The 54942-nt window shown below is 65.1% G+C and carries 57 protein-coding genes (2 of these 57 only partly in view); 30 read left to right on the plus strand and 27 right to left on the minus strand.

The features are described from left to right. Nucleotides 1–859, plus strand: partial view of a M23 family peptidase gene (locus JQ617_RS08450; RefSeq protein WP_212025846.1) — the 3' portion only. Its footprint begins 764 nt before the window's first position; the window shows 859 of its 1623 coding nt (coding positions 765–1623); its start codon lies off the left edge, out of view; its stop codon occupies nt 857–859. 83 nt (nt 860–942) lie between these two features. After that, nucleotides 943–1920 (plus strand): DUF808 domain-containing protein, encoded by a 978-nt coding sequence (locus JQ617_RS08455; protein ID WP_212025847.1) that lies wholly within the window; start codon nt 943–945, stop codon nt 1918–1920. A 30-nt stretch (nt 1921–1950) separates the two neighbouring features. Here the strand turns inward: JQ617_RS08455 and JQ617_RS08460 are convergent, their stop codons facing one another. Next, nucleotides 1951–2454, minus strand: a complete 504-nt coding sequence (locus tag JQ617_RS08460) for a cupin domain-containing protein (RefSeq protein ID WP_145659560.1) — start codon at nt 2452–2454, stop codon at nt 1951–1953. Nucleotides 2455–2474: 20 nt separating this feature from the next. Continuing rightward, nucleotides 2475–2954 (minus strand): carboxymuconolactone decarboxylase family protein, encoded by a 480-nt coding sequence (locus JQ617_RS08465; RefSeq protein WP_063683674.1) that lies wholly within the window; start codon nt 2952–2954, stop codon nt 2475–2477. A 54-nt stretch (nt 2955–3008) separates the two neighbouring features. Here JQ617_RS08465 and JQ617_RS08470 point away from each other — a divergent pair, with 54 nt between their 5' ends. Continuing rightward, entirely contained in the window at nt 3009–3539 is a 531-nt protein-coding gene (locus JQ617_RS08470; RefSeq protein ID WP_212025848.1) for a MarR family winged helix-turn-helix transcriptional regulator, read from the plus strand. Here the strand turns inward: JQ617_RS08470 and JQ617_RS08475 are convergent. The 3 genes from JQ617_RS08475 to JQ617_RS08485 all read right to left on the minus strand — a co-directional run bounded on the left by JQ617_RS08475 (nt 3536) and on the right by JQ617_RS08485 (nt 4370). Beyond that, nucleotides 3536–3721, minus strand: a complete 186-nt coding sequence (locus JQ617_RS08475) for a hypothetical protein (protein WP_212025849.1) — start codon at nt 3719–3721, stop codon at nt 3536–3538. The genes JQ617_RS08470 and JQ617_RS08475 overlap by 4 nt on opposite strands. 83 nt (nt 3722–3804) lie before the next feature. Beyond that, entirely contained in the window at nt 3805–4056 is a 252-nt protein-coding gene (locus tag JQ617_RS08480) for a hypothetical protein (protein ID WP_212025850.1), read from the minus strand. Between the two features lie 59 nt (nt 4057–4115). Next, nucleotides 4116–4370: a hypothetical protein gene (locus JQ617_RS08485; protein ID WP_212025851.1), complete on the minus strand. Its 255-nt coding sequence runs from the start codon at nt 4368–4370 to the stop codon at nt 4116–4118. A 123-nt stretch (nt 4371–4493) separates the two neighbouring features. On the opposite strand from JQ617_RS08485, the gene JQ617_RS08490 reads away from it, so the two are divergent. Then, complete coding sequence (locus JQ617_RS08490; protein ID WP_212025852.1) at nt 4494–5723, plus strand: lytic murein transglycosylase; 1230 nt, start codon at nt 4494–4496, stop codon at nt 5721–5723. A gap of 106 nt (nt 5724–5829) precedes the next feature. Here the strand turns inward: JQ617_RS08490 and JQ617_RS08495 are convergent, their stop codons facing one another. The 3 genes from JQ617_RS08495 to recJ all read right to left on the minus strand — a co-directional run bounded on the left by JQ617_RS08495 (nt 5830) and on the right by recJ (nt 9438). Next, entirely contained in the window at nt 5830–6627 is a 798-nt protein-coding gene (locus JQ617_RS08495) for an aldolase (protein ID WP_212025853.1), read from the minus strand. A 94-nt stretch (nt 6628–6721) separates the two neighbouring features. Next, nucleotides 6722–7531: an SDR family NAD(P)-dependent oxidoreductase gene (locus tag JQ617_RS08500; protein ID WP_212025854.1), complete on the minus strand. Its 810-nt coding sequence runs from the start codon at nt 7529–7531 to the stop codon at nt 6722–6724. A gap of 65 nt (nt 7532–7596) precedes the next feature. Next, nucleotides 7597–9438 (minus strand): single-stranded-DNA-specific exonuclease RecJ, encoded by a 1842-nt coding sequence (recJ, locus tag JQ617_RS08505; protein WP_212025855.1) that lies wholly within the window; start codon nt 9436–9438, stop codon nt 7597–7599. Nucleotides 9439–9656: 218 nt separating this feature from the next. On the opposite strand from recJ, the gene JQ617_RS08510 reads away from it, so the two are divergent. Beyond that, nucleotides 9657–11219, plus strand: a complete 1563-nt coding sequence (locus tag JQ617_RS08510; protein ID WP_212025856.1) for a glucosyltransferase domain-containing protein — start codon at nt 9657–9659, stop codon at nt 11217–11219. 204 nt (nt 11220–11423) lie between these two features. After that, nucleotides 11424–12500: a methyl-accepting chemotaxis protein gene (locus JQ617_RS08515; protein ID WP_212025857.1), complete on the plus strand. Its 1077-nt coding sequence runs from the start codon at nt 11424–11426 to the stop codon at nt 12498–12500. 140 nt (nt 12501–12640) lie between these two features. Here the strand turns inward: JQ617_RS08515 and JQ617_RS08520 are convergent, their stop codons facing one another. Beyond that, nucleotides 12641–13627 carry a helix-turn-helix domain-containing protein gene (locus tag JQ617_RS08520; RefSeq protein ID WP_212025858.1) on the minus strand — a complete coding sequence of 329 codons (987 nt, stop codon included), beginning with the start codon at nt 13625–13627 and terminating at the stop codon, nt 12641–12643. Nucleotides 13628–14128: 501 nt separating this feature from the next. On the opposite strand from JQ617_RS08520, the gene JQ617_RS08525 reads away from it, so the two are divergent. Genes JQ617_RS08525 through JQ617_RS08570 form a run of 10 tightly spaced genes read left to right on the plus strand, consistent with a single transcriptional unit; the run spans nt 14129 to nt 25747 of the window. Then, complete coding sequence (locus JQ617_RS08525; protein WP_212025859.1) at nt 14129–14971, plus strand: SUMF1/EgtB/PvdO family nonheme iron enzyme; 843 nt, start codon at nt 14129–14131, stop codon at nt 14969–14971. A gap of 25 nt (nt 14972–14996) precedes the next feature. Further along, a complete protein-coding gene (locus JQ617_RS08530) occupies nt 14997–16820 on the plus strand; it encodes an arylsulfatase (protein WP_212025860.1) in 1824 nt (607 codons plus the stop codon). Between the two features lie 32 nt (nt 16821–16852). Beyond that, entirely contained in the window at nt 16853–17878 is a 1026-nt protein-coding gene (locus JQ617_RS08535; protein WP_212025861.1) for an HAD family hydrolase, read from the plus strand. Nucleotides 17879–17911: 33 nt separating this feature from the next. Further along, the gene (locus JQ617_RS08540) at nt 17912–18151 is read left to right on the plus strand and encodes a DUF3302 domain-containing protein (RefSeq protein ID WP_212025862.1); all 240 of its coding nucleotides are present in this window, start codon (nt 17912–17914) and stop codon (nt 18149–18151) included. After that, nucleotides 18151–19092, plus strand: coding sequence for an HlyD family secretion protein (locus JQ617_RS08545; protein ID WP_212025863.1), 942 nt, complete (start codon nt 18151–18153; stop codon nt 19090–19092). The genes JQ617_RS08540 and JQ617_RS08545 overlap by 1 nt, the downstream gene beginning before the upstream one ends. A gap of 13 nt (nt 19093–19105) precedes the next feature. Then, the gene (locus JQ617_RS08550) at nt 19106–20122 is read left to right on the plus strand and encodes a DUF1254 domain-containing protein (RefSeq protein ID WP_212025864.1); all 1017 of its coding nucleotides are present in this window, start codon (nt 19106–19108) and stop codon (nt 20120–20122) included. A gap of 17 nt (nt 20123–20139) precedes the next feature. After that, nucleotides 20140–21567 (plus strand): DUF1254 domain-containing protein, encoded by a 1428-nt coding sequence (locus JQ617_RS08555; RefSeq protein ID WP_212025865.1) that lies wholly within the window; start codon nt 20140–20142, stop codon nt 21565–21567. Between the two features lie 50 nt (nt 21568–21617). Beyond that, complete coding sequence (locus JQ617_RS08560) at nt 21618–22634, plus strand: SphA family protein (protein WP_212025866.1); 1017 nt, start codon at nt 21618–21620, stop codon at nt 22632–22634. Nucleotides 22635–22655: 21 nt separating this feature from the next. Then, entirely contained in the window at nt 22656–24752 is a 2097-nt protein-coding gene (locus JQ617_RS08565) for an adenylate/guanylate cyclase domain-containing protein (protein WP_212025867.1), read from the plus strand. Further along, nucleotides 24749–25747, plus strand: a complete 999-nt coding sequence (locus JQ617_RS08570; RefSeq protein ID WP_212025868.1) for an ABC transporter substrate-binding protein — start codon at nt 24749–24751, stop codon at nt 25745–25747. The genes JQ617_RS08565 and JQ617_RS08570 overlap by 4 nt, the downstream gene beginning before the upstream one ends. Here the strand turns inward: JQ617_RS08570 and JQ617_RS08575 are convergent. Next, nucleotides 25726–26778: a L,D-transpeptidase family protein gene (locus tag JQ617_RS08575; protein ID WP_502754868.1), complete on the minus strand. Its 1053-nt coding sequence runs from the start codon at nt 26776–26778 to the stop codon at nt 25726–25728. The two genes, JQ617_RS08570 and JQ617_RS08575, sit on opposite strands and share 22 nt — an antisense overlap. 275 nt (nt 26779–27053) lie before the next feature. Between JQ617_RS08575 and JQ617_RS08580 the strand changes: the two genes are divergently transcribed. Next, complete coding sequence (locus JQ617_RS08580) at nt 27054–27719, plus strand: helix-turn-helix domain-containing protein (RefSeq protein ID WP_212025870.1); 666 nt, start codon at nt 27054–27056, stop codon at nt 27717–27719. A 70-nt stretch (nt 27720–27789) separates the two neighbouring features. Next, complete coding sequence (locus JQ617_RS08585; protein WP_212025871.1) at nt 27790–28101, plus strand: hypothetical protein; 312 nt, start codon at nt 27790–27792, stop codon at nt 28099–28101. A gap of 107 nt (nt 28102–28208) precedes the next feature. Here JQ617_RS08585 and JQ617_RS08590 read toward each other — a convergent pair whose 3' ends face one another. From JQ617_RS08590 to JQ617_RS08625, 8 genes are all read right to left on the minus strand, one after another. Next, a complete protein-coding gene (locus JQ617_RS08590; protein WP_212025872.1) occupies nt 28209–29270 on the minus strand; it encodes a glycosyltransferase family 4 protein in 1062 nt (353 codons plus the stop codon). 131 nt (nt 29271–29401) lie between these two features. Next, entirely contained in the window at nt 29402–29617 is a 216-nt protein-coding gene (locus tag JQ617_RS08595; RefSeq protein ID WP_212025873.1) for a hypothetical protein, read from the minus strand. Between the two features lie 135 nt (nt 29618–29752). Next, the gene (locus tag JQ617_RS08600) at nt 29753–30757 is read right to left on the minus strand and encodes a 4-hydroxythreonine-4-phosphate dehydrogenase PdxA (RefSeq protein WP_212025874.1); all 1005 of its coding nucleotides are present in this window, start codon (nt 30755–30757) and stop codon (nt 29753–29755) included. Then, on the minus strand, nt 30754–32289 hold the full coding sequence (locus tag JQ617_RS08605; RefSeq protein ID WP_212025875.1) for a tripartite tricarboxylate transporter permease: 1536 nt from the start codon (nt 32287–32289) through the stop codon (nt 30754–30756). Before JQ617_RS08605 ends, JQ617_RS08600 begins: the two co-directional genes overlap by 4 nt. A gap of 11 nt (nt 32290–32300) precedes the next feature. Further along, nucleotides 32301–32783 carry a tripartite tricarboxylate transporter TctB family protein gene (locus JQ617_RS08610; protein WP_212025876.1) on the minus strand — a complete coding sequence of 161 codons (483 nt, stop codon included), beginning with the start codon at nt 32781–32783 and terminating at the stop codon, nt 32301–32303. Between the two features lie 208 nt (nt 32784–32991). Next, complete coding sequence (locus JQ617_RS08615; protein WP_212025877.1) at nt 32992–33984, minus strand: Bug family tripartite tricarboxylate transporter substrate binding protein; 993 nt, start codon at nt 33982–33984, stop codon at nt 32992–32994. Nucleotides 33985–34038: 54 nt separating this feature from the next. Continuing rightward, nucleotides 34039–35292 carry a CaiB/BaiF CoA transferase family protein gene (locus tag JQ617_RS08620; protein ID WP_212025878.1) on the minus strand — a complete coding sequence of 418 codons (1254 nt, stop codon included), beginning with the start codon at nt 35290–35292 and terminating at the stop codon, nt 34039–34041. Between the two features lie 9 nt (nt 35293–35301). Then, the gene (locus JQ617_RS08625; RefSeq protein ID WP_212025879.1) at nt 35302–36096 is read right to left on the minus strand and encodes an enoyl-CoA hydratase/isomerase family protein; all 795 of its coding nucleotides are present in this window, start codon (nt 36094–36096) and stop codon (nt 35302–35304) included. A gap of 118 nt (nt 36097–36214) precedes the next feature. Between JQ617_RS08625 and JQ617_RS08630 the strand changes: the two genes are divergently transcribed. From JQ617_RS08630 to JQ617_RS08660, 8 genes are all read left to right on the plus strand, one after another. Beyond that, a complete protein-coding gene (locus tag JQ617_RS08630; RefSeq protein ID WP_212025880.1) occupies nt 36215–36880 on the plus strand; it encodes a GntR family transcriptional regulator in 666 nt (221 codons plus the stop codon). A 189-nt stretch (nt 36881–37069) separates the two neighbouring features. Continuing rightward, the gene (locus JQ617_RS08635) at nt 37070–38041 is read left to right on the plus strand and encodes an MBL fold metallo-hydrolase (protein ID WP_212025881.1); all 972 of its coding nucleotides are present in this window, start codon (nt 37070–37072) and stop codon (nt 38039–38041) included. 260 nt (nt 38042–38301) lie between these two features. After that, complete coding sequence (locus tag JQ617_RS08640) at nt 38302–39045, plus strand: SDR family oxidoreductase (RefSeq protein ID WP_212025882.1); 744 nt, start codon at nt 38302–38304, stop codon at nt 39043–39045. Between the two features lie 26 nt (nt 39046–39071). Further along, nucleotides 39072–39491 (plus strand): cupin domain-containing protein, encoded by a 420-nt coding sequence (locus tag JQ617_RS08645; protein WP_212025883.1) that lies wholly within the window; start codon nt 39072–39074, stop codon nt 39489–39491. 286 nt (nt 39492–39777) lie between these two features. Beyond that, nucleotides 39778–41199 carry an L-lactate MFS transporter gene (locus tag JQ617_RS08650; protein WP_212025884.1) on the plus strand — a complete coding sequence of 474 codons (1422 nt, stop codon included), beginning with the start codon at nt 39778–39780 and terminating at the stop codon, nt 41197–41199. A 27-nt stretch (nt 41200–41226) separates the two neighbouring features. Further along, complete coding sequence (locus JQ617_RS08655; protein ID WP_212025885.1) at nt 41227–41385, plus strand: hypothetical protein; 159 nt, start codon at nt 41227–41229, stop codon at nt 41383–41385. A gap of 1 nt (nt 41386) precedes the next feature. After that, complete coding sequence (locus JQ617_RS40210) at nt 41387–41515, plus strand: MFS transporter small subunit (RefSeq protein WP_283842041.1); 129 nt, start codon at nt 41387–41389, stop codon at nt 41513–41515. Between the two features lie 11 nt (nt 41516–41526). Beyond that, entirely contained in the window at nt 41527–41736 is a 210-nt protein-coding gene (locus JQ617_RS08660) for a hypothetical protein (protein ID WP_212025886.1), read from the plus strand. Nucleotides 41737–41750: 14 nt separating this feature from the next. Here the strand turns inward: JQ617_RS08660 and JQ617_RS08665 are convergent, their stop codons facing one another. The 6 genes from JQ617_RS08665 to JQ617_RS08690 form a co-directional block, all read right to left on the minus strand. Beyond that, nucleotides 41751–42644, minus strand: coding sequence for a LysR family transcriptional regulator (locus JQ617_RS08665; RefSeq protein WP_212025887.1), 894 nt, complete (start codon nt 42642–42644; stop codon nt 41751–41753). Between the two features lie 73 nt (nt 42645–42717). Then, nucleotides 42718–43437 carry a haloacid dehalogenase type II gene (locus JQ617_RS08670; RefSeq protein WP_212025888.1) on the minus strand — a complete coding sequence of 240 codons (720 nt, stop codon included), beginning with the start codon at nt 43435–43437 and terminating at the stop codon, nt 42718–42720. A gap of 156 nt (nt 43438–43593) precedes the next feature. Then, on the minus strand, nt 43594–44595 hold the full coding sequence (gene glpX / locus JQ617_RS08675; protein WP_063683709.1) for a class II fructose-bisphosphatase: 1002 nt from the start codon (nt 44593–44595) through the stop codon (nt 43594–43596). Nucleotides 44596–44676: 81 nt separating this feature from the next. Further along, nucleotides 44677–45993 carry a homoserine dehydrogenase gene (locus JQ617_RS08680; RefSeq protein WP_063683710.1) on the minus strand — a complete coding sequence of 439 codons (1317 nt, stop codon included), beginning with the start codon at nt 45991–45993 and terminating at the stop codon, nt 44677–44679. Nucleotides 45994–46023: 30 nt separating this feature from the next. Further along, the gene (locus tag JQ617_RS08685; protein WP_063683711.1) at nt 46024–47244 is read right to left on the minus strand and encodes an LL-diaminopimelate aminotransferase; all 1221 of its coding nucleotides are present in this window, start codon (nt 47242–47244) and stop codon (nt 46024–46026) included. Nucleotides 47245–47458: 214 nt separating this feature from the next. Beyond that, nucleotides 47459–47734 carry a hypothetical protein gene (locus JQ617_RS08690; RefSeq protein ID WP_212025889.1) on the minus strand — a complete coding sequence of 92 codons (276 nt, stop codon included), beginning with the start codon at nt 47732–47734 and terminating at the stop codon, nt 47459–47461. 253 nt (nt 47735–47987) lie between these two features. Here JQ617_RS08690 and JQ617_RS08695 point away from each other — a divergent pair, with 253 nt between their 5' ends. From JQ617_RS08695 to JQ617_RS08710, 4 genes are all read left to right on the plus strand, one after another. Next, complete coding sequence (locus JQ617_RS08695; RefSeq protein ID WP_212025890.1) at nt 47988–49808, plus strand: PHA/PHB synthase family protein; 1821 nt, start codon at nt 47988–47990, stop codon at nt 49806–49808. Between the two features lie 64 nt (nt 49809–49872). Next, entirely contained in the window at nt 49873–50271 is a 399-nt protein-coding gene (locus tag JQ617_RS08700) for an MAPEG family protein (RefSeq protein WP_063683714.1), read from the plus strand. Between the two features lie 22 nt (nt 50272–50293). Beyond that, nucleotides 50294–51160 (plus strand): ornithine carbamoyltransferase, encoded by an 867-nt coding sequence (locus JQ617_RS08705; RefSeq protein ID WP_212025891.1) that lies wholly within the window; start codon nt 50294–50296, stop codon nt 51158–51160. A 185-nt stretch (nt 51161–51345) separates the two neighbouring features. After that, complete coding sequence (locus JQ617_RS08710; protein ID WP_212025892.1) at nt 51346–52113, plus strand: outer membrane protein; 768 nt, start codon at nt 51346–51348, stop codon at nt 52111–52113. Between the two features lie 268 nt (nt 52114–52381). Here JQ617_RS08710 and argC (JQ617_RS08715) read toward each other — a convergent pair whose 3' ends face one another. The 3 genes in view from argC (JQ617_RS08715) to JQ617_RS08725 are tightly spaced (at most 42 nt apart) and all read right to left on the minus strand, a layout consistent with a single transcriptional unit that may run on beyond the window. Next, the gene (gene argC / locus JQ617_RS08715; protein ID WP_212025893.1) at nt 52382–53365 is read right to left on the minus strand and encodes an N-acetyl-gamma-glutamyl-phosphate reductase; all 984 of its coding nucleotides are present in this window, start codon (nt 53363–53365) and stop codon (nt 52382–52384) included. 42 nt (nt 53366–53407) lie between these two features. Further along, on the minus strand, nt 53408–54457 hold the full coding sequence (gene argC / locus JQ617_RS08720; RefSeq protein WP_212025894.1) for an N-acetyl-gamma-glutamyl-phosphate reductase: 1050 nt from the start codon (nt 54455–54457) through the stop codon (nt 53408–53410). Beyond that, on the minus strand, nt 54457–54942 hold the 3' portion of the coding sequence (locus tag JQ617_RS08725; protein ID WP_212025895.1) for an FMN-binding negative transcriptional regulator. Its footprint extends 198 nt past the window's final position; the window shows 486 of its 684 coding nt (coding positions 199–684); its start codon lies off the right edge, out of view — the gene reads right to left on this strand; it ends in the stop codon at nt 54457–54459. The genes argC (JQ617_RS08720) and JQ617_RS08725 overlap by 1 nt, the downstream gene beginning before the upstream one ends.

Genomic DNA, 54942 nt, shown 5'->3' on the forward strand with positions numbered 1-54942 from the left:
GCGTTTCCTCAAAGCGCTGCGCGTCGCCGGTGGCCAGCGCATCCGGCCGCTGACGGACATTGCCTCCGGCGTTCTCGACCGTCCGGCGGCACGCTCGGCCGATTTCAGCTATCGTCCGAGCGGCGACATCATCCCCAACACCGGCTATCGCAACAAGAGCGGCCATCCCGACGTGATGGCCTATGCGCAGATCCGCTTTCCGCTCGACAAGGCCCCCGCTTTCGTGCGCTCGCAATCCTACGCCAAGCGCGACAGAAACGAGGGCGTGACCTCCTATCCCTGGCGTGACAATTTCTGCGAGTCCCGCAGCTTCGAAGTCTGGCAATGCGCCGGCGGTTACGGCCATCAGGGCGAGGACATCCGCGCAGCCGAGTGCCCTCCGCCCGGCGAGGGCCGCGAACCCTGCGATCCCAAGCAGCGCGCGGTCGTCGCCGTACGCGACGCCGTGGTGATCCGCGCCTCCAAGGACCAGGCCGCGACGCTCGAGATCAACAGCCGGACCGAGCACATCCGCTTCCGCTACATGCACATGAATCCGCAGGCGATGAATGCCGACGGCCTGCTCAACGGCCGCATCGTGGCCGAGGGCGAGAAGATCGGCGTGGTCTCGAACTATCTCGACCATCCCGCCGGCACCTCGCTGCACCTGCATTTCGACGCCCAGGTGTTCACCCGCGACGGCTGGATCTGGGTCAGTCCCTACGTCACGCTCGTGTCGGCCTATGAGCGCCTGATCCGCGGCCGCGGCCGCGAGATCGGCCCGGAGATCGCCGTCACGTCCCAGCCGGTGGCTCATGCGCTGCCGGAGGACGTGCTCAAGCCGGACCTGCGCGAGGGATCCAGTAGCGACGAGAATTGACGGCTTGCTCGTTCCAAATCCGGGCAGTGCACGAGCGGGTTGTCGCGCGCGACCGCCGGCCGCACGAAAAAGGGTTGGTGTTGATGAGTGTCGGACTGATCGGTCTTCTCGACGAGATCGCGGCGATTGCAAAAGTGGCAGCCGCCTCGCTCGACGATGTCGCGAGCCAGGCTGCCAAGGCAGGCGTAAAGGCCGCGGGCGTCGTCATCGACGATGCTGCCGTGACGCCGAACTACGTCATCGGCTTTGCCGCAAAGCGCGAACTGCCGATCGTCGGCAAGATCGCGGTCGGATCGCTCCGCAATAAACTGCTGATCCTGCTCCCCGCCGCGCTGCTGCTTGGCTATTTCCTGCCGTCCGCGGTCACGCCGCTGCTGATGCTGGGCGGCGCCTTCCTCTGCTACGAGGGTGCCGAGAAAGTGCTCGAGGCGGTGATGCCGCATCATGCGCACGAGCACGAAGCCCAGCTTCAGCCGATTGCGCTGAACGCCCAGTCGGTCGAGGACGAGAAGGTCGCGAGCGCCATCAAGACGGACTTCATCCTGTCCGCGGAGATCATGGCGATCACGCTGGCGGCGCTCCCGGCAGGCAGCATCTGGACGCAGGCGCTGGTCTTGGCGGTGGTCGGTTTCTGCATCACGGCCGGGGTGTATGGCCTGGTGGCCCTGATCGTGAAGGCCGACGATGCCGGCCTCTCCCTTGCGCGCTATGACGGCGCCTCGATCGTCGGCGCCGCGATCCGCGGGCTTGGACGCGGCCTCGTCCGCGGCATGCCCGGCTTCCTGACGGCGCTGAGCACCGTCGGTACCGCCGCCATGATCTGGGTCGGCGGCGGCATCATCCTGCATGGCATCGAAAAATATGGCCCGCCCGCGATCGGCCACATGGTCCATGCCGCAACCGAGGCTGCCGCCCACCTCCTTCCGTCCGTCGCCGGCATCATGGCATGGTCGGTCGGGGCAGCCATCTCGGGCGTGGTTGGCCTGCTTGTCGGCGCGCTTGCGATTCCAGTCGTCCAATACGCTCTCTCACCGGCATGGAAACGGTTCAGGCGATCCTGATCGTCCCGAAACCGGCGAGCCGCCCCCCGACTACTCCAGCAACGTCGTCAGCTGCGCGCCCTCGTCGGCCACGAACACGGCGATCAATTCTGCCGGCTCCGTCATGCTGGCATTGGCCGAGACGAGATGCGTCGAGCCCGGCGGCTCGAAGAAGGACTGGCCCACGCCGAATGTCTCGACCGGGCCGCCGCCGAGCTGGGAGCGGATCTCGCCCTTGGTGATGTACGCGGTCACCGATCCGGCATGGCGATGCGGCCGCGAGAACCCGCCCGGACCGTAGAAGACGCGCACGATGGTGACGCGCTTGCCCGGCACGTTCGGCAAGGCGTAGGAGCCGATCGGCTCGACCTTGTCGAGCGGCGAGCTCTCGGGCGCGGTGGCGCAGAGCGGCGCCAGCGCGCCCGCGACGGTGTCGATCGTCAGCGGCAGCGCCTTGCCGATCGCGAACGCGCAGGCGAGCCCTGCAACGGCCGCGAGAGCCATCGAACGCGACGGCATGGGACGTTGGGCGGCGGAAAAGCTCATGGCTGTCATCGTGATCTCCCTTGTCTGCATCAGGATGCGGCGGCGGCCGCTGCGACCGGCCGCTTCGCGGGCGTCCAGCGGAACGCCGCGCCAAACCGGTTCCAGACGTTGATCGAGGCGACCGCCGAGGTCAGATAGGTCAGTTCCGTCTCGGAGAATTCGCCAGAGGCTTCCGCGTAGATTTCCTCGCTGACGCCATCGGGCAGACAGGTCAGCGCCTCGGCCCAGGCCAGGGCCGCCCGCTCCCGCGCGGAAAAGATCGGCGCCTCGCGCCAGACCGCGACCAGATGGAGCTTGTCGGCCGGCACGCCGATGCGCTCCGACAGCAGGACATGATGCTGCACGCAGAAGGCGCAGCCGTTGATCTGCGAGGCGCGCAGCTTGACCAGCTCGAGCAGCTGCTTGTCGAGGCCGGCCTTGGCCGCCACCTGGCCCAGCGCCAGCACCAGATCGTACGCGTCCGGCGCGATCCTCTTGAAATCCTCGTATTCGCTGCGGGCGTGTGACATTGCCGTGCACCTCGTGTTATTGTAAGAGTGCTTACATTGTATAAGAGCTCTTACATGACGCGCAAGACCGCCGACATCACAAGATCGAAGGCCCAGCGGAAGGTCTCCACCGACGACGGCGCCGTGCGCGTACCCGCCCCCGGCGAGGGCAAGCGCGGCGAGGACGGCTATCTCGGCTATCTGCTGCGCCAGGCCCATGCCGCGGTGCGCCTGACCATGGAGCGGACGCTCGCCGATCTCGGCGTGACGTCGCCGCAATTCGCGGTCTTGACGATGCTCAAGGCCTATCCGGGACTGTCAGGGGCCGACGTCGCCCGCCTCACCTTCCTGACGCCGCAGACCGTCGGCGTCATCATCCGCAATCTCGAGCGCGACGGCGCGATCGTGATGACGCCTCATCCGGTCCACGGCCGCATCCAGCAATGGACGCTGACGGCGCGTGGGACGACGCTACTGAAGGCTTGCCGCGAGCGCGTGATCGCGTTGGAGAAGCGCCTCGCCGAGGGGCTCGATGCCAGGGCCGAGGCGAGCATTCGCCGCTGGCTCGCCAACGTCGCAACCGAATTGCAGGACGACCAGGCCTAGTCGCCGCCGCCTCCGTCCCCACCGCCGTCACACCCACCGGCATCCGAGAAGTCGCCGCCGGTATCGCCGCCACCGTGAATGCCGCGGCCAAAGTTCTCGGCAAGGATCATCAGGATCACGACAAACAGTCCTGCGCCGAAGGGCCAGGGGTTGGCACGGATGATGTCGAACAGCTCCCGCATGCCCGCATCTTGCGAGACAAGAGCGAACCGACCGTAAAACGGCAGGCTTAAGATCGTGGATATCGTGCCGGGCGGGAGGGCACCTACCCGCCCTTCAATGATTTCTTAACCTCGCGGTCCGACCAGTTCTCGCCGGCTGCGATCACCCGGACCCGGCTCTGGTCCGCAGCGTTCACCAGCACATGCGAACTGACCCGGTCGCCGCTCGGCTCCAGCTGCAGATCGGTTTCGGGCTTCCAGCCCAGCGTGGTCGCGAGATCGCCGGGAAAGATCTGCCATTGCGATCCGTCGTCGAGCTCGACGACGTGGCTCTCCGCATGTGCGCGTATCTTCATTCCACCCCGAATTCTCGATGAACGGAGGGGCCCCGGCACGCGGGCCGGGGCCTGATCCGTCAGTCGTTGTCGTGATGAATCACGGTCTTGCTGCGATTGCCGAATTCATCTTCCTTCTTGATCACGGTGGTGCGGTTCGCCGGCTCGCGCTCCTTGATGACCGTGGTGCGGTCACGCTCGCGGACGCGATAGTCCGGGGACCGGCCGACCGTGACGCCGGCGCCGACCGGGCCGACGTGAACGCCGACTTCATCAGCGAATGCGGGGGCCGCGATGGCGGTGACCATGGCGGCGGCAAACAGGTATTTCCTCATATTCTCCTCCTCATGTCGTGCGGAGGGAATGCAGGACTGCGACACTTTGTTCCGAGGGAACGGCCTATCCGACAGTTCCAGGAACCGGCTCACACGGGCCGTGTTTCCCGCTAGAATGGGCCCATGAAACAAGCTGATTCCTCGCACCGTCACACCCGTCGCACCCTGCTGAAATCCGCACTCGGCGCCGCAGCCTTGATGGCGTCGCCGACACGCATCCTTGCCGCACCCGCAGGCTTCGACGAATGGCGCGAGTCCTTTCGCGCACGAGCGATGGCGAAGGGGATTTCGGCCGCGACCTGGCAGCGCGCAATGGGCCGGGTCGAACCCGACATGAGCGTGTTCAAGCAGATGCGAAACCAGCCCGAATTCCACGAGCAGGTCTGGCAATACATCAACCGCCGCGTCTCCGACTGGCGCATCATCAACGGCAAGATCGCGCTGAAGAACAACGAGGCGCTGCTCGCGCGCATCGAGCGCGACTTCGGCGTCGAGCGCGGCACGCTGCTGGCGCTGTGGGGCGTCGAGTCCGCCTATGGCGATCCGCTGGTGCAGCAGAACCACATGACGCCGGTGTTTCCCTCGCTCGCCGCGCTCGCCTGGAACGAGCCGCGCCGCAAGGCCTATTGGGAGACCGAGCTGATCAATGCGCTGCGCATCGTCGACAAGGGCTGGAGCACGCCGGAGGAGATGAAGGGCTCGTGGGCCGGTGCGATGGGGCATTCGCAATGGATGCCGGAGGTCTGGCTCAATGTCGGCATCGACTATGACGGCGACGGCAAGGTGTCGCCGTTCGGCAAGCCCGACGACGCGCTGGGCTCGACCGCGAAATACCTCGTCAATCGCGGCAAGTGGCGCCGCGGCGAGCATTGGGGCTACGAGGTGCGCGCCTCGGGTGAAGCGAGCGGCAGCCGGACCTATGCGGCCTGGCAGGCGGCGGGCGTCAGTCGCGCCGACGGCCAGCCGTTCCCGCAGCCGAACGCGACCGCGCAGATGTGGACGCCTGTCGCGGGCGGCCCGACCTTCCTGCTCGGGCCGAACTTCTATTCGGTGAAGAGCTACAACCCGTCCATGAACTACGCGCTGGCGATCTGCCATCTCGGCGATCGCTGCCTCGGCGCGCCGCCCTTCATCCAGCCCTTCCCCGGCTCCGAGCGTGCGCTGACGCTGGCCGAGGTGCAGGAGATGCAGACGCGCCTGACCAAGGCCGGGTTCGACACCGGCGGCACCGACGGCCGGGTCGGCAACGACACCATGAAGGCCGTGAAGGATTTCCAGCAGCGCGCCGGCATCGCGCCGGCGGACGGCTACGGCGGGCTGAAGGTGCTGGCGAAGCTGCGGCAGGGCAGCTAGCCGCGGTCCCGTAGCCCGGATGGAGCGAAGCGTAATCCGGGGCCGGCGCGTCCGCGGTCAATAACCCCGGATTGCGCTGCGCTCCATCCGGGCTACGGCACCGTTGCTAGTGCCGATATTGCGGCTCTTCCGCATCGAGCTGCCTGCGAACCGCCGCTAGATGCAACCGCGCGGATTCGGAATCGCCGTCGCGCATCTGCCTGTAGGTTTCCGCCGCGATCGCGGGATCGACCGGCAGCACCTTTCGGCCGGTCGACATCGCCAGCACCTGCACCTCGGCGGCGCGTTCGAGGTAATAGAGATCGTCCCAGGCTTCCGCGATGGTCGGCGCCAGCACCATCACGCCGTGATGCTTCATGAAGACGATGTCGGCATCGCCGACGGCGGAGGCGATGCGCGCGCCTTCGCGGTTGTCGAGCGCGAGGCCGTTATAGTCGCGGTCCACCGCCGTGCGGCCGTAGAATTTCAGCGCGGTCTGGCCGGCCCAGATCAGCGGATCGCCCTCGGTCATGGACAGCGCGGTGGCATAGGGCATGTGCGTGTGGAACGCGACTTTCGCGCGCGGCAGCAACCGGTGCATCTCGGCGTGGATGTAGAATGCGGTGGCCTCGGGCACGCCCTCGCCATCGAGCACGTTGCCGTTGAAATCGCAGATCAGCAGCTTCGACGCGGTGATCTCGCGGAAGGCGTAGCCGTAGGGATTGACGAGAAAGAGGTCGTCATGGCCGGGCACGACGGCCGAGAAGTGATTGCAGATGCCCTCCTCAAAGCCGTTGCGCGCGGCCATGCGGAAGCAGGCGGCAAGGTCCTCGCGCGCAGTGCGGATCGCATCGGTGGCGAGATCCGGACGGTTCGAGCGGAACGGCGCGGGCGAGGAGGAAGACGAATGAAGGCTGTGCGCCATGGCGAAGGACACCTTTGTCGGTCGGGAGCTTCGCGTTGTACAGGGGCTGCGCCTGCGCGTCAGCCCCTGTAGGCGCCACCCTGCCCTGCGCCGCTCAGGCCCGCCGCGGCACGCCGCCGGCGTTCATGCCGCCATCGATTACGAGCTCGCTGCCCGTGACGTAGCGCGAGGCATCGGAGGCGAGGTACAGCACGCCTGAGGCAATCTCCGCGGCCTGCCCGGCGCGGGCAAGCGGTGCGACAAGCCGGGCGCGCTCCTCCGGATCGATCGGCGCGTTCTGGCCGGCGCCGGTCGCCCCGGTCGGGATCTTGCCCCAGATCGGCGTGTCGATGATGCCGGGATGCACGGAGTTGACGCGGATACCGTCGGCCGCGATCGCGCACTCCATCGCGATCGACTTGGCGAACAGCCGCACGCCGCCCTTGGTCAGCGAATAGGCCGACAGGCCCGGCGAGCCGCGCAGGCCGGCGAGCGAGGACATCATCACGATCGAGCCGCCGCCGGTCTTGCGCATCAAGGGCAGGCAGTGCTTGACCGAGAGAAACACGCCATCGAGGTTGATCGCGTTCTGCTTGTGCCAGTCGGCGAGCGTCATGTCGACGATCGAGGGCACTGCAATGCCGATGCCGGCATTGGCGACGAGCACATCGAGCCGACCGTAGTGCTTTGCGACATCGGAGACGATTTCGATCCAGCGCTCCTCGGAGGTGACGTCCTGCTCCAGGAAGATCGCCTTGCCGCCGGCTTTGGTCACGCGCCTGGCCAGTTCAGGTCCGCGCAGTTCGTCGATGTCGGTGATGACGACAGTCGCGCCCTCGCGCGCGAACAGTTCGACGATCGCCTCGCCGATGCCCGACGCTCCGCCTGTCACCAGCGCGACCTTGCCCTCAACCTGCCCTGCCATGTTCACTCCCTTTTTTGTTGTTCGAGCGATCCATTCTTGACGCATGATGTCGCCGGATCTTGCGTTTATCTGATCACGGACGGCCCCTGGTCCGGCAGCGCGATGTCGATGACGCGAAACTGCACCCGTTCCGCGCCCTGGTAGCGATCCACCGAGAGCGAGCCGGCGACATGCACTTGCTGGCCGCGATTGGCGAGCAGCGCGTTGCCGAGCTTCTGGCCGACCGAGCGGAACGCGATGCCGTTGACGATGGCGCCGTCGCCGGACTTGAAGCGCAGGCGCAGATGCGCTTGGCCGACCTCGTCGGCGAACACCAGCTGGTGCCCCGGCAGCGTCAGCACGGGCTCCGGATTGCCGCTGCCGAAGGGACCGGCACGATTGAGCGTCGCCGCAAGCTCCGGCGTCACCGCACGCGCGGTGACCGCGCCGTCGATGTAGAGCTCGTTGACATGGCGGGCCTCGGCAACGTCCTGCGCCAGCGCGTTCTCGAGATAGGCGCGGAATTCGGCGAGCTTCTCTTTCCGCAGCGTCACACCCGCGGCCATCGCGTGGCCGCCGCCCTTGAGCAGGATGCCATCCGTGACCGCCTGCCGCACCGCCTTGCCGATATCGACGCCGGCGATCGAGCGGCCCGAGCCGGTGCCGATGCCGCCCGGCTCGAGCGCAATGGCGAAGGCTGGCCGCGAAAACTTCTCCTTCAGGCGCGAGGCAACGAGCCCGACCACGCCGGGATGCCAGCCCTCGGAGGCCGTGACGATGACGCCGAGCTTGTCCTCGAGCCCGATCGAGGCCAACGCCTCGGCTTCGGCCTGGGCTTCAGCCGCCTGCTCGATGACGCGGCGCTCGCTGTTGAGACGATCGAGCTCGGCGGCGATCCGCGCCGCCTCGACGCTGTCGCCTTCCAGCAGCAGCCGCACGCCGAGATCGGCGCGGCCGATGCGCCCGCCGGCATTGACGCGCGGGCCCAGCATGAAGCCGAGATGCCAGGCCTCCGGCGGGCCGTTGAGCCGGGCCACGTCCATCAGCGCGGTGTGCCCGACATGGTCGCGCCGCCGCATCGCAATCAGCCCCTTGGCGACGAAGGCGCGGTTGAGGCCGATCAGCGGCGCGACGTCGGCGACCGTGCCGAGCGCGACGTGATGCAGCATGCCGAGCAGATCGGGCTCGGGCATCTCGGAATTCCAGAAACCGCGCTGGCGCAGCTCGCGATTGACCGCAACCAGCGTCACCAGCACGAGGCCGACGGCGGCGAGATGGCCAAGGCCGGAGAGATCGTCCAGCCGGTTCGGGTTGACCAGCGCGTCAACCTCCGGCAGGTCCGTGCCGGCCTGGTGGTGATCGATCACGACCACGGACATGCCGAGACGCTTGGCCTCGGCGAGCGGCTCGATGCTGGTGGTGCCGCAATCGACGGTGACGAGCAGCGTGGCGCCCTTGGCCGCGAGGCCTCGCACCGCTTCGACGTTCGGGCCGTAGCCCTCAAAGATGCGGTCGGGAATGTGGATCAGCGGATCCAGCCCGCAATGACGCAGGTGCCAGGCCAGCAGCGCCGACGAGGTCGCGCCGTCGACGTCGTAGTCGCCGAAGATCGCGACCTTCTCGCCCTTCGCAGCGGCATCGGCGATCCGCTTGGCGGCAGCTTCCATCTCCGTCACCGTGAACGGGTCCGGCATCAGCTTGCGGATGGTCGGGTCGAGGAAGTCGGGCACGGCGTCGATATCGACCCCGCGTCCGGCCAGCACCCGGGCCAGCAATTCCGGCAGCTGGTGCCGCTGCACGATGGCGAGCGCCTGGGCCGCCCCACGGGCATCGAGCCGGTCGCGCCAGAGCTTGTCGGTGAACGAGCGCGCGACGCCCAGGAACGCCTGGGGCGCTTCGACGGGGAGTGCGGATGCGGGAGGAGCCATATTGCGTTCAGTCCGTACGACGAGGCTAGCACATTGGGCAATCGCCCGATGCCTCGGCCGGGCGGTTTTGCACAGCGCAGCCGTGCCCCTAACGGCATTCCGCGGAACGCCCAATTCCCCCTGCTCTGCACAGCATCTCCTGAAAAGGCTCCCATTTTGGCCCCCTGGAACGCGTTGTTGTTCCTCGAGTCCGGCGCTCGATATCAGCAGAGGCAATCATGCGGGATGTGCTATATGCCAGCGTCGTCAGGGACACAGCCTCGCGGTTCGCTGCACCGTTCTGGGCAGCGCTCGGTCTCAACATCACTGCGCGTGGCCAGGCGCTGTTTGCGCCGATGTACTCCATCGACAGCTATGACGTCGCCCGCAAGTCGTTCAGCGGCGAAATCGCCTATTCGCTCAGCGACGGGCGCTTTATTCGCGCAGCGATGTGGTGGCTGCAGGCACAGATTGGATTTCAACCGATCGAATCCATGTCCGCATCGATGTGCCTGTCGATCCCGCTCTTCATCATCTCCGGTTTCATCTTCGCGAGCGCGATCCTGGAGGACCTCAGCCAGCAAGAGGCATTCGCCTTTGCAGCGCTATTCACGCTGCATCCGTTCGCCACCGAATACTTCTACTATGGCGAGGTCACCTTCGCGACGGTCCTGGCGGTTTTCTTCGCGGCCTTGGCTGTATGGAGTGCCTATCGCGCACCGGCGTCATCGCTCTGGCGCTTCGTCTGTATCGGAGCCGTCGTCCTTGCGCTCGGGAACTATCAGGTTGTGATCGGCCACATCGCGGCGGGCGGCCTGCTTGTCCTGGTGGCCGACCTCAGCGTTTGCGACAATGCCTCGAAGTCCGCCCTTTCGGCTTTGCTTGGCCGTTTCCTGCGCCGCACGACTGTCCTGTTGGCAGGATTCGCCGTTTACGTGTTGTGCGTGATTTCGACCAGGTACCTGTTTCCTGTGGTTGCTTCGGGGAGAGCCTTTCGGGCCGGACCGCCCGATCTCTTCCAAAAGCTTCACACGCTCGGTGCTGCAATGCGTTTTTCCTTTCTTCCGCAGCAGGGCATCGTTCCGACGACGTCGATCGTGGCAATTCTTGCGCTCGTGCTCGGCACGTTCCTGCTGCTGCGAATGACCGCGCAACGGCGGGGCAATATCGCGGCGCTCGTTGCGGCACTGACCATCGTGGCTGCGATGGCATGCGCCGCGGTTGCGCCACTCATCGGCGATGTCGCCTGGCTGGCACCGAGACTGCTATCACCCATCGCGCTGTGCATTGCCGCGCTCGGCGTGATCGGCTTTCGATCCGCAGCCGCCAAACTGAACCTTTGTCTGGTCGCTGCATTTGCCATCGTCATCGCGGGTTACGTCGGCGCCGACGCCTCGATCCTGTTCGATCAGCGGCGCATGAATCTCTGGGACCATCAGGAAGCAAACCGCATCATCGCGCGGCTCGAAGCCGACCCCGCCTTTGGCGAGGCGAGGTCGCTGGCTGTCGTCGGCCGCCGCAAGGCGCATCCGCTCGCGCTTGGCACTTCATCTGTCGACATGAATACATCCGCCCTGGGGTCGCCGTGGTCCAAGCTGGGGCTGTTCGAGCAAGCGACCGGCTACAAATTCGCGACCCCGACGGATGCGCAATGGCGGCTCGCGATCGACTATTGCGGGCACGGGAAGACCTGGCCGCTCCCAGGCTCGGTTGGCCTGGTCCAGGAGCTTGCCGTGGTCTGCCTCACCAACGCTGGTCTTGCGAAACCCGGTTCAGCTCAGGGTCCAGGGAACACCGATTGACGCCACCTGCCTGCCGCAGGCCTCCGGGCCGAAATCCGCTGAAATGCTGAATCCGTGAGCGCACTGACTATCATTTGAGCATTCCGCAAAACAGCAAATTAAGCAGGCGTTAGGCGGAATCCTCGAAAAAGAATCGTATTCGATCTGTAAGCATTTGTTCCGGGTTCATTGCAGATCAGGCCTCATTGCCAAGGGAAGTCCCCGATGTCTGCTGCGCTGGGTTTGAAAGCCAAGCCGATCGCCTCCGAACCCGCCGACGATGATTCCGACATCTCCGCGCTGATCAATCGCCTCACCGCGGAGGTCAACCAGATCGCGGTCGACAAGACCAAGGCGATCCAGCAGATCACCAACCAGATGAAGATGCTGGCGCTGAACGCGCTGATCGAGAGCTCGCGCGCCGGCGCGCAAGGCGCGGGCTTTGCGGTGGTGGCGCAGGAGGTGCGCGGCGTCGGCCAGCAGGTCGAGACCATCGCGCGCGAGCTCGAGACCCAGCTGACCAAGCGCACCGGCGACCTCGTCGCCTCGATCGACCGCATGAGCCAACGCTCGCGCGGCGAACGCATGGTCGACCTCTCCCTCAATGCGGTCGAGCTGATCGACCGCAACCTCTATGAACGCACCTGCGACGTGCGCTGGTGGGCGACCGACTCCGCCGTGGTGGATTGCACGGCTTCGCCCGCGCAGGCGGCGGTGAGCTATGCCTCGCAGCGCCTCGGCGTGATCCTCGGCGCCTACACCGTCTATCTCGACCTCTGGCTCTGCGACCTCGACGGAAACGTCATCGCCAATGGCCGTGCGGATCGTTTCCGCGTGGTCGGCCAGAACGTCGCCCACACCAAATGGTTTCGCGAGGCGCGCACCTTGCGCTCCGGCGACGACTATGTCGCCGGCGACGTCGAGAACCAGCCCCTGCTCGGCAATGCGCAGGTCGCGACCTATTGCGCCAGCGTCCGCGCCGGAGGAGAGGCCAACGGCGCGCCGATCGGCGTGCTCGCGATCCATTTCGACTGGGAGCCGCAGGCCCGCGCCATCGTGCAGGGCGTGCGCGTCGGCGACAACGACAAGGCCCGCGTGCTGCTGGTCGACTCGAACCTCCGCGTCATCGCCGCTTCCGACGGCCAGGGCATCCTCAGCGAGCGCGTCTCGTTGTCGCTGAACGGCCAGCGCTCCGGCTTCTACCAGGACCGCTCCGGCACGATGGTCGCCTTCCATGCAACGCCCGGCTACGAGACCTATCGCGGCCTCGGCTGGTACGGCGTCATCGTCTGCGGCGCGTAAGGCCCGCGCCTGCCCGACCAAAGTTCGAAAACAACCCCATGCACAGTAGCCGTCGGGTTGTTTTTGCTCGTGTTTTTCCGTCTGCCCCTGCGGTTTGACCCGTCGGGCAAAACACCGGCATTCCGCGACCATGGCCGCGGCTAGGCTCTGACGATATCTGCCCCGCCCGCCAGTGATGTCATGATTCCGAGCGTCTGCGACGGACGCTCTCCGAACATCGCGAAGTAGTATTGCGAGAACCGACCGAGCTCGTAGAAGCCCTGCTGCATGGCAACGGCGGACACGGTGGTCGAGCCGGGTGCGCTCTCGCGCAGGATGGAATGAACCGCGCAGAGGCGCTTGTGCCGGAGGAAGCTGACCGGGCCGAGCCCGAACACTTCCTGAAAGGCGCGGTGCAAGGTCCGTCGCGATACGCTCAACGCCGCGCAGATCTCCGACACATGGACCGGGCGCGTGCCCGCCTCGTCGAGATACTCCTCGACCTTGCGGATCAGCCGCCGCGCGGAAGGCAGCCAGCCGATGTCATCGGGCGGCAGCGACGACATAACGTTGGCCGCCATGCACTCGACGATCGATCGCTTCCAGAAATCCGCTGTCGAGGGCGTCAGGCTGCCGGCGCGGGTGCGCAGATGCGACATGATCCGGACCAGACGGCGCGAAGCGATCGCGCCGCTCTCGATGTCCGCCCGAAAATGGCCGCGGCTGCGCCAGGTCTCGGGATCGGACAGTCTCGCCTCGCCGCCAAAAAGGGATTCGACCTCGGCGAGATCGAAACGCATCGCGGCATAGGCGGACGCGCCGTGGAAAACGCCGTCGTGATCGAGCAGCGGCGGGATCACGAGCACGTCGTTGAGCTGCATGTCGAACGACCAATGGGCGACGCGATCTTCGGCCGCCAGCAGCATCCCGATGATCAGCTTGTCATCGCTGGAGACACGCTGCGTGCGCATGCCGACATTGAAGGTGCCGATGCTGAGCGAGAATTCCCCGATGCCGATATGCGACAACGTTCCGCGCAACCGCCCGCGGCCGAGCTGCATCACGTCGACATGGGAGCCGTGAACGGCCTGGTGGAGACCTTCGAAACCGTCCAGCTTTTTCGAATCAACCAGAAGGAATTGCCCCATGGCTGCACTCTGATACTGAAGCGCGACAATTCTGCGGCAAGCGGCGGCTAAATACCACCACAACGCGAGGTAGTTGCAGCAATCCGACTTCGCGTTTTAAAGCAAATCTGCGGCAAATTCGACGCAGCATCTGCGACGCCGAGCGCTATGCACGGTACAGTTCACACGATGAGGCAACAGGTCTCACGCGCGCTGTGCATGCTGGCACAAACTGCACATTACAGGCCGCCAATCTTCGGATACCTTTTGCAACCTTAGCGATATTAAGGGAAAGCGCTCTTCGGAAGACAGAGCGCACGCGGCGGGATTTGTCGCGTGCAGGAAGCGTGCGCGCAAAGGAAAGAGCTGTTGACGCAAATGCCCGCGTCGCTTCTCTCCCCAAGCGCCAAAAAAGAGGGGACCAGACAATGCGTCCAACCGGCCGGGCAATGCGCCGTCGTCGACACAAGCCAAAGTCTGCACAGTAGCGTCGGGTGGAATTCGCGTATCGGGGTTTCCACCATGCTGCGGGCGGATCTGGATCACTGCGAGTGGCTGCCGGATGATTTGAAGTCGGGCGAGATGGTCTTCATTCCCGGCGGGACCTTTCGCATGGGATCCGACCATCATTATCCCGAGGAGGCGCCGAGCCATCGCGTCTCCGTCGACGGCTTCTGGATCGATCGCACGCCGGTCACCAACCGGCAATTCAAGCAGTTCGTCAACGCGACCGGCCATGTCACGGAAGCGCAGATCGTTCCGAACGCCAAGGACTATCCCGGTGCGGTGAAGGAGATGCTCTACGCGGGCTCGCTGGTGTTCTCACCGTTGCCGCGCATCACCGATCTCACCGACTGGAGCCAGCGCGGCGGTCTCGAGGCCGAAGAATTCGCCTGGGGTGATGCGCTGATGCCGGGCGGCAAGCACATGGCCAATATCTGGCAGGGAAACTTCCCCGTCCAGAATCACGGCGAGGATGGGTACGAGCGTACCTCGCCGGTGATGGCCTTTCCACCGAACGGCTACGGCCTGTACGACATGATCGGCAATGTCTGGGAGTGGACCTCGGACTGGTGGTCGTCCCGGCACGCGGCCGAGGCCGCAAAGCCCTGCTGCATTCCCAGAAATCCCCGCGGCGGCCACGAAGATGCGAGCTACGACCCTCGCCTGCCCGACATCAAAATTCCCCGCAAGGTCCTGAAGGGCGGCTCGCATCTCTGTGCCCCCAACTATTGCCGTCGCTACCGCCCCGCCGCGCGGCACGCCGAGCCGGTCGACACCTCGACCAGCCATGTCGGCTTCCGCTGCGTGGCGCGGCTGCCTCTCGTCATCCACCACGAACCAGAAGGATCTTCCGCAACGTAGTCTGCTGCAACATAGGGAGTATCGCATGAGCAGCGAGTTGGAGAACAAGAACAACCAGTCCGGGGCTGAGCAACCAATCAATCGCCGCAATCTCCTTTTGGGAACGTCATCGATCGTCGCAGCAGCGACGTTGACATCGGAAGCGCTGGCGCAAGCGCAGAAGGCCGCGCCCTCTCCGGCCGCAAGCCCCGCTCCTGCCGCTCCTTCCGGCCGCAAGCCCAACATCCTCGTCATTTTCGGCGACGATGTCGGCATCGCCAATCTCAGCGCCTATTCCAACGGGCTAATGGGATACGAGACGCCGAACATCGACCGCATCGGCCGCGAGGGCATCCGGCTTCAGCATTACTACGGCGAGCAATCCTGCACGGCAGGCCGCGCCGCGTTCCTGACCGGCCAGCACGGCATTCGCACCGGCCTCACCAAGGTCGGCTATCCCGGCGCCCCGATGGGGATCAGCCAGCTCGATCCGACCGTCGGCGGCCTGCTCAAAAATCTCGGCTACGCCACCGGGCAATTCGGCAAGAACCATGTCGGCGACCGCAACGAGAACCTGCCGACGGTGAACGGCTTCGACGAGTTCTTCGGCAACCTTTATCACCTCAACGCCGAGGAAGAGCCGGAGCTGCCGGACTACCCCAGGGATCCCGCCTATCGCGCCAAGTTCGGTCCGCGCGGCGTGCTCCGCTGCAAGGCGACCGATCGCGACGACCCGACCGAAGACCCGCGCTTCGGCAGGATCGGCAAGCAGACCATCGAGGATACCGGCGCACTCACCAAGAAACGGATGGAGACCATCGACGACGAAACGTCGGCAGCCGCGATCGACTTCATGAAGCGGCAGCAGAGCGCCGGCAAGCCGTTCTTCGTCTGGTTCAATTCGACGCGCATGCATCTGCGCACCCATGTGCGGCAGGACCATCGCGGCCGCTACACCCACGGCGACAGCGAATATATCGACGGCATGATGGAGCATGACGACACGGTCGGCTTGCTCCTGAAGGCGCTCGACGACATGGGCGTCACCAACGATACCATCGTGCTCTACACCAGCGACAACGGCCCGCACATGAACACCTGGCCGGACGCGGCCATGACCTGGTTCCGTTCGGAAAAGAACACCAACTGGGAAGGCGCATTCCGCGTGCCCTGCCTGGTGCGCTGGCCCGCCACGATCAAGCCCGGCACGGTCAGCAACGAGCTGATGAGCCACAATGACTGGATCCCGACATTGTGCGCCTTCGCAGGCGAACCCGAGATCGTCAACAAGCTGAAGGCCGGCTACACCGCGAACGGCATCGCCTACAAGGTGCACCTGGACGGTTACGACCAGTCGGCTTTCCTGCGCAACGTGAGCGGATCTGCCGCCAACAACAACGGCACCAAGAGTGTCCGCAACACATTCTTCTATTCGGATGACGATGGCCTGCTCGTCGCGATCCGGCAGGGCGACTACAAATACGTGTTCTCGGAGCAGCGCCTGCAAGGCACGATGGGCGTCTGGGCCGAGCCCTTCACCACGCTGCGCATGCAGAAGATCTACAACCTGTTCCAGGACCCATTCGAGCGCGCCGACATCACTTCAAACACCTATTGGGACTGGCTGATCAATCATGTCGGCACGGTCTACGGCGTGATCGACGAGGTGGCGGTGTTCGCGGGGAGCTTCAAGGAGTTTCCGCCGCGCTCGTTCCCGCCGAGCTTCAACCCTGCAACGATCATGGAAGAGATCACCGACAACATCAAGGAAGAGCGTAGTCGCCAGGCCGGGAGAGCTCAAAGCATCGACAAGATCCGCGCGAATCTGCGGCAGATGATCGACCAGCAGATTCAGCAGCGCGCGAGATAGCATTCCGCCGGTTCGATGAAAGGACACCGAACATGGCGTCCCTGATCCGCCGCAGCCTCGCGATCGGTTTGGCGGCGCTCGCTCTCGCGGGCGCCCGTCATGCCCTCGCGCAGGCCGACCCATTGCCATCCTGGAACGATGGCACGGCGAAGGCCTCGATTGCGGCCTTCGTCGCGCGGGTGACCAGGGACGGCGGGCTGGACTTCGTCCCGCCCGCCGAGCGCATCGCCGTGTTCGACAATGACGGGACGCTATGGTGCGAGCAGCCGGTCTATTTTCAGTTCGCCTTTGGCCTCGACAGCGTCAGGTCGATGGCGGCGGCACATCCGGAGTGGAGGCAGCAACAGCCGTTCAGGGCGTTCCTCTCCGGCGACAAGGACGCGCTCGCCGCCCAGGGCGAGAAGGGCTTGCTGACGCTGGTGGCCGCCGCTCACAGCGGCATGACGACGGAGGCCTATGCGACATCGGTCGCCGACTGGCTTGGCAAGGCCAGCCATCCGCGCTTCCGCCGTCCCTATAACGAGCTCGTCTACCAGCCCATGGTGGAACTGCTCGGATATCTCCGTGCCAACGGCTTCAAGACCTTCATCGTCTCCGGCGGCGGGGTCGAGTTCATGCGGGTGTGGGCCGGCAAAGCTTACGGCATCCCGCCGGAGCAGGTGGTCGGCTCGTCCGGCGTCACGCAGTTCAGGATCGGCACGGACGGCCAACCGGTCCTGATGAAACTTCCGAAGGTCGAGTTCATCGACGACGGGCCCGGCAAGCCATCCGGCATCAACCGCTTCATCGGCCGCCGCCCGATCTTCGCCTTCGGTAATTCGGACGGCGACCAGCAGATGCTGCAATGGACCGCGGCCGGCCCCGGCGTCCGCTTCCTCGGCATCGTCCATCACACCGACGCGGTCCGCGAATATGCCTACGACCGCCAGTCGAAGATCGGAAAGCTCGACAAGGCCTGGGACGAAGCGATGCAGCGCGGCTGGACCGTCGTGGACATGGCCAGGGACTGGAAGACCGTCTTCGCATTCGAGCGCGGCAGCACGGGAGCGTCGCAATGACGGCGGCGCTCCGATGACAACGAGGCGTCTGTCATGAGCGGATACGACATCTTCGCCTGGATCGTGCTGGTGATCCTGCTGGCGAGCGCCGTCGGCGTGGTCTGCATCGCCGGCTGGCTGCCCGGCCACATCGCCAAATCGCGCGGCCACCCCTATGCGGAGGCCGTGACGGTCGCCGGCTGGATCACGCTGCTGTTCGGCTTCGCGCTGTGGCCCCTCGCCTTCATCTGGGCCTATGTCGACGTGCCCTCGCGCAAGGCGGGAGATGCGTGATGGGCGTCGCGATCTTCAACACCTATCTCGTGCTGCTTTTCCTGCTGGTGCATTTCGGGATCGTGCGCTTCAACCTGTTCTGGAAGGCCTCCCCCGCGATCGTCGCCGTGCTGCTGCTGTTCGGCCTGCTGATCCCGATGGGCTGGGGCGCGCCGCAGGGCACCGCGCTGGTGGTCCGCAACGCCGTCTCGATCGTGCCCGATGTCGCCGGCGAAGTGACCGACGTCCCTGTCGTCGCCAACGCGCCCCTCAAATCCGGCGACGTGCTGTTCAAGATCGACCCGACGCCCTACGCCGCGCAAGTGAAGGCGATCGACGCGCAGTTCAAGCTCGCCAGGACGCGCCTCGGCCAGATGACGGAGCTCTATCAGCGCGACGCAGGGCGCGGCTTCGACGTCGAGCAGCGCCAGTCCGAGGCCGATCAATTGTCCGGCCAGCTCGAGGCCGCGCAATGGAACCTCGACAAGACCGTCGTGCGGGCACCGGCCGACGGCTACGTCACCAACCTAGCGCTCCGCAAGGGCGCGCGCGTGGCCAACCTGCCGCTGTCACCGGTGATGGCGTTCATCGACACCTCCAACACCATCATCGGGGTCGAGGTCAACCAGATCGACGCGCGCTACATCGCGCCCGGCCAGGAGGTCGAAGCCACCTTCAAATTCGCGCCCGGGCAGATCTTTGCCGGCAAGGTCGAGAGCGTGCTCCAGGCGATCGCCACCGGACAGACGCAGACCTCGGGCACGGCCGTGCTGCCGAAGGCGATCGAGGCCGCGCCCTTCATCGTCCGGGTCAGGCTCGACGATGCCGAGTTCACCAGGCGCCTGCCGGCCGGCAGCGCCGGGACCGCTGCGATCTACACAGACCGCGTCATTCCAACCCATGTCGTCCGCCGCGTGATCCTGCGGCAGGTGGCGATCCTGAATTACGTCAATCCGTTCTGAACGAGAGGAAGCAATGAAAAGGACCGTGCCGATCGTCCCCATCCTCCTCCTGACCACCGCCCTCGCCCACGCGCAGTCGACGCCGGTGACGGTGGACAATTTCGTGCGCGCGGAGTCCGACACCTACATGGGAACTCTCGCCAAGCAGGCTGGCGGGCTCGGCAAGTTCTTCCACCATCGCGAGCCGGCCCCGATCGAGGACCAATCCATCATCAGGCTCAATCGCGACACGCTGTACAGCTTTGCCGTCGTCGACCTCGACGCCGGTCCTGTCACAGTGACGTTGCCGGATGCCGGCGGACGCTTCATGTCGCTGATGTCGGTCAGCCAGGACCATTACGCGACCACGGTCTACGGCAAGGGCGAGCATACATTCAGCCGTGACAAAATCGGCACACGCTACGCGCTGATCGGCATTCGCACTTTCGCCGATCCGAATGATCCGGCTGATATCGACAAGGTCCATGCGCTGCAGGACAAAATCAAGCTGGCGCAGAAGGACACCGGCAAACTCGACTTGCCGAGCTGGGACAAGGCCCGTCAGAAGAAGGTCCATGATGCCCTGCTCGTGCTGGGATCGACCATCACCAGCTTCGACAGAGCCTTCGGCACGAAGACGGAAGTCGATCCCATCCGTCATCTCATAGGTACCGCCGCAGGCTGGGGTGGCAATCCAGATCGGGACGCCAAATACCTCAACATTCTGCCGGCGAAGAACGACGGCACCACGGTCTACCTGCTCAAGGTCAAGAACGTGCCGGTCGACGCATTCTGGTCGGTCAGCGTCTACAACGCCGACGGCTTCTACGTGAAGAATCCGTACAACGCCTATTCGCTGAACAGCGTCACCGCAAAGAAGGATAGCGACGGGACCTTCACCATCCAGTTCGGCGGTTGCGACGGCAAGATTCCGAACTGCCTCCCCATCATGAAGGACTGGAACAGCACCGTCAGGCTCTATCGGCCGCGCCAAGAGATCCTGAGTGGCAAATGGAAATTCCCGGAACCGCAGCCGGCGAACGGCACGTAGCAGCATGGAGGGCCGTGATGAGAAAAGCAATCGTCGGAGCCATCGCCATCTTGCTTGCAGTGGTGAGCGCGCAGGCGCAGACCATCTCGCCCGACGATCTCGCCGCGCGCAACATCCAGCGCCGGGCGGTGGAGGCCATGATCTGGGCGATGCCTGCGGTGAACACCGACCTGATGCTTCAGGCGATGCTCGGCAGCACCAAGGCCAAGGTCAACGAGGTCGTCTACTGGTCGAAGCCCGTGAACTGGAAGAACCAGACCCTGACACCCAATCCGGATTCCATCTACTTCATGACGTTCTGGAACGTGAAGGATGGGCCGATCGTGCTGGAGATCCCGCCAGCACAAGGCGGCGCGATCACCGGCAACATCGTCACGGCCTGGCAGATGCCGCTGGAGGACGCCGGCCCCGAAGGCGCCGACAAGGGCCGGGGCGGCAAGTATTTGATCCTGCCGCCCGGCTACAAGGGCGAGGTACCGGCAGGCTACATTCCGCTGCAATCCGACACGTTCAGCGGCTTTGCGCTGCTGCGGTCCAATCTCGCGAGCCATGCGGATGCGGACGTCGCAAGATCCGTCGCCTATGGCAAGCAGATCAGGATCTACCCGCTCTCGACAGCAGCCGCCCCCTTCCTGACGAATTTCACGGACGCTTATGACGTCCTGTTCGACGCCACGATTCCCTACGACGCCAGGTTCTATCGCAGCCTCGACCGCGTCGTGCAGAACGAACCCTGGCTCGATCGCGACCGAGCTATGATCGACCAGCTGCGCTCGATCGGGATCGAGAAGGGCAAGCCGTTCGATCCAGGGCAGAAGACGCTCGCGATCCTGGCTGACGCCGCGCGCGAAGCGCACGCGCTATTGTCGCAGCGCTACGATGCGGGCTTTCCCGCGATCAATCCCGGCATCCGCTGGTTCCCGGCCGGCCTTCCGGAGATGGTGAATGCGGCCAGCGGCGGTTACGCCGATCCGAATACATATCCGGTGGACGCGCGTGGCGTGACCTACACGCTTGGTTTCACCGGTATCAAGCGGCTCGGGACCGCGCAGTTCTATCTGATGGCCAACAAGGACAGGGACGGTCAGCCGTTCGACGGCAACGCGACCTATCGCTTGACGGTGCCGGCCAAAGCGCCCGTGCGCAATTACTGGTCCGTCACCGTCTACGACCGCGAGACGCATGCGCTGGTGCGCAACATGCCGGGCGCCAGCCGCGCCTCGATCAGCCCGGGCCTCCAGAAGAATGCCGACGGTTCGGTCGATGTCTATTTCAGCCCGAGGGCGCCGGACGGGAAGGAAGCCAATTGGGTGCCGACCGACCCTGCCCGCAAATTCGAGCTGCTGTTCCGCCTCTACGAGCCGGAGCAAGCGCTGTTCGACCACAGCTGGAAGCTGCCGGACGTCGAACGCGTCGCAACGACGGTCGGGGGCGCGACGAAATAGCGGGGCCGCTCGAGCTGTTCGGGTGGACGATGGGACCAGGGAGACGTGACATGACGGGACATCTTCGCAAAGCCACGCTTGCAACTGCATTGACGGCGGCGAGCTTCACCGCTCAGCCCGCCCTCGCCGATTCAGGCGGCGTCAGCTTCTGGCTTCCCGGCATCTTCGGCAGCCTCGCCGCCGTGCCGGTGACGCCGGGATGGGCCTATTCGACGATCTACATCCATCTCAACGAGAAGGCCGGCGGCGGGCAGAACTTCGTCACCAGCGGCGGCATTCCCGGCTCGGTGACCGCCGGCCTGAACGCGCATGCCGACGTGCTCGTGCAAGGCATCACCTACACCTCGCCGATGCCGGTGCTCGGCGGCCAGGCCGCCTTCACGCTGCTCACCGCACCCGGCAATATCGGCATCGGCATCGATGCAACACTGACCGGACCGCGCGGCAACGCCATCTCGGGCGGCGTCACGGACAACCGCACCACGCTGACGGACGTGTTCTATCAGGGCACGCTGAAATGGAACCAGGGCGTCCACAATGAGATGGTCTATATCACCGGCAACATCCCGAGCGGCACCTATGATTCCACCCGGCTCGCGAATTTGAGCTTTGGATTTCCCGCGGTCGACGCCGGCGCAGGCTACACCTATCTCGACCTCAAGACCGGCCATGAATTCTCGGTCGTCGGCGGCCTCACCTACAATTTCATGAACGGCGCGCTGCAGTACCAGAACGGCATGGACTTCCATATCGACTGGGCCGCCTCGCAGTTCGTGAGCAAGACCATCCATGTCGGCATCGCCGGCTATTTCTTCCAGCAGGTCACCGACGACCGGGGCCCCGGCGCCAAGCTCGGCGGCTTCCGCGGCCAGTCGGTCGGCATCGGTCCGCAGATCGGCTTCATGATCCCGATGTCCGACGGCTACCAGGGCTATCTCAACGTCCGCGGCTACAAGGACCTCGAGACCGAGAACCGGCCGAACAGCTGGTCGACCTGGGTCACTTTCTCGGTCTCGCCGGCCGCGCCCGAACCGGCCGCGAAAAAGCCCATCGTGCGAAAGTTCTGACGGAGGCGTCGTGCAGCTCCGATGACAGGAGAGACGACAAAACGGCCATTCCGCATCGGCTTCCAGACATCGATCATCACGGTGTTCGTGGGCGTGGTGCTGCTTGTCGGTCTGACACTCGTCTATCTCAGCTTCGAGCGCGTGACGGCGATCACGCGGACGGCCGCTTCCGGCTTCACCGAGAAGGTGGCGCAGCTCGGCGCCGACCATGTCGACGAGCAGTTCAAGAACGTCCGTGACAATCTCGACATTCTGGCCGGCCTGCCGGCGATCCAGGAAGCCGACATCGCGGACAATACGCGGCTGTATGGCCTGATGGCGGCGATGCTGCGCAACAACCCGCAGCTCTTCAACCTCTATGTCGGCTATGAGGACGGCTCCTTCATCGAGATGGACGTGATCGACCGCGCCAAGCCGGCGTTCAGGGCCGGCCTGAAGACCGATGAAGACGCGGCGTTCCGCCTGGTCGTGATCTCGCGCACGTCAGGCAGCGCGCCGGTGACGCAATATCTGTCGGAGAATCTCATCGCGGTCGCGGAGGTCCCCGGCCCCGCCGGCTACGACCCGCGGCAGCGGCCCTGGTATGTCGAGGCGTTCAAGAACGACAAGACCCTGCTGACAGGCCCTTACGTGTTCTACGCCACGGGCGAGCCCGGCTACACGCTACGGACGCCGCTGAAGGAAGGCCGCCGCGGCGTCGTCGCCGGCGACGTGTTGCTGAACCGGTTCGAGGACATGCTGGCGGAGCAGAAGCTCGGCCAATCGGGACTGGCCTTCCTGTTCAACGATGCCGAGCGCATCGTCGGCCATCCCGCGATGAGCCGCCTGATGGCGGAGATCCCGGAACGGCAGGACGGCCTGCCGCAGCTCGGCGCGCTCGGCCTGCCCGCGGTGGTGCCGATCGTCCGTTCCTGGCGCAACGGCGGCCCGGCGCAGCAATTCTTCGACGACGACGCGGGCCGGACCTACATTGCGGCGGTGCATCGGCTCGAGACGACCGGGTCGGCCAATGTCCGGCTCGCGATCGTCGCGCCGCTCGACGAGTTCTACGCCCGGATCATCGGCGAGCGCCGCACGTTGTTCGCGCTAGCGCTGGCCTTCGTCGGCGCAACGCTGCCGTTCGCGTTCTGGCTGGGGTCGCGGATGGCGGAGCCGCTGCGCAGGCTGGCCGAAGAGACCGACGCGATCCAGCGCTTCGACATCGCGGAGCGCCCGCGCATCCGCTCTGTCATCGCCGAGATCGAGGAGCTCGGCCGCTCGGTCTTCACGATGCGCAGCGTCATCAGCAGCTTTGCGAGCTTCATCCCGCGCCCGATCGTGCGGCAGCTGATCGAGACCGGCTCCGCGCTGCGGCTTGGCGGCTCCCGGCGCGAGGTGACCGTGCTGTTCACGGATGTGGCCGACTTCACTGCCAAGACCGAACGCGCCGACCCGTCGCAGGTGATGATCTATACCTCGCGCTATTTCGCGGCGCTCTCGGACGAGATCATGCGGCACCACGGCACGGTCGACAAATATATCGGCGACGCCGTGATGGCGTTCTGGAATGCGCCTGCGGACGATCCCGACCATACCGCCAACGCCTGCCGCGCCGTGCTCGCATGCCTTGCCGCGAACCAGGCGCTCGACAAGGAATTTCGCCGCGAGGGCTGGCCGTCCTACGACACACGCTTCGGCCTGCATGTCGGCGATGCCGTGGTCGGCAATGTCGGCTCGAGCGACCGGATGAACTACACCGCGCTCGGCGCCACCGTGAACCTGGCTTCGCGCCTGGAAGGCCTCAACAAGAGCTACGGCACGCGCGTGCTGGTCAGCTCAGCCGTTCGTGCGCGCGTCGGCGATGCGTTCCTGTTTCGCAGCGTCGACAGCATCACGCCGAAGGGATTTGCCGAGCCGATCGAGGTCAGCGAGCTCCGCGGCGAAATGGCCCTCGCCGCCGAGGCCGAGATCGCGATGTGCCGGCGCTGGGACCAGGTGTTTGCGTCGATCACGCAGGACGGCGCGGCCGAAGCCGCCTTGGTCCAGCTCTCCGGATTCCTGCACGACTATCCCAAGGACCCGATCGCGCTGTTTCATGCCCGGCGATTGCGGTCTTCGGCCGAGGGGGCGGCGGCATGAGCGCCATCGATCGCCGGCAATTGCTGCGCCGGGGCGTGGCGCTGGCGGCGACGTCAATGCTCGCGGCCCCGGCCATTGCGCAGGCCCGCACGAAACTCCGGCTCGGCTACCTCCATGTGGTCGCCGTGGACGGCCACATCTGGACCGGCCTCGACCGCGGCTCGTTCGACCGCGAGGGCATCGATTTCGAGCTGTACGAGTTCAGCACCGGCCCTGAAGTCTTCGAGGCCATGACGCGCGGGGAGCTCGACGTTGCCTCCGCGGGCGGCGTCATCTCCAATTACCTGGCGCTCGGCCGCGGCCGGGGTTTTCTCATCAACGATATCGAGGTCGCCACCGCGCAGCTCTGGGGCCGGCCGTCGCGCGGGGTGAGCAGGCTCGCCGATCTCCGGGGTAAGCGGATCGCGACGACGGCGAAGACCACGGCGCACATCTTCCTCGACCGCGCGCTGCGCGCCAACAACATCAGGCCGTCCGAGGTGGAGATCGTCAGTTCGAGCATGCCGGATGCGGTCAAGGCGTTCATCGCCGGCGAAGTGGCGGCCGTCGCGCTCTGGGTGCCGTTCAACGTCACCGTGCGCGAGGCGCTGCCCGACGCCGTCAAGCTGGTGGACGCCTCAGCCTTCTATCCGCAATCCGCCGTGCTCGGCGGATGGGCGGCGCGGACGGATTACTATGCCGGCAACAAGGATGTCCTGAGCCGGATCATCCGCGGTTGGATCGAAGCGAACGATCATATGGTGCGCAACCCGGCGGCCGCGGCGCAAGCGCTCCAGGCCTACTACAAGCCGTCGCGTCCCGCCGACCTCACCGAGGCCTTCAGGGCGCAGAAGCTCTACTCCGCGCGCGAATGGCGGCGACTCTATGCGGACGGCACCGTCGCAAAATGGCTGCAGCAGGTCAGCGATTTCTTCATGACCGACGCCGGAATCACCGACGCGCTGCGCGCGTCCGATTATTTCGATACGAAGCTTTACCTGGCCGCGGTCGGATAGCGTTCGTCCGTGAACGCGACCGGCGTACCTTTCGCGACGCGTGCGGCGACCCGCTCGGCGTCCCAATTGGTCAGGCGCACGCAGCCGTGGGATTCCGCCTTGGAGATCTTGTCGGGCGACGGCGTGCCGTGAATGCCGTAGCCGTCGGCGGAGAGGTTGATCCACACCGTTCCAACCGGATTGTTCGGGCCGGGCTTGATGGTGAAGGGCTTGCGGGTCCGGACGCCCTTGAAGCGATAAGCGGGATTGTAGCGATAGAACGGATTCTTGCTGATCTCGGTCACCTTGAGCGTGCCTGACGGCGACGGCTTCTCCTCGCTCCCGACCGTTGCCGGATAGAACCCGATCAGCGCGTTCGACTTGTCGAACAGCTTGACGGTCTGCCTGACCTTGTCGACCTCGCCCCTGTCTGCCTTGGCTTGTGTCTCCTCCCCCGCGCTCGCAGTGTCGACGACGACGATGCTGTCGCCGGCACGATCGAAACGGCGCCCGGGGTTGAGTGCGACGAGGAGGCGCTCGCTCATGTGAAACTTCTCGGCCAGGGCCTCGCGCGGACTGGTGAAGCCGAGCTTCGGGATGTCCTTCATGTCCTCCATCTTGGAAGGCAGCTTGCTCAGGAACGGGCCCGCAACATCCTGTTCGGTGATGGTGTAGGTCAGCGTCGCCGGCCGGCCGTCGGCCCGCAGCGCCTTCCAGACCTCCTCCGTCGGGGTGTCCGAACCCGACAATTGCCGGGCTTCCGCATAGGCCCGCAGCGCCTTCCTGGCGTTCTCGCCGAACCTGCCGTCGATCTCGCCGGGCGAGAAATGCGCCCTGTCCAGCAGGACCTGCAGGCGCACTCCCGCCGGCGTCGGCTTGTCGTTCGAGAGGCTCTTCTTTGATACCTCGGCGGCATTGATGGCGTCCGCGGTCATCTCGGCCGCGAATGCCGGCGTTGCGGTCAGGGCAAGAACCAGGACGATGCAGATGTCCCGGGCACGGCCCGCCGACCACGCATTCATCACCGTTCGTCGGAACACGCCATCTTCCATGTGCCAGCTCCGGAATGGAGACATTCACCGGATTGGCAACTCGGCGCGACAGTGGAAGTTTCTTATCTTTCCCGGTCCAGTTGGCGAAGCGGCATCAATGTACCCACAAAAGACTGCGCGGAGCTCGGTAACCGCGCCGGGCCTGGGATAACGAATCTCTATCGATATTCGGCATCCGACCTCCGGAAGAATACGGTGGTCGTCGCCGAGCTTGCGTTCGATCAATTCCGTCTTGTCCGCCCTGCCTAGTTTTCCTGAAAACAGGGAGGACGACCATGCTCATCCGGGTCAACACGGCGTCCCGACGTCCGATCGATGGACCCATGGCGGCCGTCGCCGCTCCCCGCGCTCTCTGCAGCGAGTTCAAATATCACAGAGGCAGTGAGATCTTTGGCGAGGGCGAGCACGCGGAATACATCTACCAGATCAGCTATGGAGCCGTGCGCACCTACAAGTTGCTCGCAGACGGCCGACGCCAGATCAATTCGTTCCATCTGCCGGGTGACATGTTCGGATTTGAGAACAGCGAAACCCATCGCTTTACCGCAGAAGCCATCGTCGAAACACATGTTCGCATCATGAAGCGATGCAACCTTCTCGACGAAATGCCGAGCGAGGCGGCCGGCTCGAAGAAGCTGATCGGCTTCGTCACCGAGAATCTTCAGCATGCCGAGAACCACATGCTGCTTCTGGGACGAAAGACTTCGCTGGAGAAAGTCGCGGCATTCCTGCTCGAAATGGACGGCAGGCTTGCGCATCCCGATGTCATGACCCTGCCGATGTCCCGCCGCGACATCGCAGACTACCTCGGGCTCACCCTGGAAACAGTCTCGCGCGCTCTCTCGATCCTGCGCGATGACAAGATCCTGCGATTTCACGGGACGACACAGCGGGAGGTCGAAATGCTCGACCGTGAGAAACTCGCGAAGCTCGACGCCTAAGTCGAGCAATCCACGTCAAGTCAACTCGGCCAGTCGGAGTTCATCGTCAGAAACAAGGGGAGGAATGGTGATGCTGATCAAAACGCTGACACTGTGTTCCCTCACCTATCTCGTTGGCATTGCCAGCGCGGTTGCGATTCACCAGAGCGATCCGTGGAGCTCGGCCGCAGGCCGGGGTGACTCTCAACAACGGCCGCCTCCCGCGGCGAAGGGCGACAGGCTGCCCCTCAAGCCGATCCGGGCTCCCGTCAGCGACAGCGCGCCCGTGCAACCGCCGGCAAGCAACGCTCCGAATCCGTGGACCGGAACGGCCTGCAACCCGCCTATCGACGTGCGCGGGCGGTGCTTTGCACGGATCGAGATGAACGATCAGGCGGCGTGAATCGTCTGGCGCGGGACCATCGGCAGCGAACACCGGCGACGTGTCACGGCGAAGACGAGAAGCATGCAAACCTGTCCCGTTTTCCTCAGCGACATCGCCGCCTCCTCTCAAACGCTCAACCGATGCGTCTCGACTTTTCCGGCGGCAGCGCCGACCAGTTCGCGGTACCTGTCCACATACTGCCGCGCCATTCGACGTGACGTGAAGCGATCCTCGAAGCGGGCGCGCACCTTCCTTCGGTCCAGCTTGCCCAGTTCACCGACCGCCTCGACGGCCTGCGCCTCGTTATCGACGATGAACCCGGTCAGGCCGTGCTCGATGACCTCTGGGACCGATCCGGAGCGATAGGCAATCACCGGGGTTCCGCACGCCATGGCCTCGATCATGACCAGCCCGAAAGGCTCCGGCCAATCGATCGGGAACAACAAGGCGGCGGCTCCGGCGAGGAAGGCTTGTTTCTTCACGTCGTCGACTTCGCCGACAAGCTGGATCGTCTCGCCGTCGATCTGCGGCTCCAGGTGTTTCTTGAAGTACGAGGTCTCGGCGCGTGGAATCTTTGCGGCGATGCGGAGCGGCATCCCGGCTGCGCGCGCAATACGAATGGCGTCCTCCGGCCCCTTGTCCGCCGTGAGCCGGCCAAGAAAGGCGAGGTAGGATCCCTCCCCTTGGACGGGGCGCAACAGGTTTGATGGCAAACCGTGCTGGACCGTTCCGATCCACCTCGCATCAGGAAGCGGCAAGCGCTGGTGATCGGAAATCGACACGAAGCCGGCGTCAGCGAACTCTCGAACGACATCAGGCAGCACAGGCAAGTCGAGCCGGCCGTGCATGGTCGTCAGGAACGGCACGCCAAGGCGACTGAGCAACGGCAGATGCAGCCAGTCGATGTGGGCGTGGATCACATCGAAATCCCTGGCCCGCTTCGCAATCGCCTCCATCAGCATCGCCAAGGCTGCGCTCGGATCCGCACCCTTCCGGCCAAGACGCAGCGCGCGGGGCCATACGGGATGGAGCTTCCCGGTGGTCCGCGAGTCGGCACTCGCAAACAGCGTGACCTCGTGACCGAGTTCGACAAGCTCGTCCACCAGCCATGCCACCACCCGCTCGGTGCCGCCATAGAGCTTCGGAGGAACACTTTCGGCGAGAGGGGCAAGCTGAGCGATGCGCATGGGAGCCTGCTACACCGCTGAACGGAGGATCAGCACGATGGCTGCGGACAGAAGGTTCGAAATCGCGAGCAATGTCCAATCCGGCCTCGCGCTCGCGCTGGCCAGGCGGCACGCAAGGCTCTCAATGAGCCCTAACATTCGTCACCGGAAAGCCGCTCGAGGTAGGCAAGCCCGAACGCCGCGAGTTCCTGGGCATCACCGTTGCTCTCGCGTGCTTCCCGTCTTCCTTGCAGATGACGTTCGAGGAGGCAGCGACGGCCGTCCGCAGCATCGACGTCGCGATGCCGAGCGCGGTACACGCACCATGCGGTATCAACCGCTGTTCGTAGCGGTCCGTCGTCGACCATGTTCCCAGCTCCTGCGTGGAGATGTCCATGGCACGCCAACTCGTCGCAGCGGCGGAAGTTTCCACTATTTCCCGAAAGTCTAATCCTGCGCGCGAGGCGAGCGCGATCAGCACGCGCTCTCCTGGCGCGTGCAAATCAGCCCGTGCGGCGCGCCGCCATCTCCGCCGCGAGCAGCAGCGCGGCGCGGCTGGCGCCGATCGAGGCGATGCCCTGGCCCGCGATGTCATAGGCAGTGCCGTGCGCGGGCGTGCAGATCGGGAACGGGAAGCCGCCGAGCAAGGTCACGCCGCGATCGAACCCCATCAGCTTCATCGCGATCTGCCCCTGGTCGTGATACATCGTCAGCACCGCATCGAAGGCGCCGCTCTTTGCGCGCAGGAACACGGTGTCGGCCGGAAACGGCCCTTCCGCGGCAATGCCCTCCGCCTGCCCGGCAGCGACCACGGGCGCGATCGCGTCGATCTCCTCGCGGCCGAAATTGCCGCCGTCGCCCGCGTGCGGATTCAATCCGGCGACCGCGATGCGCGGCCGCGCAAAGCCGGCATTGCGCATGCAGGCGTCGGTGAGCCTGAGCGCACGATGGATGCGTTCGCCGGACAGATTTGCCGCGACGTCCTTGAGCGGGATGTGCGAGGTGACGCGCGCGTTCCAGAGCCGGTCGAGCACGTTGAATTCGCTTGCGGGCGTCCTGAGCCCGACGACCTCCGCGGAAAACGCGATCTCGTCGTCATATTCGGCACGGGCAAGCCGCATGGCCTGCTTGTTGAAAGGCGTGAAACAGACGGCATCGACGCGGCCCTCGCGGCCGAGCTCCAGCGCGTGCCGGTAGTTGGCCAGCGCGAATTTCCCGCCGGCAAGGGTCGCTGTTTTCGGCTCGACCTCCTTGGGATCGAGGTGGCCGAGATCGACGAACAGCGCCTCGCCCTTCGCCGCGCGCAGATCGGCCCCCTGCTCCACCGTGACAAGATCCGGCTTGAGGCCCGCAACCCGCGCGCCTTCGTCGAAGATGCGGCGGTCGCCGATCACGGCGATCCGGCAGCGCGCGCGGATGTCGTCCTGCACCACCAGCTTCGCCGTCAGCTCCGGGCTGATGCCCGCGGGATCTCCCATCGCCAGTGCAATGAGCGGCTTTGCGGTCATATGATCACCTTCTCCTGAGTGGTCTCGTTGGCATTTGGCGCAGGCTTGCGCAGCAGGCGCGCGAGCTGCAAGACGAGCGGCAGCAGCAGCAGCGCTATGCCGCCCAGGATCAGGCACGTCACCAGCTTGTTCGCGAAGAAGATGCCAAGCGAGCCCTTCGACAGCAGCATCGACTGGCGGAACGCATCCTCGGCCTTGTCGCCGATGACGATGGCGAGCACCAGTGGCGCCAGCGGATAGAACAGCTTCTTGAAGAGATAGCCGACGATGCCGAAGCCGAGCATCATGACGACGTCGAGATAGGAGTTCGACACCGAATAGGCGCCGACGACGCAGATGATCACGATCAGCGGCGCGATGACGACGAAGGGAATCCGCATCAAGGCGGCAAAGACCGGGACGGTCAGCAGCACCAGGACGACGGCGACGATGTTGCCGACATACATCGAGGCGATCAGGCCCCAGACGAAGTCCTTCTGGTCGACGAACAGCATCGGGCCGGGATTGAGGCCCCAGATCATCAGGCCGCCCATCATGACGGCCGCGGTGGCCGAACCGGGGATGCCGAGCGAGAGCATCGGCAGCAGTGCACTGGTGCCGGCGGCGTGGTCGGCCGTTTCCGGCGAGATGATGCCCTCGACCTCGCCGGTTCCGAAATAGCGGCCGCGGCGGGAGAAGCGGCGGGCGATGCCGTAGCTCATGAAGGACGCCGCGGTCGGGCCGCCCGGCGTGATCCCCATCCAGCAACCGATCGCGGCGCTGCGCAGCAGCGCAACGCTGTGGCGCGGCAGCCGGCCGACGGCACGGAACACCTCGCGCCAGTCGATCTTGGAGGAAACGGCGCGGGCGTGAAACTCCTCCTCGACCGCGACCAGGAGCTCGCCGATGCCGAACAGGCCCATCACCGCCACGACGAAGTTCACGCCCTTCACCAGCTCGTCCACGCCCATGGTGAGGCGCACGCTGCCGGACACCGTGTCGATGCCGATGGCGGCGATAGCAAAGCCGATCGCGAGCGCCACCACAGTCTTGATCGGGGCCGCGCCGCCCATGCCGACGAAGCTCGCAAAGGCCAGGAAGTAGACCGCGAAATACTCCGGCGGTCCGAACGCCAGCGCGACCTGCGCCACCCAGGACGCGAGGAAGGTGATCAGGATGACGCCGATCAGCGCGCCGAAGGCCGCCGAGCCGAAGGCGGTGGCGAGTGCCGTGGTCGGCCGACCGTCGCGCGCCATGGGATAGCCGTCGAAGGTGGTCGCGACGGAGGACGGCTCGCCCGGGATGTTGAACAGGATCGAGGTGACGGAGCCGCCGAACAGCGCGCCCCAATACATGCTGGAGAGCAGGATGATCGCCGACACCGGCTGCATGCCGAAGGTGAGCGGCAACAGCAGCGACACCCCGTTCGGCGCGCCGAGGCCGGGCAGCACGCCGACGAGAATCCCGAGCAGCACGCCAATCGCCATCAGCAGCAGGTGCGGCACGGTGACCGCAATGGTGAAGCCGTGCAGGAGCTCCGAAAGATTATCCATCGGCCTCCCCCTCAGAATCCGAGCGCGGCGGCCAGCGCGCCGTGCGGCAGGCTGACCTGGAACATGCGCTCGAACACGACGTAGAGCGCCAGCGCCGTGGCCGCCGCCATGACCAGCGCGCGCGGCAGCGATTGGTGCCTTGGGATTGCCAGCACGGCGAAGACGTATCCCGCCGACGCCAGATACATGCCGAGCAGCGGGATCGCGGCGACGAAGATCGCAGCCGGCACGAACAGGCCGGCCAGGCGGCGCAGCTCGAGCGGCGTGATGGCGATGGGCACGTTTGCCAATGACGCCGCGGGCAGTACACCCCGCACCAGATTGTAGAGGCTGCCGAGCACGACGATGATCCCGGTCAGGAACGGAAACGTGCCGGCGTCCACGCCCGCGCTCGACCAGCCGATGCCGTTGTCGAGGCTCTGGGCCACCACGGCCACGCCAAAACTGCCGGTGAGGATTGCGGTCGCTAGTTCGAGGGCGCGACGCGAGATCATGGCGTGGGTCCTCTTGAAGGGTGGGCTATCGTAGGTGACGGCGGGGAGCCTGCCGAACATGCTCGGCCTGCATGGTTCGAGACGCCCGCTCTGGCGGGCTCCTCACCATGAGGGTCTGACATCGCGCCGCAAAGCGCGACCTCATCCTGAGGGCCCGCCGTAGGCGGGCGTCTCGAAGGATGGCCGCAAGCAACCTGCCCGCCCCGCCTCACTTGACGAGCCAGCCCTGCTCGCCCGCGACCTGCCTGACGTGCTCGAGATCCTCCTTGATGAACTTGTCGAACTCGGCACCGGTCAGGAAGGTGTCGACCTGGGAGGTCTTCTCGATGTAGTCCTTCCACTCGGGCGTGGCCTGCACCTTCTTCATGAGGTCGACATAGAACGCGGCCTGCTCCGGCGTGACCTTGCCGGGCAGCCACACGGTGCGCGGCTGTTCGTATTGCTTGATGTCGAGCCCCTGCTCGACGCAGGTCGGAACGTCGCTCCAGCCTTCGGTCGCGGTCACCTTGGCCCCTTGCGGCAGCCGCTTCGGGCTGAACACGCAAAGCGGGCGCTGGGTGCCGCCGCGCCACTGCCCGATGCTTTCGCTGGGATTGTTGACGTGGGAGTCGAGGTGGCCGCCAGCGAGCTGCACGGCGGTCTCGGCGCCGCTTTTGAAGGGGATGTAGGTCAGCTTGACCTTGCCGGCCTTCTCGATCATGCGGGTCAGCACCTCGTCGGTGTCCTTGGACTGCGCGCCGCCCATCTTGAATTCGCCCGCTGCGGCCGCCTTCAGGTAGTCGCCCGCATTCTTGTAAGGCGCGTCCTGCTTGACCCAGAGCAGGAACTCGTCCTGCGCCATCGCCGCGATCGGGGTGAGATCGGTGTAGTTGAAGGCGACCTTGGAGACGAGCGGCTGCTGCCAGGCGTTCGACGTGCCGAAGATCACCTTGTAGGGATCGCCGGCGGAGGCCTTGCCGTAGACATAGCCCTCGGCCCCGCTGCCGCCGCCCTTGTTGACGACGACGATCGGCTGCTCCGTCAGCTTGTGCTTGGTGATGATGTTCTGCACCGCGCGCGCGAGATTGTCGGTGCCGCCGCCGGGACCGGCGGTGGCGACGAATTCGATCGGCTTTTGCGGCTGCCAGGCGGCGAGCGCCGGCATCGTGCCGGCGAGCACGGCTGCGGCCGCGGAGAACAGAAATATTGACGTCCGACCCATGATTTCCTCCAGCTGATTTTTGTCTTTGTTCTTGTCAGTCGTATCGGGGTCCGGTCAGGCGACGCGTTCCTCGCGCATCCTGGCCGCCGAAACGATCGCGCCTTCTTTTTCGAGCGCTTCGATCTGCGTCTTGTCGAACCCGTATTCGGCCAGCACCTCGCGGGTATGCTCACCATAGACCGGCGCGCCTGCCGCCACTTTGCCTGGGGTCTCCGAAAACTTGACGGGAAGCCCGATCGTCTTCACCGGGCCGAGCGTGGAATGCGCGACCTCGACCACCATCTCGCGCGCCAGCGTCTGGGGATCGCTGAGGGCTTCCAGCATGTCGTGCACGGGGCCGCATGGCACGCCCTTCTCGTTGAGCGCCGCCAGCCAATGCGCCCGCGACCTGGTGCGGAAGCGCTCGCTGAGGACGGCCTCGAGCTCCTTCAAATTCGCCATGCGGTCGGACCCATTGACGAAGCGCGGATCGGCCGCGAGCTCGCTCGCGCCCAGCGCCTCCAGCATCAACAGCCAGTGCTTCTTGTTGGCGCCGCCGACCACGAGCCAGCCATCCGAGGCCTCGAACGCCTGATACGGCGCGTTGAGCGGATGGGCCGAGCCCATGGCACGCGGCGCGGTGCCCGCGGCGAGCGCGATGGTCGACTGCCAATAGGTCTGCACCAGCGCGGCCTCGTAGAGCGAGGTCTCGACCCACTGCCCCTCGCCGGTCTTGAGGCGATGGGTGTAGGCGGCCAGGATGCCCATGCTCGCGAGCAAGCCGGCGGTGATGTCGGACAGCGGCGGGCCGCATTTGACCGGCGGGCCATCCGGGCGCTCGCCGGTGAAGCTCATGATGCCGCTCATGGCCTGCGCCACCAGGTCGAAGCCGCGGCGGTGCTTGTAGGGGCCGGTGCGGCCGAAGCCGGACAGTGAGCAATAGATCAGCGATGGATGTTGCTTGTGCAGATCCTCATAGCCGAAGCCGAGGCGCTCCATCGCGCCCGGCGCAAAATTCTCGACCAGCACGTCGGCATCCGCGATCAGGCGTCGCAGCACCTGCTTGCCGCCCTCGGTCTTGAGGTCCACCACGATGCCGCGCTTGTTGCGGTTCATCATCAGGAAGGACGCCGCCTCGTCGCCGATCTTCGGCGGCACCGAATGGCGGGTATCATCGCCGTTCGGCGATTTCTCGATCTTGATGACGTCGGCGCCCATGTCGGCGAGCATCAGCGTGCAGGTCGGCCCGGCCATCACATGGGTGAGATCGACGACCTTGAGGCCGGCCAGCGGTCCGGAACGGCGAGCAGCGGATTGCGAATTATGCATCGGGGCGTCCTATTCGCCGCGCCATTGCGGCGCGCGCTTGTTGAGGAAAGCATCGAGCCCTTCGCGAAAATCCTGGCTCGTGTAGCACATCAGGATGAGGTCCTCGCCCTCGTCCTGCGTCAGCCGGCGTTGCAGGCGCGCCACCGCCTGCTTGGTCGCATTCAGCGTCAGCGGCGCGTGGCTGGCGAGCAGCCGGGCGACCTCGTCCGTACGCCTGTCGAGCGCGGCGAGGTCATCGACGACCTCGCCGAGCAGCCCGACGCCGACGGCCTCGGGGGCGTCGACCAGACGCGCGGTGAAGATCAGATCCTTGACGCGGGCGGCGCCGATCAGCGCCGTGAGACGGCTGACATTGGACATCGACAGGCAGTTGCCGAGCGTGCGGGCGATGGGAAACCCTATCTTCGCGCTTCTGGTGCCGATGCGGAGGTCGCAGGCTGCGGCAATGCCCGCGCCGCCGCCGGTGCAGAAGCCGTTGATCGCGGCGATGGTCGGCACGCGGCACTGCTCGAGCGTGGTGAGCACGCGATCGATCCGGTTCTCGTAGTCGATCGCGTCCTGCGGCGTCCTGAACTCGCGGAACTGGTTGATGTCGGTGCCGGAGGCAAAGGCCTTGTCGCCGGCCCCGCGCAGCACCAGCACCTTGATCCCAGGATCGCGGTCCGCGTCCTCGCAGATCGCCGCGAGGCGCTCGTACATGGCGAAAGTGAAGGCGTTGCGGGCCTGCGGGCGGTTGAAAGTGATCCGCCCGATGCCGTCCTTGCATTCAAAAACGAGGTCGTCCGCCTCCGGAGCCAGGTCCATTTCCTCATATCCTCTTGTTTTTTACATTTTTGAATGCAAAATTTGCGATTAGCAAGCCGGAACTTCCAGATTTCGACTGGTTACTTCGATTTTGCATTCAAACTGGAGCCTCAGCCCCATGCTTCATGAGGAGGTCGTCGGCCGTATCCGCGCCATCCTGCTCGACGGCGAGATCCCGCCGGGCGCGCGGATTCCCGAGCGCGAGCTGTGCGAGCGTCTGCAGATCTCGCGCACGCCGCTGCGCGAGGCGCTCAAGGTGCTCGCCGCCGAAGGCCTCGTGCAGCTCCTGCCCCATCGCGGCTCACGCGCGGCGAAGCTGACCGACAAGGACATGCGCGACCTGTTCGAGGTCTGCCAGGGGCTCGAAGCCCTCGCCGGCGAGCTCGCCTGCGAGCGCATCAGCGACGCCGAGATCGGCGCCATCGCCGCGGCGCATGACGAGATGGTGCGGCATTATCGCGACGGCGATCTGATCCAGTATTATCGCGGCAACCGCGCCATTCACGAAGCCATCGTCAGTGCCGCCGGCAATCCCGCGCTGAGCGGGGTCTACGCGTCCGTCACCGCGCGCATCCGCCGCGCGCGCTATGTCACGCCGATGACGCCGCAGCGCTGGGCGCTCGCCGTGAAGGAGCACGAGGCGATCCTCAACGCGCTGCAGCGGCGTGACGGCGCTGGTCTCTCCCACATCCTGCGTGCGCATCTGCGCCACAAGCGCGAGGAAGTCCTGCAGGCGGGTTTTGCCGAGACTGATGCAAGTGATCTCACGCTGCGGATCGCGTGAGATTTCCGTCGGGCGAATTTTGCGAACACAATCGCGACACAATCATTGATTGTTTCTTACTCGCGCAGCCATCAACGCAATCCGTTTCCTCTTGCGAGCTCGTCTGAACCAGCGCAGCATCGCGTCGGCTCATAGCCGCATGTCACGCACGAAAAATCGTGCGGATCAAAACACAAAATGGAGGAACGAATGACACTCGATGTCTCGCGTCGATCCCTGCTCGCGCTTGGCGCAGGACTTGGTGCCAACGCCTTGCTCGGCAGCAGTGCGATGGCGCGCGCCCCCAAGCTCGGCACCCAGACTCCCTACTGGCATCGCTTCATTCTCGGCGATGCCGAAGTGACGGTCGTGTCCGACGGGCCGTTGCCGCTCGGCGATCCCTCCGGCACCTTCACCGGCGTCCCCAAGGAAGACGTGAAGAAGATGCTGTCGGACAACTTCCTGTCGCCCGACAACGTCGTGCTGGAGCAGAATTCCCCGATCGTGAACACCGGCGACAAACTAATCCTGTTCGACACCGGCATGGGCTCGTCCAAGCTGTTCGGCAACACCACGGGGCGGCAGCAGAAGAGCATGATGGAGGCCGGCATCAAGCCCGAGGATATCGACGCCGTGGTCTGCTCGCACGCGCATATCGACCATATCGGCGGCATCGTGGATGCCAACAACAAGCCACTGTTCCCGAACGCGCAAGTTTACATCTCCCAGACCGATTTCGATTTCTGGACCGACGAAGGCAAGATGGGCAGCGCGGCCAAGGACTTCGTCGTGCACGCCCGCAAGAACCTGTTGCCGGTGCGCGACCGCATCGTCTTCTTCAAGGACGGCCAGGAATTCCTGCCCGGCGTACAGGCGATTTCGGCGCCCGGCCATACCGTCGGCCACACCATCTTCATGGTCTCCTCGGCCGGCAAGTCGTTCGCCTTCCTCGGCGACCTCTCGCACCATTCGGTGCTGCTGCTGGAGCGGCCGCGGATGGAATTCTCCTACGACAGCGACCCGAAACAGGCGGCGGAATCGCGCGTCAAACTGCTGACCATGCTCGCAGCCAACAAGACGCCGGTGATGTCCTATCACTTCGCCTGGCCGGGCTACGGCCATGTCGCCAAGGCCGGTGAAGGATTCCACTATTATCCCGAACCGATGCAGATGACGCTGTAGGGGGCGACATCAAGCCCGGGTCGCACGCGTGCGGCCCGGGCCGATCCTCCGATCGCTTGCGCGAGCACAGGGACACGATCCCTGACCCATTCGCGCCGTCCGCGCTTCCGGAGCATTTTCCGGCAAGGCAGGCCCGTTCCAGGCAAGCGCCGGCCGCATTGCTCGGGTAAAACTCGCCTCGCATCATCGTCATCGACGCGAGAGCGCAACGTCCCATCGGCCTTGCCCCTCACGTTCGAAAAATGCGCAGGAGACTTGCCATGAAGATCGTCGTGATCGGCGGCAGCGGATTGATCGGGTCCAAGGTTGTGGCGAAGCTGAAGCAGCAGGGACACGAAGCGGTGGCGGCCTCGCCGAAGACAGGCGTGAACGCCGTCACCGGCGAAGGCCTCGCGGCCGCACTGGCCGGCGCGGACGTCGTGGTCGACGTTGCCAACGCGCCGTCCTGGGAGCCCGCCGCCGTGCTCGAATTCTTCCAGCAGTCGAGCAAGAACCTCGCGGCGACGGAGGCCGCAGCGGGCGTCAAGCATCACGTCGCGCTGTCGATCGTCGGCACCGAACGCTCGCCCGACATCGCCTATTTCCGTGCCAAGCTCGCGCAGGAGGTCATCGTCAAGGCATCGCCGGTGCCCTACTCGATCGTGCGCGCCACCCAGTTCTTCGAATTCCTCGGCGCCATTGCGGACATGGGCGTGGCTGACGGGCGAGTCGTAGTGCCATCGGCGGCGTTCCAGCCGATCGCGTCCGACGACGTGGCCACTTGCCTTGCGGAGGTCGCGACGGGACGGCCGCTGAACGGCACCATCGATCTCGCGGGACCTGAAAAGGCGCCCTTCAACGAGTTCGTTGCGCGCCGCCTGAAAGCGGCCGGCGACAGCCGTCAGGTCGTGGGTGACGCCAAGGCCGGATATTACGGTTCTCCGATCGTCGACACCTCGCTGGTCCCGCTCGGCGAGGCGCGGCTCGGGAAGACCCCGCTCGCGACATGGCTGGCGACGGTCTGAAGCCCCACAGCAATGAAGGACACATCATGCGCAGATTGTTGATCACGACGGCGGTCTACGCCGCATTCTTGCTGCCGGCCCAGGCCGCCGAGACGCCGCTGGCGGCGAAGTCGGCCAAGGTGACCGTGGTGTTCGACCAGGCGCTGCCGAACGTTCCGGGCAAGAGCATGAAGGGCGTGCTGGTCGAATATGGTCCCGGCGGCTCCTCGCCGGCCCACACCCACGCGCGCTCCGCATTCATCTACGCGACGGTGCTCGAGGGTGCGATCCGAAGCCAGGTCAATGACGGTCCCGCCAAGGTGTATCAGAAGGGCGAGAATTTCTCCGAGAAGCCCGGCGATCGCCATGCCGTCAGCTCCAATGCCAGCGACACCGAGCCTGCGAAGCTGCTTGCCGTGTTCGTGGTGGACACGGCGGACACCGAGCTGACGACGCCGATCAAGTAACGCGCCATTCGGCAGTCCACCACAGCGGCCGGGTTGATGGCGGCATCCGTCCGCATGCCCTGAAATATCCGTCTGACCAGCATGGAAGATGAGGCCGGCGCAGAGCGGACGCGATCTGCGCCGCCCAGAGACAGCCTCGTTTTTCCGATCTTCGTAATATCGATAAATCCGATTGTAACCGCGCATATTATTCGTTTGTCAAAACCATTCTCCTGCGTAGCCTGAGTGGCGCAATCGCCAGTGGCTCGAACGGGCCGCCAAAAAATGGCGAAGCGAGGAGGATGGGATGACGACGACGCTCGACGCATCGGGAATGCCTTCACATTCGCTGCTGCCTTTCCTCGATCGCGAGCACACGATCGCACGTCCCGGCTACAGCCGGTGGATGGTTCCGCCCGCGGCGCTCTGCGTTCACCTCTGCATCGGGCAGGCCTACGCCTTCAGTGTCTTCAACCTGCCGATGACCAAGTTGATCGGCATCACGCAGTCGGCATCGGGCGACTGGAAGCTCACGGAGCTCGGCTGGATCTTCTCCATTGCGATGGTGTTCCTGGGCCTGTCGGCCGCGGTGTTCGGACGCTGGGTCGAGGAAGGCGGTCCGCGGCGGGCGATGTTCACGGCCGGCCTCGCCTGGGCAAGCGCGTTCCTGATTTCGGCGCTCGGCGTGCACCTTCACAGCCTCTGGATCATCTATCTCGGATACGGCGTGATCGGCGGCTGCGCTCTCGGCATCGGCTACATCTCGCCGGTCTCGACGCTGATGAAATGGTTTCCCGACCGGCCGGGCATGGCGACCGGCATGGCGATCATGGGTTTTGGCGGCGGCGCGCTGATCGCCTCCCCGTTCTCCGTCTGGCTGATGAGCAAGTTCGCGAGCGCGCACGATGCCGGCGTGCTGGGCGCCTTCGTCACGCTCGGTTGCGTCTACTTCGTGTTCATGATGGTCGGCTCGGCCATCGTGCGCGTGCCGGCACCGGGCTGGAAGCCGGAAGGATATGTGCCGCCGGCAACGGCCACCAAATTGATGACGAAGAACGACGTGTTCGTCTATCAGGCGATCAAGACGCCGCAGTTCTGGCTGATCTGGATCGTGCTGTTCTGCAACACCACGGCCGGCATCGGCGTGCTCGGCCAGGCCTCGGCGATGAGCCAGGAGATGTTCCCCGGTCACATCACCGCGGTCGCGGCAGCCGGTCTCGTCGGGCTGATGAGCCTGTTCAACATGGGCGGACGCTTCAGCTGGGCGTCCTTGTCCGACTTCATCGGGCGCAAGAACACCTATTTCGTCTACATGCTGCTCGGCATCGCGCTCTACGTCACCGTGCCCTATGCCGGTGCGAACGGCAACGTCGTGCTGTTCGTGCTGTGCTTCCTGATCATCGTCAGCATGTATGGCGGCGGTTTCTCCACCGTGCCGGCCTATCTGCGCGACATGTTCGGCACCCGCTATGTCGGCGCGATCCACGGCATCCTGCTGACGGCATGGTCCATGGCCGGAATCGCAGGGCCGGTGCTGATCAACTACATCCGCGAGTACAACGTCACGCACGGCGTGCCGAAGGCGCAGGCCTACAACACCACCATGTACATCATGGCCGGACTGCTCGTGGTCGGCTTCCTCGCCAATCTCTGCGTTCGCGCCGTCGACAAGCGTCATCACATGAAGGACGAGGACACCGCAGGTCTGGAGCCGGCGCGCGCGGCCTGACGTTCGGACGATCACAAGGAGGCGACCATGACCACGACATCACGAAGCGAGGCGTCATTCTCCCGATTGCTGCTGAGCTGGGTTTCCTATCGCGTGTCCCTCGCGATGGCCTCGATCAGGCCGGTGCATCGGGCCGGCGAGATCGCGGCCGTGGCTGCCGCGAGCAACAATCCCGCGGGGGCGTGACATGATGCAGGACGTTCAGACGGCCAGGACCACGCCGCTGCAACTGGCGCTGGCCTGGAGCTTTGCAGGCATCCCCCTGCTCGCGGGCGTGATCCAGACCCTGCTCAACGCCATGAAGCTGTTTCAGTAGGCAAGCCGCCGATGCCATCCACGGACACCCGCAGGGCGCCCCTCGCCGGCGCGCGCCAATTGATCGCCGACGAAGGCTTTGCCGTCTGCATGTTGATCGCCGTGACCGCCGCCGCGATCCTGGCCTTCGGCTTCGATGCGACGTCGGACATCGTCGTCGCGATGTTGACGGTCGGCGCGGTGACGGCGCTCGCAGAGACGCGCCTGCACAAGCGCGGATAGCCTCGAACCGGACGTCAGCGGCGCCTGCGCGGGCCGCGCACCGGCATTTCCGCCACGCGCCTGGTCTGCTCGGCGGCGAGATCGCGCATCAGCGCGATTGCGCTCTGCACGTGATCATCCGGCTGGTCCACCGAATAGACCACATAGGCCGGCATCGAGAATTTCGGCGCGCCGGCCACGAGGTGCAACCGCCGCGCTTTCAGCAGCGGCGCGACAATGCGGTGCGCGAAATAGCCGGAGCCGCCGTTCGCCAGGACGTGTTGCAGCCCGAGCCAGCCGATATTGGCCGACAGCGCAGGTCCCGCGAAATTGGGAAAGACGGCGCTGTGGCGCGCGTAGAACTCCGGGCCCCAGTCGACATAGACGTAACCGTCCTGCGGCTCGGGATCGCTCTTCGGGTTGGTCGAGACCAGCACCAATTGCTCCTCGAACAGCAACTCGACCTTGAGGCCGGGGCGGCTTTGCGGCGTGTACATCACCCCGATATCGATGCGCCCTTCCACCAGCCCCTGCATCAATTCGGGTTCAAGGGCGCTCTCGGCGCGAACGGAGATTTGCGGATTGGCGGCCTGCATGCGCGGCACCCAGAGCAGCAGAAACTCCTCCCAGATGCCGATGCGGCCGCCGACCACGAGCGCGCCGCTAAATCCCTTGGGCACGCCGACGTCGTGCCGGGCCTGTTCGACGGTGCGCACGAGTGTCGTGGCGTGGCGCTGAAACTGACGGCCGGCCGCCGTCAGCGCGGCGCCGGCCTTGTTGCGCACGAACAGCGTGCAGCCGAGCAACTCTTCGAGGGAGTGAATCCGCGTGCTGACGGTGGACTGACTGACATGCAGCCGCTCGGCGGCGGTGATGAAGTTGCCGGTCGCGACCACGGTCAGGAACGTACGCGCGAGCTCGGTGTCCACGGCGCCCCCTCACATCGACTTTGTCGATATGAAAGGCGCTTACGTGAAAGATGTCAAACCGAGCAGGTCCCGCTCAGCATCCCAGCCTGTCGGCGATACCGCCAAAGTCCTTGGCGACGATGTCCCAGTTGCCGGTCGCTTCGAAATCCACCTTCTGCAGCGGGCCGTATTCCGTCGGCCGCGCCACGAAGGCGGTCTTCAGCCCATTCTTCTGCGCGGCGGCGAGATCGCCGTTGTGGGCGGCAACCATCATCACCTCTTCCGGCTTGAGGCACAGAAGACGCGCGGCGCCGAGATAGGTCTCGGCATCCGGCTTGTAGTGCTCGAACAGCTCGGCCGACATGATGAGGTCCCAGGGGAGCCCGGCAAACTTCGCCATGTTGGTAAGCAGCGCCACGTTGCCGTTCGACAGCGGCGAGATCACGAATTTCGTCTTGAGGCGGATCAGGCCGGCGACGCTGTCGGGCCAGGGATTGAGGCGGTGCCAGCCCTTGGTCAGATGATCGAGATCCGCGTCGGTGAGCCCCTTGATCGCGAACTTCTCGACCAGCTTCTCCAGCGAGCGGCGGTGCAGATCGTCGAGCATGACATAGCCGCGCTCGGGGTGCTTGCGCACGTCGTCCATGGAGGCGACATACATCCCGCGCCAGCCGTCGACCAAAGCGGTCCAGTCGGCGCTGATGCCGCGGCCCTTCGCCCACCACATGAAATCGGTGATGAGGCTGGTGCGCCAGTCCACGACCGTGCCGAACACGTCGAAGACGAGGGCTTTGACGGCGGAGAGATCGGACATGGGCGCTTCCTCTGTTGTTGTTTTTTCTTTCCGGGGCCAAGGGACCGCGCAGGGCGCGGCCCGGAGACCCCGGAATCCAGAAGTTGTGGCGCGAGATTCCGAGTTCGCCGGACCGTGCCTTGCGCTGGTCCCGCCGCCCCGGAATGACAGCGTGCGTCAGTCCAGATGGAACTTCGCGAGCTCGCGGTGCTCGGCCTTGATGTAGCGCACGGTGCCAGTGACGGAGCGCATCACGACCGTCTCGGTCTCGATGACGCCGTCCTTGCGGAACTTCACGCCCGAGAGCAGCGAGCCCGTGGTGACGCCGGTGGCGGCGAACAGGCAGTCGCCGCGCGCCATGTCCTCGATGCCGTAGATCATCTTGGGATCGTTGACGCCCATCTTGGCGGCGCGCTCGACCTTCTCGCCGGAATCGAGGATCAGCCGGCACTGCATCTGGCCGCCGATGCAGCGCAGCGCCACGGCTGCGAGCACGCCTTCCGGCGCGCCGCCGGTGCCGAGATACATGTCGACGCCGGTGTTGTCGGGGTCGGCGCAGTGGATCACGCCGGCGACGTCACCGTCGGTGATGAGACGCACGGCCGCCCCGGTCGAACGCACGCTCGAGATGATGTCGGCGTGGCGCGGACGGTCGAGCACAAGGACGGTGATGCCATCCGGCTTGACGCCCTTGGCCTTGGCGAGGCGGCGAACGTTGTCGGCCGGGCTCGCATCGAGCTCGACGACGCCCTTGTCATAGCCGGGGCCGATCGCGAGCTTCTGCATGTAGACGTCGGGCGCGTGCAGCAGCGTGCCGCCGTCGGCCATCGCCATGGTGGCGATCGAGCCCGGCATGTTCTTGGCGCACAGCGTGGTGCCTTCGAGCGGATCGACGGCGATGTCGACCTTGGGGCCGGCCTTGAGGCCGACCTGCTCGCCGATGTACAGCATCGGCGCCTCGTCGCGCTCGCCCTCGCCGATCACGATGGTGCCCTGGATCGGCAGCTTGTTGAGCTCACGCCGCATGGCGTCCACCGCGGCCTGGTCGGCCGCCTTCTCGTTGCCGTGCCCGCGCAGCCGCGCCGACGACACTGCCGCCCGTTCCGTCACCCGCACGATCTCCAGCGTGAGAATGCGCTCGAGCAAGGCGTGCGGGGGGACTTCAATATGGGTCGACATCGGCTAACTCCTTCGAAACGGTTCTGGGCGGGACTCTCCGCCCACATCAACTCGTAACACCCACAGTTCGTTCGAACCGTGTCAGTTCTTCTCAATCCTGATGACCTGCGGCCGTCCGCTGATCACCTTGTCCTTCTGCACGGCGGCCAGCGCGCGGCGTACCGCGTCCTCATGCGTCGCATAGGTGATCAGGATGACGGGCACGGGCACCGCCTTGCCGTCGGCCGACGCAGCACCGCCATTGGGATGACGCTGCACGATCGACTCGATCGAGATCTTCTGCTCCGCAAGCCGGGTCGCGATCGCAGCCGCAGTGCCCGGGAAATCGCGCGCCAAAAGGCGGATGTAGTAGCCGCCTTCATGCCGCTCCATCGGCGCCTTCTTGGTGTCGCGCAAGTGCGAGATCGGCCGGCCGAACGGGTTGGCGCGAATGCCGCGCGCGACGTCGGCGATATCGGCGACGACGGCGGAGGCCGTCGCAGCACCGCCCGCGCCGGGGCCAACCAACGTGATCGGCGGAATGCCCTCGCCATCGATCGTGACCGCATTGGTGACACCCATCACCTGCGCGATCGAGGAGGATTTTGGAACCATGGTCGGATGCACGCGCTGCTCGATGCCCTTGGCGGTGCGAACCGCAACGCCGAGCAGCTTGAGCCGGTAACCGAGATCGTCGGCCGCGCGCAGATCTTCCGGCGCGATGGAGGAGATACCTTCGACATACACCGCGCTTTGAGCAACTTTCGTGCCGAAGGCGAGGCTGGCGAGAATGGCGAGCTTTTGCGCGGTGTCGTGGCCGTCGACGTCGAAGGACGGATTGGCCTCGGCATAGCCGAGCCGCTGCGCATCCTTCAGGCACTCGGCGAACGACAGGCCCTCCTGCTCCATCCGGGTCAGGATGTAGTTGCAGGTGCCGTTGAGGATGCCGTAGACGCGGTTGATGCCGGTTCCGGCAAGACCTTCGCGCAACGTCTTGATGACGGGAATGGCAGCGCCCACGGCTGCCTCGAAATTCAGCGCGCCGCCGTGCTTTTCGGCGGCCTTCGCCAGCTTGATGCCGTGCTTGGCGAGCAGCGCCTTGTTGGCGGTGACGACTGACTTGCCGGCAGTGAGCGCAGCCTCGACCGCGGAGAGCGCGGGATCGCCCGCGCCGCCCATCAGCTCGACGAAGCAATCGACCTCGGGATGCGTGGCGAGGGCAAGAGGATCCTTGACCCATTCGACGCCGCGTAGATCGACGGCGCGCTTCTTGGCCTTCGAGCGCGCGGTGACGGCGACGACGCGAATGCTTCGGCCGCTGCGGCCCGCGAGCACACGTCCCTGGGTTTCAATCAAACGGACGACTTCGGCACCCACGGTGCCAAGCCCCGCTATGCCCACTTTCAGGGGTGCGACCATGATGCTTTCAGAAAACCTGTCGAAGAGAAATCAGCGCCGATTGGCGAGCGGAACCACGTTGTGCAACGTTTCGATGCCGCTTTCAAGGAAGCGGCGCACGCCGCGCGCGGCCTGCCTGATCCGTTGCTCGTTTTCCACCATGGCGATGCGGACATATCCTTCACCATGCTCGCCGAAGCCGACGCCGGGCGACACCGCAACGCCGGATTTCTCCACCATCAGGGTCGCGAACTGCATGCTGCCGACGCTGCGGAAGGCTTCCGGCAGCGGCACCCAGGCGAACATCGAGGCCTCCGGCGGCGGAATCTCCCACCCCGCACGGCCGAACGATTCCACGAGCGCGTCGCGGCGCTTGCGGTAGGTGTCGCGCATTTCCTTGATGCAGTCGTCGGGACCGTTCAGCGCCGCGGTCGCGGCGACCTGCACCGGCGTGAAGGCGCCGTAATCGAGATAGGATTTGACGCGGGCGAGCGCTGCGATCACGCGCTCGTTGCCGACCGCAAAGCCCATGCGCCAGCCGGCCATCGAATAGGTCTTCGACATCGAGGTGAACTCGACCGTGACGTCCATCGCGCCGGGCACCTGGAGCACCGAAGGCGGCGGATTGCTCTCGTCGAAATAGACCTCGGCGTAAGCGAGATCGGACAGGATCAGGATCTCGTGCTTCTTCGCGAAGGCGACGAGGTCCTTGTAGAAGTCGAGGCTCGCGACATAGGCGGTCGGGTTCGAGGGGTAGCAGACGACGAGTGCGAGGGGCTTGGGGATCGAATGCACGATCGCCCGCTCCACCGCCTCGAAGAATTGCGGCGTCGGCTCGGAGGGCACCGAGCGGATCACGCCGCCCGCCATCAAAAAGCCGAAGGCGTGAATCGGATAGCTCGGGTTCGGACAGAGGATGACGTCGCCGGGCGCGGTGATCGCCTGCGCCACGTTGGCAAAGCCTTCCTTGGAGCCGAGCGTCGCCACCACCTGGGTGTCGGGGTTCAGCTTCACGCCGAAGCGGCGGGCATAGTAGGCGGCCTGGGCGCGGCGCAGGCCGGGGATGCCGCGGGAGGCCGAGTAGCGGTCGGTGCGCGGCTTGCCGAGCGTCTCCTTGAGCTTCTCCAGCACATGCGGCGGCGCCGGCAGGTCCGGATTGCCCATGCCGAGATCGATGATGTCGGCCCCGGCGTTCCGCGCGGCCGCCTTGGCCCGGTTGACCTGCTCGAACACGTAAGGCGGAAGGCGGCGGATGCGGTAAAATTCTTCCATGGCTCTCTGGGCTCCGGGCAACCGGTCAGGACAGAATCGACTGGCCACGCGCGCCCATCACAATGGCGCCCGTTCTGGCCGCTAAATGGCTCAAAATCAAATACTTAGAGCAATTTTCGGCGGCAGCGGCTGAAGTCGTTCGCCCTGACTCTCGGCTGAACCCTCGTCTTTTAGCACGGCAAGACGGGGGCGCCAGCGATTACCTTGCACTGCCTCATTTGGCATCTTTGGCGGCAACGGCCTGGCGGTCGCGCGCGGCGGCGAGCTCAGCCTCGATCTTGGCGCGCTGGTCAGGGGTGATGACCGCCTGATCGCGATCCGGCGGCAGATCATGCACCGGCAGATAGGTGCCGGGCTCCCTGGGATGTGCCTGCGCATCGGCAGGCGTGAGGTCCGCGAGCTGACTCGAACAGCCGCCCAGCACGAGCGCCGCCATCAGCAGCGCGCCGCGGATCGGCAGCGTCTTTTGCAGGTCCCATAACGCCAACACTTGGGAAATCCCCTACTCGTCCCAAAGCACGGCCCCGGGCAACCCTACCCGACCCCGCGCCCAAGCTCAAACCATTGCTGCCCAAATGGTGCGAGCGAGAAAACAGCCCGGCACTACCAAACCGAGCGGTGCGGCTTGATTATGACGGAACCAAGAAAACTTGTCGCAGTGCAGCACATCTTGGAGCGTGTTTAACGCCAAACGTGCGAGCTTCGCGGTGACGAATACGGAATGAGTCGTTACTGTTCTGCGTATGAGTACCGCCACGACCGACAAGCCCAGCTCCGGGGCAAACCCGTCCGAGACGAAGTTCGATGCGGAAGCCTTCGCGATGAATGTCGCGCGGGCGATGGAAAGCGGCGGGAAGGCCTTGGCCGCCTACCTCAAGCCGCGCGAGAGCGGCGAGGTGCAGGACCGCCCGCCGCCCGAGCTCGCCGAGGTCGTCAAGACCTTCACCTCGGTCGCCGAATACTGGCTGTCGGATTCGTCCCGCTCGTCGGATATGCAGACCAAGCTCGCCAAGGACTATCTCGACCTCTGGGGCTCGGCGGCACGGCGCATGGCCGGCCAGGACGCCGAGCCCGCGATCGCGCCCTCGCCGCGCGACAAGCGCTTTGCCGATCCGGAATGGAAGTCGAACCAGTTCTTCGATTTCATGATGCAGCTCTACCTGCTCACGGCCAGATGGGCGCAGGAGCTGGTGCGAGACGCCGAACTCGATCCGCAGACCCGCCGCAAGGCCGAGTTCTACGTCCAGCAGGTCACCAACGCGATCTCGCCGTCGAACTTCGTGCTGACCAATCCGGAAGTGCTGCGCGAGACGGTGGCGAGCAGCGGCGGCAATCTGGCGCGCGGCCTGAAGATGCTGGCCGAGGACATCGCGGCCGGCAAGGGCATGTTGAAGATCCGCCAGTCCAACCCGGACAATCTCGTCGTCGGCGTCAACATGGCGACGACGCCGGGCAAGGTGATCTACCAGAACGAGATGATGCAGCTGATCCAGTATTCTCCGACCACGGAGAACGTGCTGCGCACCCCGCTTCTGATCGTGCCGCCGTGGATCAACAAGTTCTACATCCTCGATCTCAAGCCGGAGAAGTCCTACATCAAGTGGTGCGTCGATCAGGGCATCACCGTGTTCGTGATCTCATGGGTCAATCCCGACAAGCGGCTCGGCAGCAAGAGCTGGGAAGACTACATGAAGGAAGGCCCGCTCACGGCGATGGACGTGATCGAGAAGGTCACCGGCGAGATGAAGGTGCACACGGCCGGCTATTGCGTCGGCGGCACCATGCTCGCGACCACGCTGGCCTGGCTTGCCGAGAAGCGGCGCCAGCGCGTGTCGTCGGCGACGTTCTTCGCGGCGCAGGTCGACTTCACCCATGCCGGCGATCTCCTCGTCTTCGTCGACGAGGACCAGATCGCAGCCCTCGAGCAGGACATGAAGGCGGCCGGCGTGCTCGAAGGCTCGAAGATGGCGATGGCCTTCAACATGCTGCGCTCCAACGACCTGATCTGGTCCTACGTCGTCAGCAACTATTTGAAGGGCCAGCAGCCGAGCGCGTTCGACCTGCTGCACTGGAATTCCGACGCAACGCGCATGACCGCGTCGAACCACTCTTATTACCTGCGCAATTGCTACCTGGAGAACCGCCTCTCGACCGGCACGATGGTGCTCGACAACACCCTGCTCGATCTCTCCAAGGTCAAGGTGCCCGTCTACAACCTGGCCACCCGCGAGGACCACATCGCGCCGGCGGAATCGGTGCTGTACGGTTCGCAGTTCTTCGGCGGCCCGGTGAAATATGTGCTGTCAGGCTCAGGCCACATCGCAGGCGTCGTCAATCCGCCGGCCTCGAACAAGTACCAGTACTGGACCAACGACAACATCAAGGGCGTCACGGTCGCGGACTGGATGAAGGGCGCGGTCGAGCACAAGGGCTCGTGGTGGCCGGACTGGCGCGAATGGCTGGGCGGGCTCGATCCCGAGGAAGTGCCGGCGCGCATCGTCGGGAGCGAGACGCTGCCCCCGATCGAGGATGCGCCCGGCAGCTACGTCAGGGTTCGCGCGTAGCGGACTCTGCCGCGCTCCTGTATAGACTCGCTCGCACCACAGCGACGACAGAGGGGACCGGACTATGACGCGCGAATTGTTCTGGCTGACACTGACGGTGATCCTGACCGGGATCCTCTGGGTTCCCTACATCATCAACCGCTGTCAGGTTCGCGGCCTCGGCGGCGCCATGGCCAACCCCACGCGCAGCGACAAGCCGCAGGCCGAGTGGGCGAACCGCCTGATGTTCGCGCACGACAACGCGGTCGAGAACCTCGTGATCTTCGCGCCGCTGGTGCTGATCCTGAACGCGATCGACTATTCCTCGAAATGGACCGTGCTGGCCTGTGCCGTCTATTTCTGGTCCCGCGTCGCGCATCTGATCGTCTACGCGATGGGCATCCCGGTGTTCCGCACCCTCGCCTTCACCGTCGGCTTCCTCGCCCAGGCCGTGCTGGCGCTGGCGATCTTCAAGGTGCTCTGAGCGCGCGCCCGGCGCCCTCGCAATGCATCGCGATTCCAGCCGGGATTTCCTCCGGTTTCACGACCTCGGCGCGGACGCGCTCCTGTCCATCATCGCCCGCGCGCAGCTCCTGGCTGCGGCATGGCAGGATCGCTCCATGCCGCAAAGCCTTGCCGGCAAGCGCGTGGCCCTCATCGCCGACGACGGCGGATGGAGGAATACGACCGCGTTCGATCTCGGCGTGAAGGCGATGGGAGGCATCTGCGTGCAGCCTCCGGTCAGGTTCAACGTCCATGAAACCACGGCCGATCTTGCCGGATATCTGGACAATTGGTTCGACATCCTGGTCGTGCGCACCCGGGAATTGGCGACGCTGCATGAGCTCGCAGCGCATGCCGCGGCGCCCGTCATCAATGCGAGAACGCGCGCAAATCACCCTTGCGAGACCCTTGGCGATCTCGCCTATGTCGCCGGCAAACGCGGAACGCTGGAAGGGCTCAAGGTCGTGGGCGTGGCCCCCGATGCCAACATCCTCCGCTCCTGGGTTGAAGCATCCATCGCCCTGCCGATCGAGGTGGTGCAGGCCTATCCGGCGGATTGGCACATCCGCGACATCGCAAGTCCGGGATTCACAGCAACCACCGATCTCGACGCCTTGCGCGATGCAGACGTGATCGTCGCGGACTGCTGGCCCGGCGAGGCGTCTGACGATCAACTCTGGGGCTACCGGATATCCGCAGCGCTTCTCGACACCTGCCGCCGCGATGCGATCTTCCTCCCCTGCCCGCCGGTGACCCGCGGCCAGGAGGTCACGGCGGATGCAATGACCCACGCCACCTGCCAGAGCCCGGCGGCGAAGGCTTTCCTTCTGCACGCCCAGAACGCCCTGCTGGAATGGATCGCGACGTAGCCGGCGCCGGCAACGTTCAGGACGGAAGCCACAGTCGCCTGCCCATTCCGGCGGCAGCCATCAACCTCAGGTGTTGCCGAGAGACGACACCGCGGCAGAATCGGCAGCGTTCCGGCTTACACACACAAGTTGTCGTCCATCCCCATGTACATTTGCGCATCGCAATTGATTGATTCGGGGCAGAAATGAATTGGAAGATTGCATTCGCGCTCGGCGCGGTCTCGCTGGCAGCTGTTACGACCCAGGCGAGCGCCGCTGATCTCGCCGCCCGTCCCTACACCAAGGCGCCGCCGATGATCGCGGCGATCTACGATTGGAGCGGTTTCTACATCGGCGCCAACGGCGGCTACGGCTCGTCGCGCAATTGCTGGGATGGCACCGTCGGCTTCCCGGCCGGCATCGCCGAGGGCTGCCATGACGCGACCGGTGCGGTCGCCGGTGGCCAGATCGGCTATCGCTGGCAGAGCAGCGCCTTCGTGTTCGGCCTCGAAGCGCAGGGCGATTGGGCCGACCTCTCCGGCCGCAACGCCAGCGCCGTGTTCGGTGTTGCCAACCGCACCCGTGTCGATGCCTTCGGCCTGTTCACCGGCCAGGTCGGCTACGCCTGGAACAATGCGCTGCTCTATGTGAAGGGCGGCGCCGCCGTCACCAGCAATCGCTATCGCGGCATCGGCACCGGCGGCCTGGCCGGCGCGGAGTTCGATGGCGCCAACGATACCCGCTGGGGCGGCACGATTGGTGTCGGCATCGAATACGGCTTTGCCCCGAACTGGTCGGTCGGCCTCGAATACGACCATCTGTTCATGGGACGCCACGACGTCACGCTCACGGCCAACGGCGCGCTGGCACCGGTGGGAACGTTCTCCCGCACCGACCGGATCGGTCAGGACGTCGACCTGATCACCGCCCGCATCAACTACCGGTTCGGCGGCCCGATCATCGCGAAGTACTGAGAGCACCGATCTCCGTCGTCGTCATGCCCGGACTTGTCCCGGGCATCCACGTTCTGCCTTGATCGCGGCTACGCGTGGATGGCCGGGACAAGCCCGGCCATGACGCGCAGCACGAGCTCCCCCCGTGTCCCGGGCGCGGTGCAGCGCGTGAGCGCTGCTCTGCAGAACCGGGACCCAGAAAGCCGTACGCGAAGCAAGAAGAATGGGCCCCGGCTCAGCAGCGCACCACTGAAGAAGTGCTGCGCTGCGTCCGGGGCACAATCGTATTTTACGCGTCCGCCAAGCCCAGCATCAGCCGCATGTTCTGCACGGCTGCGCCCGAGGCGCCCTTGCCGAGATTGTCCAGCCGCGCAACCAGCACCGCCTGATGGTACTTGTCGCTGGCGAAGACGTAGAGCTCGAGCATGTTGGTCTCGTTGAGCGCCTCCGGCTCGAGCCGGCCGCCCTTGGTGGCCTCGTTCTGCAGCGGCATCACCTTGACGTATTTCGAACCGGCATACCGCTTGGCCAGCGCGGCCTGAAGGTCGGCACCGCCGGGCTTGCCCGGCAGCGTGTCGAGCTGGAGCGGCACAGAGACCAGCATGCCCTGCCGGTAGTTGCCGACGGAGGGAATGAAGATCGGCCGCCGCGTCAGGTTCGAATAGAGCTGCAGCTCCGGCAGATGCTTGTGCTCGAAGCCGAGACCGTAGAGCTCGAACGACGGCGCGCTGCCGTCCTCGAAGCTCGCGATCATCGACTTGCCGCCGCCGGAATAGCCGCTCACAGCGTTGACGGTGACGGGATAGTCGGACGGCAACAGGCCGGCATCGACGATCGGCCGCAGCAGCGCGATGCCGCCCGTCGGATAGCAGCCGGGATTGGAGACCTTCTTCGCCGCCTTGATCTTGCCGGCCTGGTCAGCCGTCAGCTCCGGAAAGCCATAGGCCCAGTCGGGCGCGACCCTGTAGGCAGTCGAGGCGTCCAGCACCTTCGGCCCGGAGGCGCCCATGCTGTCGACCAGCGCCACCGTCTCCTTGGCGGCGTCATCGGGCAGGCACAGGATGACGAGGTCGACCTCCTCCATCAGCGCCTTCTTGGCGGCGGGATCCTTGCGCTTGTCGTCGGCGATGGTCTTCACGACGACGTCGTTCTGCAGCTTCAGCCGCTCGTTGATGCCGAGCCCGGTGGTGCCGGAGCCGCCGTCGACGAAGACGGTGGCGGGCTTGCTGGCGGCGCCGGAGGCCGGGGCTTTGGTGGTGTCCGTGAGGCTCATGGTTCGCTCCTTTCGAGCTTGTTCGTGTCGTGGCGCCTGGCCTTATGGAAACAGCGCGATCTGCTCCAGGCCCGCGGTTTCCGGCCAGCCGAACATCAGGTTCATGTTCTGGATCGCCTGACCGGCCGAGCCCTTCACTAGATTGTCGAGCGTCGAAAGCACGATCGCCCGATCCTTGATGCGGTCGGCGACGACGCCGATCTGAACATAGTTGGAGCCGCGCACGTTCTGCGTCTGCGGCAGCACGCCCTTTTGGGCGACATGCACGAACGGCTCGTTGGCGTACGCATTCTGCAGCGCTGCCCGCAGATCGTCGGGCGTTGCACCGTTGAGCTTGACGTAGGAGGTGCAGAATTCGCCCCGCGCCATCGGAATCAGATGCGGCGTGAAATTCACCGTCACCGCGGCGCCCGCCGCGAGGCTGATTTCCTGCTCGATCTCAGGCGCGTGCCGGTGAGTGCCGACCGAATAGGGCGACAGCCCCTCGCCCGCTTCGCTGAACAGCGTGTTCTGCTTCAGCCCGCGGCCCGCGCCGGTAAGGCCCGATTTCGCGTCGATGATGATGTCATTAACGTCGATCAGCCTGGCCTTCGCCAACGGAACCAGCGCCAGCAATACCGCGGTCGGATAGCAACCGGGACAGGCGACCAGCCGGGCAGACGTGATCTTCTCCCGGTAAAATTCGGTCAACCCATAGACAGCCTCGCCTTGCAGTTCGAGCGCGCGATGCTCATGGCCATACCACTGCGCATAGGTGTCCTTGTTGCGCAGCCGGAAATCCGCGGACATGTCGAGTATCTTGATCTTGGGATTGGCCTTGAGCACGGCCGCAATGATCTCCTGCGTGGTGCCGTGCGGCAGCCCGCAGAGCACGGCGTCGAGCTTGGTCCAGTCGACCTTTTCCCACTCCACGAGTTCTGGCAGGTCGAGCATGAAGAAGTGCGGAAACACCTCGCTCATGGCTTTGCCTGCATGGGTGTTGGCGGTGAGCGCCGTGATCTCGGCATTCGGATGCCGCGCCAGAAGGCGCACCGCGTCGGCTCCGGTGTAGCCGGACGCACCAAGAATGCCGATCTTCTTCTTCATGCTCATCACACGCGCCCTTCATGCGTCACCGCTTGCAGTGCTTGTACAGTGTCCGTCGCGAAGGCCAACGGTTTCGCTTCGCGCATCAGGCCTGCGATCGTGCGCGAGTCCGCATCCTTTTGCGCGCCGAGCGCATTGGCGATCGCCGTATAGTCGGCGTCGGATTTGTGCTGGTTGAGCTTGAAGCTGCCTTCGACCTCTTCAACCGTCATCACCAGACCCACGATCCCCTTCTTCATCGCCTCGAGCCGGCCGGCCGTCATCTTGCCCGACGTCCAGGGCGTCTTCGGCAGCAGCCAGTTCTCGAACTTGTCGCTGAGGGTGTTGATCTGCACCGCCAGCTCACCGTCCGACAACAACCGTACCGGCCCGCTCAGGTGCACCGCCTGATACAGCCAGGTCGGCACTTGATCCGGCGAGACGTACCAGTCGGGCGATACATAGGCATCGGCGCCGTTGACCGCGAGCAGCCAGGAGGCCGCGCCATCCGC

Origin of the sequence: Bradyrhizobium sp. KB893862 SZCCT0404, from assembly GCF_018130885.1 — a bacterium.
Classification (GTDB): Bacteria; Pseudomonadota; Alphaproteobacteria; order Rhizobiales; family Xanthobacteraceae; genus Bradyrhizobium; species Bradyrhizobium stylosanthis.

Excerpts from the sequence above, each read along its gene's own strand:
- JQ617_RS08580 (WP_212025870.1), top strand. The coding sequence starts at position 27,054 with ATGCTCATCCGGGTCAACACGGCGTCCCGACGTCCGATCGATGGACCC.
- JQ617_RS08680 (WP_063683710.1), bottom strand. The coding sequence starts at position 45,993 with ATGGTCGCACCCCTGAAAGTGGGCATAGCGGGGCTTGGCACCGTGGGT.
- JQ617_RS08655 (WP_212025885.1), top strand. The coding sequence starts at position 41,227 with ATGACCACGACATCACGAAGCGAGGCGTCATTCTCCCGATTGCTGCTG.
- JQ617_RS08590 (WP_212025872.1), bottom strand. The coding sequence starts at position 29,270 with ATGCGCATCGCTCAGCTTGCCCCTCTCGCCGAAAGTGTTCCTCCGAAG.
- JQ617_RS08490 (WP_212025852.1), top strand. The coding sequence starts at position 4,494 with ATGAAACAAGCTGATTCCTCGCACCGTCACACCCGTCGCACCCTGCTG.
- JQ617_RS08700 (WP_063683714.1), top strand. The coding sequence starts at position 49,873 with ATGACGCGCGAATTGTTCTGGCTGACACTGACGGTGATCCTGACCGGG.
- JQ617_RS08605 (WP_212025875.1), bottom strand. The coding sequence starts at position 32,289 with ATGGATAATCTTTCGGAGCTCCTGCACGGCTTCACCATTGCGGTCACC.
- JQ617_RS08585 (WP_212025871.1), top strand. The coding sequence starts at position 27,790 with ATGCTGATCAAAACGCTGACACTGTGTTCCCTCACCTATCTCGTTGGC.
- JQ617_RS08630 (WP_212025880.1), top strand. The coding sequence starts at position 36,215 with ATGCTTCATGAGGAGGTCGTCGGCCGTATCCGCGCCATCCTGCTCGAC.
- JQ617_RS08640 (WP_212025882.1), top strand. The coding sequence starts at position 38,302 with ATGAAGATCGTCGTGATCGGCGGCAGCGGATTGATCGGGTCCAAGGTT.
- JQ617_RS08620 (WP_212025878.1), bottom strand. The coding sequence starts at position 35,292 with ATGCATAATTCGCAATCCGCTGCTCGCCGTTCCGGACCGCTGGCCGGC.
- JQ617_RS08570 (WP_212025868.1), top strand. The coding sequence starts at position 24,749 with ATGAGCGCCATCGATCGCCGGCAATTGCTGCGCCGGGGCGTGGCGCTG.
- JQ617_RS08530 (WP_212025860.1), top strand. The coding sequence starts at position 14,997 with ATGAGCAGCGAGTTGGAGAACAAGAACAACCAGTCCGGGGCTGAGCAA.
- JQ617_RS08575 (WP_502754868.1), bottom strand. The coding sequence starts at position 26,778 with ATGGAAGATGGCGTGTTCCGACGAACGGTGATGAATGCGTGGTCGGCG.
- JQ617_RS08470 (WP_212025848.1), top strand. The coding sequence starts at position 3,009 with ATGACGCGCAAGACCGCCGACATCACAAGATCGAAGGCCCAGCGGAAG.
- JQ617_RS08455 (WP_212025847.1), top strand. The coding sequence starts at position 943 with ATGAGTGTCGGACTGATCGGTCTTCTCGACGAGATCGCGGCGATTGCA.
- JQ617_RS08480 (WP_212025850.1), bottom strand. The coding sequence starts at position 4,056 with ATGAAGATACGCGCACATGCGGAGAGCCACGTCGTCGAGCTCGACGAC.
- JQ617_RS08495 (WP_212025853.1), bottom strand. The coding sequence starts at position 6,627 with ATGGCGCACAGCCTTCATTCGTCTTCCTCCTCGCCCGCGCCGTTCCGC.
- recJ (WP_212025855.1), bottom strand. The coding sequence starts at position 9,438 with ATGGCTCCTCCCGCATCCGCACTCCCCGTCGAAGCGCCCCAGGCGTTC.
- argC (WP_212025893.1), bottom strand. The coding sequence starts at position 53,365 with ATGAGCCTCACGGACACCACCAAAGCCCCGGCCTCCGGCGCCGCCAGC.
- JQ617_RS08525 (WP_212025859.1), top strand. The coding sequence starts at position 14,129 with ATGCTGCGGGCGGATCTGGATCACTGCGAGTGGCTGCCGGATGATTTG.
- JQ617_RS08600 (WP_212025874.1), bottom strand. The coding sequence starts at position 30,757 with ATGACCGCAAAGCCGCTCATTGCACTGGCGATGGGAGATCCCGCGGGC.
- JQ617_RS08465 (WP_063683674.1), bottom strand. The coding sequence starts at position 2,954 with ATGTCACACGCCCGCAGCGAATACGAGGATTTCAAGAGGATCGCGCCG.
- JQ617_RS08475 (WP_212025849.1), bottom strand. The coding sequence starts at position 3,721 with ATGCGGGAGCTGTTCGACATCATCCGTGCCAACCCCTGGCCCTTCGGC.
- JQ617_RS40210 (WP_283842041.1), top strand. The coding sequence starts at position 41,387 with ATGATGCAGGACGTTCAGACGGCCAGGACCACGCCGCTGCAACTGGCG.
- JQ617_RS08510 (WP_212025856.1), top strand. The coding sequence starts at position 9,657 with ATGCGGGATGTGCTATATGCCAGCGTCGTCAGGGACACAGCCTCGCGG.
- JQ617_RS08650 (WP_212025884.1), top strand. The coding sequence starts at position 39,778 with ATGACGACGACGCTCGACGCATCGGGAATGCCTTCACATTCGCTGCTG.
- JQ617_RS08565 (WP_212025867.1), top strand. The coding sequence starts at position 22,656 with ATGACAGGAGAGACGACAAAACGGCCATTCCGCATCGGCTTCCAGACA.
- JQ617_RS08460 (WP_145659560.1), bottom strand. The coding sequence starts at position 2,454 with ATGACAGCCATGAGCTTTTCCGCCGCCCAACGTCCCATGCCGTCGCGT.
- JQ617_RS08625 (WP_212025879.1), bottom strand. The coding sequence starts at position 36,096 with ATGGACCTGGCTCCGGAGGCGGACGACCTCGTTTTTGAATGCAAGGAC.
- argC (WP_212025894.1), bottom strand. The coding sequence starts at position 54,457 with ATGAGCATGAAGAAGAAGATCGGCATTCTTGGTGCGTCCGGCTACACC.
- JQ617_RS08485 (WP_212025851.1), bottom strand. The coding sequence starts at position 4,370 with ATGAGGAAATACCTGTTTGCCGCCGCCATGGTCACCGCCATCGCGGCC.
- JQ617_RS08695 (WP_212025890.1), top strand. The coding sequence starts at position 47,988 with ATGAGTACCGCCACGACCGACAAGCCCAGCTCCGGGGCAAACCCGTCC.
- JQ617_RS08545 (WP_212025863.1), top strand. The coding sequence starts at position 18,151 with ATGGGCGTCGCGATCTTCAACACCTATCTCGTGCTGCTTTTCCTGCTG.
- JQ617_RS08520 (WP_212025858.1), bottom strand. The coding sequence starts at position 13,627 with ATGGGGCAATTCCTTCTGGTTGATTCGAAAAAGCTGGACGGTTTCGAA.
- JQ617_RS08685 (WP_063683711.1), bottom strand. The coding sequence starts at position 47,244 with ATGGAAGAATTTTACCGCATCCGCCGCCTTCCGCCTTACGTGTTCGAG.
- JQ617_RS08535 (WP_212025861.1), top strand. The coding sequence starts at position 16,853 with ATGGCGTCCCTGATCCGCCGCAGCCTCGCGATCGGTTTGGCGGCGCTC.
- JQ617_RS08635 (WP_212025881.1), top strand. The coding sequence starts at position 37,070 with ATGACACTCGATGTCTCGCGTCGATCCCTGCTCGCGCTTGGCGCAGGA.
- JQ617_RS08500 (WP_212025854.1), bottom strand. The coding sequence starts at position 7,531 with ATGGCAGGGCAGGTTGAGGGCAAGGTCGCGCTGGTGACAGGCGGAGCG.
- JQ617_RS08555 (WP_212025865.1), top strand. The coding sequence starts at position 20,140 with ATGAGAAAAGCAATCGTCGGAGCCATCGCCATCTTGCTTGCAGTGGTG.
- glpX (WP_063683709.1), bottom strand. The coding sequence starts at position 44,595 with ATGTCGACCCATATTGAAGTCCCCCCGCACGCCTTGCTCGAGCGCATT.
- JQ617_RS08610 (WP_212025876.1), bottom strand. The coding sequence starts at position 32,783 with ATGATCTCGCGTCGCGCCCTCGAACTAGCGACCGCAATCCTCACCGGC.
- JQ617_RS08705 (WP_212025891.1), top strand. The coding sequence starts at position 50,294 with ATGCATCGCGATTCCAGCCGGGATTTCCTCCGGTTTCACGACCTCGGC.
- JQ617_RS08560 (WP_212025866.1), top strand. The coding sequence starts at position 21,618 with ATGACGGGACATCTTCGCAAAGCCACGCTTGCAACTGCATTGACGGCG.
- JQ617_RS08615 (WP_212025877.1), bottom strand. The coding sequence starts at position 33,984 with ATGGGTCGGACGTCAATATTTCTGTTCTCCGCGGCCGCAGCCGTGCTC.
- JQ617_RS08670 (WP_212025888.1), bottom strand. The coding sequence starts at position 43,437 with ATGTCCGATCTCTCCGCCGTCAAAGCCCTCGTCTTCGACGTGTTCGGC.
- JQ617_RS08710 (WP_212025892.1), top strand. The coding sequence starts at position 51,346 with ATGAATTGGAAGATTGCATTCGCGCTCGGCGCGGTCTCGCTGGCAGCT.
- JQ617_RS08660 (WP_212025886.1), top strand. The coding sequence starts at position 41,527 with ATGCCATCCACGGACACCCGCAGGGCGCCCCTCGCCGGCGCGCGCCAA.
- JQ617_RS08540 (WP_212025862.1), top strand. The coding sequence starts at position 17,912 with ATGAGCGGATACGACATCTTCGCCTGGATCGTGCTGGTGATCCTGCTG.
- JQ617_RS08550 (WP_212025864.1), top strand. The coding sequence starts at position 19,106 with ATGAAAAGGACCGTGCCGATCGTCCCCATCCTCCTCCTGACCACCGCC.
- JQ617_RS08515 (WP_212025857.1), top strand. The coding sequence starts at position 11,424 with ATGTCTGCTGCGCTGGGTTTGAAAGCCAAGCCGATCGCCTCCGAACCC.
- JQ617_RS08595 (WP_212025873.1), bottom strand. The coding sequence starts at position 29,617 with ATGGTCGACGACGGACCGCTACGAACAGCGGTTGATACCGCATGGTGC.
- JQ617_RS08645 (WP_212025883.1), top strand. The coding sequence starts at position 39,072 with ATGCGCAGATTGTTGATCACGACGGCGGTCTACGCCGCATTCTTGCTG.